Source organism: Streptomyces sp. NPDC006798 (assembly GCF_040635975.1).
Lineage (GTDB): Bacteria > Actinomycetota > Actinomycetes > Streptomycetales > Streptomycetaceae > Streptomyces.
The window spans coordinates 133,181-188,672 of the sequence record NZ_JBEYIS010000007.1 but is presented as its reverse complement, the minus strand read 5'-3'; the positions used below and the strand labels follow the sequence as shown (position 1 = coordinate 188,672).

The 55,492-nt window shown below is 72.2% G+C and carries 52 protein-coding genes, 4 tRNA genes, 1 pseudogene and 1 riboswitch (2 of these 58 cut by a window edge); of the genes and pseudogenes, 26 read left to right on the top strand and 31 right to left on the bottom strand.

Annotation, left to right across the window (positions count from 1 at the left end; genetic code table 11):
- Positions 1–341 carry the start of a hypothetical protein gene (locus ABZ714_RS07160; protein WP_358824160.1) on the bottom strand. 715 nt of this gene lie to the left of the window's left edge, so 341 of the gene's 1,056 nt are visible here — the first part of the coding sequence; the start codon lies at positions 339–341; its stop codon lies beyond the left edge, outside the window.
- A gap of 61 nt (positions 342–402) precedes the next feature.
- The gene (locus tag ABZ714_RS07155; RefSeq protein ID WP_358824125.1) at positions 403–1,419 is read right to left on the bottom strand and encodes a phosphatase PAP2 family protein; all 1,017 of its coding nucleotides are present in this window, start codon (positions 1,417–1,419) and stop codon (positions 403–405) included.
- A 279-nt stretch (positions 1,420–1,698) separates the two neighbouring features.
- Here ABZ714_RS07155 and ABZ714_RS07150 point away from each other — a divergent pair, with 279 nt between their 5' ends.
- The 5 genes from ABZ714_RS07150 (at position 1,699) to ABZ714_RS07130 (ending at position 5,040) form a co-directional block, all read left to right on the top strand.
- Positions 1,699–2,298, top strand: a complete 600-nt coding sequence (locus ABZ714_RS07150) for a histidine phosphatase family protein (protein ID WP_358824124.1) — start codon at positions 1,699–1,701, stop codon at positions 2,296–2,298.
- A 633-nt stretch (positions 2,299–2,931) separates the two neighbouring features.
- Positions 2,932–3,273, top strand: coding sequence for a hypothetical protein (locus ABZ714_RS07145; protein ID WP_358824123.1), 342 nt, complete (start codon positions 2,932–2,934; stop codon positions 3,271–3,273).
- A gap of 158 nt (positions 3,274–3,431) precedes the next feature.
- Complete coding sequence (locus tag ABZ714_RS07140) at positions 3,432–4,184, top strand: hypothetical protein (protein ID WP_358824122.1); 753 nt, start codon at positions 3,432–3,434, stop codon at positions 4,182–4,184.
- Between the two features lie 114 nt (positions 4,185–4,298).
- Positions 4,299–4,976: a hypothetical protein gene (locus ABZ714_RS07135; RefSeq protein WP_358824121.1), complete on the top strand. Its 678-nt coding sequence runs from the start codon at positions 4,299–4,301 to the stop codon at positions 4,974–4,976.
- Positions 4,967–5,040: transfer RNA gene (locus ABZ714_RS07130), tRNA-Lys, on the top strand. The genes ABZ714_RS07135 and ABZ714_RS07130 overlap by 10 nt, the downstream gene beginning before the upstream one ends.
- A gap of 58 nt (positions 5,041–5,098) precedes the next feature.
- Here the strand turns inward: ABZ714_RS07130 and ABZ714_RS07125 are convergent.
- Complete coding sequence (locus ABZ714_RS07125) at positions 5,099–6,304, bottom strand: M6 family metalloprotease domain-containing protein (protein WP_358824159.1); 1,206 nt, start codon at positions 6,302–6,304, stop codon at positions 5,099–5,101.
- A 700-nt stretch (positions 6,305–7,004) separates the two neighbouring features.
- On the opposite strand from ABZ714_RS07125, the gene ABZ714_RS07120 reads away from it, so the two are divergent.
- Entirely contained in the window at positions 7,005–8,750 is a 1,746-nt protein-coding gene (locus ABZ714_RS07120; protein WP_358824120.1) for an EAL domain-containing protein, read from the top strand.
- Positions 8,751–8,944: 194 nt separating this feature from the next.
- On the opposite strand, the gene ABZ714_RS07115 is transcribed toward ABZ714_RS07120, so the two are convergent.
- Together ABZ714_RS07115 and ABZ714_RS07110 are read right to left on the bottom strand one after the other, a co-directional pair.
- Positions 8,945–10,600, bottom strand: a complete 1,656-nt coding sequence (locus tag ABZ714_RS07115) for a glycosyl hydrolase family 18 protein (protein WP_358824119.1) — start codon at positions 10,598–10,600, stop codon at positions 8,945–8,947.
- Between the two features lie 339 nt (positions 10,601–10,939).
- Positions 10,940–12,052: an LLM class flavin-dependent oxidoreductase gene (locus ABZ714_RS07110; protein WP_358824118.1), complete on the bottom strand. Its 1,113-nt coding sequence runs from the start codon at positions 12,050–12,052 to the stop codon at positions 10,940–10,942.
- Positions 12,053–12,519: 467 nt separating this feature from the next.
- On the opposite strand from ABZ714_RS07110, the gene ehuB reads away from it, so the two are divergent.
- From ehuB to ABZ714_RS07075, 7 genes are all read left to right on the top strand, one after another.
- Positions 12,520–13,311, top strand: a complete 792-nt coding sequence (gene ehuB / locus ABZ714_RS07105; protein ID WP_358824158.1) for an ectoine/hydroxyectoine ABC transporter substrate-binding protein EhuB — start codon at positions 12,520–12,522, stop codon at positions 13,309–13,311.
- A complete protein-coding gene (ehuC, locus tag ABZ714_RS07100) occupies positions 13,308–14,114 on the top strand; it encodes an ectoine/hydroxyectoine ABC transporter permease subunit EhuC (RefSeq protein ID WP_358824117.1) in 807 nt (268 codons plus the stop codon). Before ehuB ends, ehuC begins: the two co-directional genes overlap by 4 nt.
- Positions 14,114–14,764 (top strand): ectoine/hydroxyectoine ABC transporter permease subunit EhuD, encoded by a 651-nt coding sequence (gene ehuD / locus ABZ714_RS07095; RefSeq protein ID WP_358824116.1) that lies wholly within the window; start codon positions 14,114–14,116, stop codon positions 14,762–14,764. The genes ehuC and ehuD overlap by 1 nt, the downstream gene beginning before the upstream one ends.
- A 103-nt stretch (positions 14,765–14,867) precedes the next feature.
- Complete coding sequence (locus tag ABZ714_RS07090; RefSeq protein ID WP_358824157.1) at positions 14,868–15,605, top strand: amino acid ABC transporter ATP-binding protein; 738 nt, start codon at positions 14,868–14,870, stop codon at positions 15,603–15,605.
- A 353-nt stretch (positions 15,606–15,958) separates the two neighbouring features.
- A complete protein-coding gene (locus ABZ714_RS07085) occupies positions 15,959–16,720 on the top strand; it encodes an IclR family transcriptional regulator C-terminal domain-containing protein (protein WP_358824115.1) in 762 nt (253 codons plus the stop codon).
- Positions 16,721–16,878: 158 nt separating this feature from the next.
- Positions 16,879–16,952: transfer RNA gene (locus ABZ714_RS07080), tRNA-Lys, on the top strand.
- Between the two features lie 216 nt (positions 16,953–17,168).
- Positions 17,169–17,603, top strand: a complete 435-nt coding sequence (locus ABZ714_RS07075) for an ester cyclase (protein ID WP_358824114.1) — start codon at positions 17,169–17,171, stop codon at positions 17,601–17,603.
- Between the two features lie 152 nt (positions 17,604–17,755).
- Here ABZ714_RS07075 and ABZ714_RS07070 read toward each other — a convergent pair whose 3' ends face one another.
- From ABZ714_RS07070 to ABZ714_RS07060, 3 genes are all read right to left on the bottom strand, one after another.
- A complete protein-coding gene (locus tag ABZ714_RS07070; protein WP_358824113.1) occupies positions 17,756–18,340 on the bottom strand; it encodes a lytic polysaccharide monooxygenase in 585 nt (194 codons plus the stop codon).
- 326 nt (positions 18,341–18,666) lie between these two features.
- Positions 18,667–19,980 (bottom strand): SPFH domain-containing protein, encoded by a 1,314-nt coding sequence (locus tag ABZ714_RS07065; protein ID WP_358824112.1) that lies wholly within the window; start codon positions 19,978–19,980, stop codon positions 18,667–18,669.
- Between the two features lie 103 nt (positions 19,981–20,083).
- Entirely contained in the window at positions 20,084–21,571 is a 1,488-nt protein-coding gene (locus ABZ714_RS07060; RefSeq protein ID WP_358824111.1) for a peptidoglycan-binding protein, read from the bottom strand.
- Positions 21,572–21,756: 185 nt separating this feature from the next.
- Here ABZ714_RS07060 and ABZ714_RS07055 point away from each other — a divergent pair.
- A tRNA-Lys gene (locus ABZ714_RS07055) sits at positions 21,757–21,830 on the top strand.
- Between the two features lie 537 nt (positions 21,831–22,367).
- Here ABZ714_RS07055 and ABZ714_RS07050 read toward each other — a convergent pair.
- The 4 genes from ABZ714_RS07050 to ABZ714_RS07035 all read right to left on the bottom strand — a co-directional run bounded on the left by ABZ714_RS07050 (position 22,368) and on the right by ABZ714_RS07035 (position 26,787).
- Positions 22,368–22,895: a hypothetical protein gene (locus ABZ714_RS07050; protein ID WP_358824110.1), complete on the bottom strand. Its 528-nt coding sequence runs from the start codon at positions 22,893–22,895 to the stop codon at positions 22,368–22,370.
- Positions 22,896–23,092: 197 nt separating this feature from the next.
- Positions 23,093–23,872: an HAD-IIA family hydrolase gene (locus tag ABZ714_RS07045; protein ID WP_358824109.1), complete on the bottom strand. Its 780-nt coding sequence runs from the start codon at positions 23,870–23,872 to the stop codon at positions 23,093–23,095.
- 234 nt (positions 23,873–24,106) lie between these two features.
- Entirely contained in the window at positions 24,107–25,219 is a 1,113-nt protein-coding gene (locus ABZ714_RS07040) for a hypothetical protein (protein ID WP_358824108.1), read from the bottom strand.
- Between the two features lie 269 nt (positions 25,220–25,488).
- Positions 25,489–26,787, bottom strand: a complete 1,299-nt coding sequence (locus ABZ714_RS07035) for an ROK family transcriptional regulator (RefSeq protein ID WP_358824107.1) — start codon at positions 26,785–26,787, stop codon at positions 25,489–25,491.
- 56 nt (positions 26,788–26,843) lie between these two features.
- Here ABZ714_RS07035 and ABZ714_RS07030 point away from each other — a divergent pair, with 56 nt between their 5' ends.
- Positions 26,844–27,950 (top strand): Gfo/Idh/MocA family oxidoreductase, encoded by a 1,107-nt coding sequence (locus ABZ714_RS07030; RefSeq protein ID WP_358824106.1) that lies wholly within the window; start codon positions 26,844–26,846, stop codon positions 27,948–27,950.
- Positions 27,947–28,507, top strand: a complete 561-nt coding sequence (locus ABZ714_RS07025) for a heme-degrading domain-containing protein (protein ID WP_358824105.1) — start codon at positions 27,947–27,949, stop codon at positions 28,505–28,507. Before ABZ714_RS07030 ends, ABZ714_RS07025 begins: the two co-directional genes overlap by 4 nt.
- 70 nt (positions 28,508–28,577) lie before the next feature.
- Here the strand turns inward: ABZ714_RS07025 and ABZ714_RS07020 are convergent, their stop codons facing one another.
- The 3 genes from ABZ714_RS07020 to ABZ714_RS07010 all read right to left on the bottom strand — a co-directional run bounded on the left by ABZ714_RS07020 (position 28,578) and on the right by ABZ714_RS07010 (position 30,861).
- Positions 28,578–29,444 (bottom strand): fumarylacetoacetate hydrolase family protein, encoded by an 867-nt coding sequence (locus ABZ714_RS07020; RefSeq protein ID WP_358824104.1) that lies wholly within the window; start codon positions 29,442–29,444, stop codon positions 28,578–28,580.
- Between the two features lie 195 nt (positions 29,445–29,639).
- On the bottom strand, positions 29,640–30,386 hold the full coding sequence (locus tag ABZ714_RS07015) for a YidC/Oxa1 family membrane protein insertase (protein ID WP_358824103.1): 747 nt from the start codon (positions 30,384–30,386) through the stop codon (positions 29,640–29,642).
- Positions 30,387–30,501: 115 nt separating this feature from the next.
- A complete protein-coding gene (locus ABZ714_RS07010; RefSeq protein WP_358824102.1) occupies positions 30,502–30,861 on the bottom strand; it encodes a DUF6412 domain-containing protein in 360 nt (119 codons plus the stop codon).
- A gap of 114 nt (positions 30,862–30,975) precedes the next feature.
- On the opposite strand from ABZ714_RS07010, the gene ABZ714_RS07005 reads away from it, so the two are divergent.
- The 3 genes and pseudogenes from ABZ714_RS07005 (at position 30,976) to ABZ714_RS06995 (ending at position 33,576) form a co-directional block, all read left to right on the top strand.
- The gene (locus ABZ714_RS07005; protein WP_358824101.1) at positions 30,976–31,986 is read left to right on the top strand and encodes an SEC-C metal-binding domain-containing protein; all 1,011 of its coding nucleotides are present in this window, start codon (positions 30,976–30,978) and stop codon (positions 31,984–31,986) included.
- Positions 31,987–32,079: 93 nt separating this feature from the next.
- Complete coding sequence (locus tag ABZ714_RS07000; protein WP_358824100.1) at positions 32,080–33,078, top strand: NaeI family type II restriction endonuclease; 999 nt, start codon at positions 32,080–32,082, stop codon at positions 33,076–33,078.
- A gap of 86 nt (positions 33,079–33,164) precedes the next feature.
- A pseudogene (locus ABZ714_RS06995) lies at positions 33,165–33,576 on the top strand (very short patch repair endonuclease).
- Here ABZ714_RS06995 and dcm (ABZ714_RS06990) read toward each other — a convergent pair.
- Complete coding sequence (gene dcm / locus ABZ714_RS06990) at positions 33,487–34,770, bottom strand: DNA (cytosine-5-)-methyltransferase (RefSeq protein ID WP_358824099.1); 1,284 nt, start codon at positions 34,768–34,770, stop codon at positions 33,487–33,489. The pseudogene ABZ714_RS06995 and the gene dcm (ABZ714_RS06990) sit on opposite strands and share 90 nt — an antisense overlap.
- Positions 34,771–34,861: 91 nt before the next feature.
- On the bottom strand, positions 34,862–35,569 hold the full coding sequence (locus tag ABZ714_RS06985) for an HNH endonuclease (protein ID WP_358824098.1): 708 nt from the start codon (positions 35,567–35,569) through the stop codon (positions 34,862–34,864).
- 128 nt (positions 35,570–35,697) lie between these two features.
- On the opposite strand from ABZ714_RS06985, the gene dcm (ABZ714_RS06980) reads away from it, so the two are divergent.
- A complete protein-coding gene (gene dcm / locus ABZ714_RS06980) occupies positions 35,698–36,687 on the top strand; it encodes a DNA (cytosine-5-)-methyltransferase (RefSeq protein ID WP_358824097.1) in 990 nt (329 codons plus the stop codon).
- 393 nt (positions 36,688–37,080) lie between these two features.
- Positions 37,081–37,398 carry an Ig-like domain-containing protein gene (locus ABZ714_RS06975; RefSeq protein WP_358824096.1) on the top strand — a complete coding sequence of 106 codons (318 nt, stop codon included), beginning with the start codon at positions 37,081–37,083 and terminating at the stop codon, positions 37,396–37,398.
- A 52-nt stretch (positions 37,399–37,450) separates the two neighbouring features.
- On the opposite strand, the gene ABZ714_RS06970 is transcribed toward ABZ714_RS06975, so the two are convergent.
- From ABZ714_RS06970 to ABZ714_RS06950, 5 genes are all read right to left on the bottom strand, one after another.
- A complete protein-coding gene (locus ABZ714_RS06970; protein WP_358824095.1) occupies positions 37,451–38,845 on the bottom strand; it encodes a DUF445 domain-containing protein in 1,395 nt (464 codons plus the stop codon).
- A 110-nt stretch (positions 38,846–38,955) separates the two neighbouring features.
- Positions 38,956–39,639: a DUF1707 domain-containing protein gene (locus ABZ714_RS06965; protein WP_358824156.1), complete on the bottom strand. Its 684-nt coding sequence runs from the start codon at positions 39,637–39,639 to the stop codon at positions 38,956–38,958.
- Positions 39,640–39,682: 43 nt separating this feature from the next.
- Positions 39,683–40,690 carry an ATP-binding cassette domain-containing protein gene (locus ABZ714_RS06960; protein WP_358824094.1) on the bottom strand — a complete coding sequence of 336 codons (1,008 nt, stop codon included), beginning with the start codon at positions 40,688–40,690 and terminating at the stop codon, positions 39,683–39,685.
- 2 nt (positions 40,691–40,692) lie between these two features.
- A complete protein-coding gene (locus ABZ714_RS06955; protein ID WP_358824155.1) occupies positions 40,693–41,493 on the bottom strand; it encodes an ABC transporter permease in 801 nt (266 codons plus the stop codon).
- Positions 41,494–41,614: 121 nt separating this feature from the next.
- On the bottom strand, positions 41,615–42,415 hold the full coding sequence (locus ABZ714_RS06950) for an ABC-2 family transporter protein (protein ID WP_358824093.1): 801 nt from the start codon (positions 42,413–42,415) through the stop codon (positions 41,615–41,617).
- 247 nt (positions 42,416–42,662) lie between these two features.
- On the opposite strand from ABZ714_RS06950, the gene ABZ714_RS06945 reads away from it, so the two are divergent.
- Positions 42,663–45,068, top strand: coding sequence for a transglycosylase domain-containing protein (locus ABZ714_RS06945; RefSeq protein ID WP_358824092.1), 2,406 nt, complete (start codon positions 42,663–42,665; stop codon positions 45,066–45,068).
- Between the two features lie 120 nt (positions 45,069–45,188).
- Here the strand turns inward: ABZ714_RS06945 and ABZ714_RS06940 are convergent, their stop codons facing one another.
- The 4 genes from ABZ714_RS06940 to ABZ714_RS06925 all read right to left on the bottom strand — a co-directional run bounded on the left by ABZ714_RS06940 (position 45,189) and on the right by ABZ714_RS06925 (position 47,284).
- Positions 45,189–45,509, bottom strand: coding sequence for a multidrug efflux SMR transporter (locus ABZ714_RS06940; RefSeq protein ID WP_358824091.1), 321 nt, complete (start codon positions 45,507–45,509; stop codon positions 45,189–45,191).
- Between the two features lie 36 nt (positions 45,510–45,545).
- Positions 45,546–45,622: riboswitch (guanidine-III (ykkC-III) riboswitch) on the bottom strand.
- 103 nt (positions 45,623–45,725) lie between these two features.
- Positions 45,726–46,457: a DJ-1/PfpI family protein gene (locus ABZ714_RS06935; protein ID WP_358824154.1), complete on the bottom strand. Its 732-nt coding sequence runs from the start codon at positions 46,455–46,457 to the stop codon at positions 45,726–45,728.
- A 74-nt stretch (positions 46,458–46,531) separates the two neighbouring features.
- Positions 46,532–46,834 carry a co-chaperone GroES gene (locus ABZ714_RS06930; RefSeq protein ID WP_358824153.1) on the bottom strand — a complete coding sequence of 101 codons (303 nt, stop codon included), beginning with the start codon at positions 46,832–46,834 and terminating at the stop codon, positions 46,532–46,534.
- A 129-nt stretch (positions 46,835–46,963) separates the two neighbouring features.
- On the bottom strand, positions 46,964–47,284 hold the full coding sequence (locus tag ABZ714_RS06925; RefSeq protein WP_358824090.1) for a DUF3618 domain-containing protein: 321 nt from the start codon (positions 47,282–47,284) through the stop codon (positions 46,964–46,966).
- 159 nt (positions 47,285–47,443) lie between these two features.
- Here ABZ714_RS06925 and bcp point away from each other — a divergent pair, with 159 nt between their 5' ends.
- Together bcp and ABZ714_RS06915 are read left to right on the top strand one after the other, a co-directional pair.
- A complete protein-coding gene (bcp, locus tag ABZ714_RS06920) occupies positions 47,444–47,911 on the top strand; it encodes a thioredoxin-dependent thiol peroxidase (protein ID WP_358824089.1) in 468 nt (155 codons plus the stop codon).
- Positions 47,912–48,006: 95 nt separating this feature from the next.
- Positions 48,007–48,081, top strand: a tRNA-Leu gene (locus ABZ714_RS06915).
- 63 nt (positions 48,082–48,144) lie between these two features.
- Here ABZ714_RS06915 and rdgB read toward each other — a convergent pair.
- The 4 genes from rdgB to ABZ714_RS06895 all read right to left on the bottom strand — a co-directional run bounded on the left by rdgB (position 48,145) and on the right by ABZ714_RS06895 (position 51,534).
- Positions 48,145–48,747: an RdgB/HAM1 family non-canonical purine NTP pyrophosphatase gene (rdgB, locus tag ABZ714_RS06910; RefSeq protein WP_358824088.1), complete on the bottom strand. Its 603-nt coding sequence runs from the start codon at positions 48,745–48,747 to the stop codon at positions 48,145–48,147.
- Positions 48,748–49,174: 427 nt separating this feature from the next.
- Entirely contained in the window at positions 49,175–49,558 is a 384-nt protein-coding gene (locus tag ABZ714_RS06905) for a hypothetical protein (protein WP_358824087.1), read from the bottom strand.
- A gap of 657 nt (positions 49,559–50,215) precedes the next feature.
- Positions 50,216–50,956: a ribonuclease PH gene (gene rph, locus ABZ714_RS06900; RefSeq protein WP_358824086.1), complete on the bottom strand. Its 741-nt coding sequence runs from the start codon at positions 50,954–50,956 to the stop codon at positions 50,216–50,218.
- Between the two features lie 266 nt (positions 50,957–51,222).
- Entirely contained in the window at positions 51,223–51,534 is a 312-nt protein-coding gene (locus tag ABZ714_RS06895; RefSeq protein ID WP_358824085.1) for a PTS glucose/sucrose transporter subunit IIB, read from the bottom strand.
- Positions 51,535–51,683: 149 nt separating this feature from the next.
- On the opposite strand from ABZ714_RS06895, the gene ABZ714_RS06890 reads away from it, so the two are divergent.
- Positions 51,684–52,979: a PTS transporter subunit EIIC gene (locus tag ABZ714_RS06890; RefSeq protein ID WP_358824084.1), complete on the top strand. Its 1,296-nt coding sequence runs from the start codon at positions 51,684–51,686 to the stop codon at positions 52,977–52,979.
- 375 nt (positions 52,980–53,354) lie between these two features.
- Complete coding sequence (locus ABZ714_RS06885) at positions 53,355–54,626, top strand: PTS transporter subunit EIIC (RefSeq protein ID WP_358824083.1); 1,272 nt, start codon at positions 53,355–53,357, stop codon at positions 54,624–54,626.
- A 117-nt stretch (positions 54,627–54,743) separates the two neighbouring features.
- On the opposite strand, the gene ABZ714_RS06880 is transcribed toward ABZ714_RS06885, so the two are convergent.
- A protein-coding gene (locus tag ABZ714_RS06880; protein WP_358824082.1) for an MBL fold metallo-hydrolase crosses the window boundary here: on the bottom strand, positions 54,744–55,492 show its 3' portion. Its footprint extends 4 nt past the window's final position; only the last 749 of its 753 coding nucleotides appear in the window; its start codon lies beyond the right edge, outside the window; its stop codon occupies positions 54,744–54,746.

Here is a 55,492-nt window from a genome sequence, read left to right as displayed (position 1 = left end):
AGCGCCGTACGGGCCGCCCGGCCCTCGGGGCCCGCCGCCGTCAGCTCGGGCAGCCGGAACGCCTCGGCGCCGTCCACCCCGAGCAGCCGCATCAGCTCGGCGCCCCCGTCGGAGACGACCCTCGCCTCGAACGCGTTGCCCCGCATGAAAGCGAACTGGGACTGGCCGAAGGCGGCCGGGGACCCCAGCGCCGCCGCGAGCGCGCCCTTGTCCACCCCGGCGCCGTCCAGCAGCGCACGGCGGGCACAGCCCGGATTGGCCGCGAGGGCCGCCAGGGCGCGGGCGTCGAGCGGCCGGGGCCGGTGCGCCGGGCCGCGCAGCTCGGCGAGCCGCTGCCGCAGCGGCCGCGGCGTCGAAGAGGGCTCGGGCGCCGATGGAGCGGGGCGCCCGGGGCCCGACGGCTCAGACCCGGCCGGATCCCGCGGCGGATCCTGCGGCGGCACCGGACCCGCCCGGCGCGGCGCCGGAGGGGTGGCCCGCGGGGTCCGCGGGACTGCTTGAGGTGTCTGCGGTGCCTGCGGCGGAGGAGGTCCGCTGCCCTGGGATGCGCTCACCCGTCGAAGTGTGGCATCCGCCACCGACAACCGGGGCCACGACCGGAGATCCGGCCACCGCCGTCCGCTCCGTCCCCGCCGTGGTGCCGCCGGCTCCGGTACGTCCCTTGATCCGGTCCCGCACCCGGTCCGCGAACCGCATCGCCGGCTTCGCCAGCAGCAGGCCCAGCATCATCACCGCCACCCCCGCGACCGCGTCGAGGAAGTAGTGGTTGGCCGTGCCCATGACCACGATCACGGTCACGGTGGGGTAGGCCACGCCCAGCGTCCGCGGCAGCGGCGTACGGCCGAAGCGCCAGAGCATCACACCGCACCACAGGGCCCAGCCGACATGCAGGCTCGGCATCGCCGCGTACTGGTTCGTGAAGCCGCCCATCCCGCGCGGCGCGCTGGCCTCCGCGCCCCACCAGCCGTACGAGCTGTACTGCGCCATGGTGTCCACGAAGCCGTACCCGGCGTCCAGCAGCCGGGGCGGGCAGGTCGGCATCAAGGTGAAGCCGACCAGCCCGAGAAGGGTCGACACCATCAGCCAGGTCCGGGCCGCCCGGTACCGCGCGGGACGGCGGCGGAACAACCAGACCAGGACCACGGGCGTGACCAGATAGTGCAGGGACGCGTAGATGAAATCGGCGGGCACGCCGATGATCGCGTTCTCGGTGAAGAGGCGGTTGAGCGGTGTCTCCAGATCCAGAGAGACCGCCTGCTCCGCCCTGAGTATCGCGATGCCGTTGTCGACGGCGGTCGTCACGTCGCCGCGGGCGAGGAGACGGCCCGCCGAATAGGCGACGTACACCAGCGCCAGCAACAGCAGCTCGGGCCACCAGCGCGGCCGGTGAGCCGTGGTGGTGGCCGTGGTGTGCGTCATCCGAACGTTCCCCCTCGTGCGCGTACTCCGGTGAGCCGGAAACCGGCCACCGGCTAACCGTACGGTGTACGGGCCGGTGCCGGGTCGGCGGGTACCGGCCTAGGGATGGACGCGTACGGCGAAGCGCGGGTTGCGTCCGGGACGGGGCTTTCACCCGGGGCGGGCACCGGGCGGCGCGAGGGGGCCGCCAGGGGGCCGCACCGGGCGGGCTCCCAGGTCATATGCCCCGACCATGCATGATGGAGGACCACTGTCCGATCTTCAGGGGGCACCCGCACCATGGCACCGCGCATTCTGCTCGTCCGGCACGGCCAGACCGAATGGTCCCTCTCGGGCAGGCACACCGGCCGTACCGACCTCCCCCTCGTCGAAGAGGGCGAACGCGGCGCCGGACTGCTCGGCGAGCGGCTGCGGCGAGCCCCCTGGAACGGACTGCCGGACGTCGCCGTCCGCACCAGTCCGCTGGCGCGGGCGGCACAAACCTGCGAACTCGCCGGATTCGGCGACCGGGCCGAACCGTGGGACGCGCTGATGGAATGGGACTACGGCGCCTACGAGGGCCTGACCACACCCGAGATCCGCGCCGACGGGCGCCCCGGGTGGGTCATCTGGCGGGACGGCGTCGAAGGCGGCGAGAAGCTCGAGGACGTCGCACGGCGGGCGGACGAGGTCGTCGCGGAGGTCCGCTCCGGCGACCGCGACACGCTCGTCTTCGCCCACGGACACATACTCCGAGTCCTCTGCGCGCGCTGGCTCGGCCTCGACCCGGCCTTCGCGGCCCGGATCGCCCTGGCCCCCGCGTCCCTGTCGGTCCTGGGCTGGGCGTACGGGGACCCGGCGCTGGAGACCTGGAACGACACGGGGCACATGGAGCGCTAGCGCGTAGTCGCCTCCCGCTGTGGGGTGCGCCGCGTCGGGGCGCCTGGTGCCGGGGCTCCCCGCCTCGCGCGGGTCCGTTCGCGCCTCAGGCGCCGGCGGGGCTGAGGGAGATGTGACCGTTGCTCCAGCGGTATGCGGGCGCACTTGTTCTGTGGCGGGAGGGTCGGTGGCCTCCGGGCTCACCTCCTCACGGACGGCGGAAGTGAGGGTCTTCTTCAGGAGACCCGATCTTCTCCGCCGCCCTCCCCCAAAGCTGCCTTTGGGGGGACCCCCAGGGGGCGACCCCGCACCCCCCGACCACGCCGACTGGTCATGCGTCTTTGTGCTGGAGCCCGTCCCGGGGAGGGGAACGGTGCGACCTGGTGTCGGTGGTCCACCCGCGCCCCGGTGGGCCCGTCCTCCTTTACGAGGGCGGCGAGGGGGAGGTGGTCAGGGGCGCGGGGAACTGCGCGACCAGCCACAAGCGGGCCGCAGGCCGCCGGCGGCATCAGGGCGCTGGGCGCGGCCCGGGTCGTGGCGCCCACCCGGAGGGCCGAGGCGCTTCGGCACCCCGGGACGGAATGGGGGGCGGGCTCCCGGGGGAGAATGGGGCGCGGAGTCGGAGTGACCGTGACGAGGAGAAGGACGCCGCCGATGACGGACCCGCGCACCCCGCGCAAGCCCCGCCCCGCCGCTCTGCTGTTCGAGCCCGCGGACGCCGCGGCCGATCCCGAGCGGTTCTTCGATCTGGAGGCGATCGAGGATCCACGCGCGCTGCTGGACCGGGCGACGGAGCTGACCCTGGCGTTCCGGGCGGCGGCGGACCGGGCGGTGGAGTATCAGGCGCTGGCCGCCGCGCAGCTCGCGGATCCCCGGCGGTTCGACCGGCTGACGCCGGGAGACATCGCCGAGCGGGCGGGGTGGACCGAGGACTACGCGCGGAAGATGATCGAGTTCGGGCGCGGGCTGGCCCGGGACGAGGACCGTACCCCGTAGCCGCGGCGGCGGCCGGGGGCGGTACGCCGATTAGCATGGGCCGCCGCGAGGGCGTCAACTCCCCTGGCCGTAGAGCCATTTGCGGGTTTCCGGCCGGTGGGGGCGCCTTCGCGCCTGTTCCATCCGGATCATCTGCACGGCCAGGGGGATCACCAGAGATGAAGTCGAGGATTTTCGCCGTCGGTGCCATCGCGGCGGCGGTCGGCCTGCTGGCGACCGCGAACCCCGCGGTCGCCGCCGGGCGACCGCTGGAGGGCAAGGGCTGGAAGCTTCAGTCCCAGCACCGCGTCACCAGCATCGCGCCCGGCACCGTCTTCACCATCACGTTCACGTCAAACGCGCTCAAGACCAAGTACACGCCGTATCTCACCCGGTCGATCGCCCAGCTCAAGGCCGAGGGTCTGAACATATCCATCGGCGGCGTGACCAATGTCAGTCCCGCGGTGTGCCCCCCGAAGGGAACCGTCCAGTTCGCCGAAGTCTACCGGCCGCTGGGCGGGCAGCCGGGCATGTCCCGCGCCCTGACCTGCTGGACCGGCGACAACGCGGCACGGGGCGGACACGTCCAGATCAACTCGGAGTACTGGACCGGCTGGAATCTGCCCGAGTACATGCTGAACAACGTCTTCCCCCACGAGCTGCTCCATGTCATCGGTCTGGGCCACCCCAACAAGGACCTCAACGGTGACGGCACCGTCGCGGCGGGTGAGTGCGTGGCGACCTCGTACGGCAACAAGCCGGTGATGTGCAGCCCGAACGGCGGCTACAGCACGGCCACCAACCAGGGCAAGCTGGTCGGCTTCGATCTGGCGGGGGTGCGGCGGCTCATCGCCAACGGCTCGATACCGTCCGCCGCCGCCATGCGCGGGACCGGTGCCGCCGACGCGGTGATGGGTCCGGCGACCGGCTGAGCCGCCACCCCCCTGGCATATGCCGGGCGGGCAAGATACCCGGTTTCCCCGCCGCGCGTCCCTGTTTCGCGAACACTCTGGAATCGTGTCGTCACCGCCGGTAGATCTGGAGTCATGAGCGCTTCCACCAGTGCATCGGTACGAGACGGCAGCGGCCCGGCGGTTCCCGGGACGGGCTCCCGGGAGGAGAGCGCCCCGGGGGCGGCGCGGGTGACCGCGGCGGGGGCGGAGTGGCTCGCTTCGGCGGGGCGGGCCGCCCGGGCGGCGGGGGCGCCCTGGGAGCGGCGGCCCGGGCACGGTGCCGTACTGCCGTGCGGGACGCTCTTCGACGTGGTGAGCGCGCCCGCCGTGTTCGGGCGGCTGCTGCTGGACCGGGTGTGGGAGGAGGGCCCGGGGTCGGGTCCGGTGGTGGCGCACCGGGGCCGGATGCTGGTCTTCGCCGCGCCGGGGACGGCGGCCCGGCTGCCCGCCCTGCTGAGCTGGGAGGAGTGGGGGAGCTTCGTACCGCCGCTGATGTATCACGGCACGGGGGACGCGGTGACCGTGCCGCCGGACGACGGGCGGGGGCCGGAGCGGGACGGCGGGCCGGGCGCCACGGCCCCCCGCTGGCTGGTGGCGCCCGGTTCGCGGCATCCCTGGCTGCCGGGGCCCGAGGTGCTGCTCTGGGCCTGTGTACGGGCCGCACGGGCCGCCGGGGCCGCCCCCACGGGCTTCGCCGAGGGCCCGGGCGGACCGATTTTTCCTCGCCCGGATCGTGGTGCTAAGGTCTACGACGTCAGCAGGCGCCGCTAGCTCAGTTGGTTAGAGCAGCTGACTCTTAATCAGCGGGTCCGGGGTTCGAGTCCCTGGCGGCGCACAGACGGATCAAGGCCCCTCGCGGAAGCGGGGGGCCTTGTTCGTGCGCCCGGACGGGGTCAGCCCGCCGCGATGCGGACGTTCCACGCGCCGGTGGCCGTACGGTCCACGACCTCGATCCGGATCCGCTCCCCGGACGCCCCGGAGAGGGTGAAGGTCTCCCCCGCGCCCAGGGGCGCGTCGGCGAGTGCCGGGTAGACGGAGCGGTCCCAGCACGCCTCGGTCTCCGGATGGGTGTCGATCACCTCGACCGGGCCGCGGCCGGAGACGGTGTCGGCGTGGACCCGGTAGAGCAGGACGCCCTCGGCGCAGGTGGTCCGGTCGTTGCCGGCCGCGCCGCGCGCCTCGACGGCGAGGGCGCTGCCGGGTCCGGTACGGACGACCGCGAGCCGGGTGCCGATACCGCCGCCGGGCGCGGGCGCGGCGCCGACCGGGTCGAGGGTGATCAGTTCGGGCCGGGTGACGCAGCGGACGTGCCGGGAGTCGAGCCAGCCGAGTTTCCACTTGTGCCAGGCGAAGAGGTCGGGGGCGAGTCCGAACTGGCTGCCCATGACGTCCCAGTCCCCGACATGGGTGTCCCAGTCGCCCTTGCCGTCGGTGGGCCGGTGGTAGAGGTCGGGCAGGTCGAAGACGTGTCCGGTCTCGTGGGCGAGCACATTGCGGTCGGGCGGGTGCTGTTCGAAGACGGTGACGACCCGCCGCAGTCCGGTGCCGTCGTAGCTCATCGGCTGGTCGAAGTTGACGACCTTGGTGGCGTCGGAGTCGACGCCGGGCGCGTCGGGGTCGGCGACCAGATAGACGATGTCGTAGCGGGAGAAGTCGACGGCGGGGTCGGCCGCCCCGAGGGCGTCCCGGAGGAAGGCGCGGCGCCGGTCGGGGGCCCAGTCGCGCCGTATGGCGTAGGCGGTGGAGTCCCGCGGCATCCGGACCCAGGCGCGCTGGGGGTGGGGGCGGAGGGTGAAGCCGCCGTACGAGGCCCGTTCGAAGAACGCGCTGGTGGCGGGGAAGTGGTCGGCGGCGAGCCGTTCGGGTGTGGTGCGGGGTACGTGGTCAGGGAATGAAAGGAACACCATTACCGCGTCGAGGTCCCGTACCGGCTGGGGGTAGCCGTTGTTCCAGGTGTCGAGGCCCAGAGAGTGGTGGGCGGCCGTGCGGGGCAGGGCGCAGGAGGCGGGTGCGGTCTTCGCCACCGCCGGGCCCGCCACGAGCGAGGTCGCCGCGAGGGCCAGCAGCGATGTGACGGCGGCGGCGAGGGTACGGCCCAGGCCGCGCTCGCCGCCGGGCTCGCCGGGTTCGGCGGGCTCGTCGGGGGTGTCGGGGGTGTCGCGGGGGCCCGGAGGGCCGGGGTGGTCCGGGCCGCCGGTGCCGGACGATCCGTACAGACGCCCGCCCGCCACCCTCCCGGGTGGACCCGTGGGGAACTGCTGACGCGCCACGTCGACCTCCGACCGCGGATGGGAAGACACCTCGACCACTTTGTGATGATTTCTCGGTGTACGACCAGTTCCGGTGCCCCACTCGGGTGACCGGGCCGACACTCGGCCGCAATCGGGCCGATACCGGGCGGGCGGCGCGCGTACCCGGGGTGACACCCCGGGTATCGGATCCGGTCGGGAAGGGATCGGAGGACGGTGGAGAAGTGAACGACATCGGCCAGGCTCGCGCAGAAACGATCTGGCATTGTGCGCCGACGCCAAGCGCCCCGGTGGCGGAGGTGGAACGCCCTATGGAGCAGCCTCTATGATCGGCACACTTTCCCTGGTCCGTTTCTTAACGTTCCTGACCTTTCCTCAACTTTCCATATCTATAACTTGCTTTCCTGGTTTTCCTGGCTTTCAGGTTGTTTTGGATCTCTCTCGCGACCGTTCCACCGGCGGCGCCCCCCGTCCGCCGTGAACGGTCGCCGACTCGTCTGACGTATTCCGACCACATCCACGACACAACTGCACTGCGGGAGTGAAAGCGGTGAGCGGAACCCCCGAAGGAACCGGGTCCGGGCGGGACTATCGGGCCGCGTTCGACGCGGCACACCACCCCATGGCCGTCGTCGGCGCCGACGGTCTGGTCACGGTGGCGAACCCGGCCTTCGCCGGGTTGTTCGGCACCGATCCGGCGGGCCGGCGCGCCGCGGACCTGGCCGGTCTCACGGCCGACCAGGACATCCGGCGGACGTACCGCGACGTACTGGCCGGGCGGGAGCGGCGGCTCTGCTGTACCCGGCGGGTCAAGCGGGCCGACGGCCGGACGTTCTGGGCGGAGATCGTACTGACGCCGCTCCCGGACGGACCGGACGGCGGGGAGCGCGGCGCCCTGCTCTGCGTCACGGACATCAGCGACCGCAGGGAGCTGGGTGCCCGGCTGCGGCATCTGGAGATGCACGACGCGGTGACCCGGCTGCCGAACCGGGCCCTGTTCTTCGAGCGGCTCTCCGCCGCCGTGGAGGCGGCGTCGTACGAGCGGGGCGCGACCGGGCGGATCGGGCTCTGCTATCTCGATCTCGACGGGTTCAAGGCGGTCAACGACACCCTGGGGCACCGGATCGGCGACCGGCTGCTGATCGCGGTGGCGGACCGGCTCACCGAGTGCGCGCGGAACGCCGGTACCGCCCGGGGCGGCGGCCCTCTGGTGGCCCGGCTCGGCGGTGACGAGTTCGCGGTCCTGGTGGAGGAGTCCACGGGGACGGAGCAACTGGCCGATCTCGCCCGGTCGCTGCTGGCCTCGTTGCAGCTCCCGTTCGACATCGACGGGCAGCGGCTCGCGGTGTCGGCGTCGATCGGGGTGGTGGAGCGGTCGGCGGCGGGGACGTCGGCGACCGGTCTGATGCAGGCCGCGGACACGACCTTGTACTGGGCGAAGGAGGACGGGAAGGCCCGCTGGACGCTCTTCGACCCGGAGCGCAACGCGCACCGGATGACCCGGCAGGCGCTCTCCTCGTCGCTCCGGCCCGCCCTGGAGCGGGGCGAGTTCGCGGTCGAGTACCAGCCGCTGGTGGGGCTGGCGGACGGGGTGACGCGCGGTGTGGAGGCCCTGGTCCGGTGGCATCATCCGCGGTTCGGGACCCTGCCGCCGAATCGGTTCATCGGGATCGCCGAGGAGGACGGCTCCATCGTCGAGCTGGGCCGCTGGGTGCTCCGTACGGCCTGCGGTCAGGCCCGGCGCTGGCAGCTCGACCATCCGGGGGCCCGGCCGCTGTTCGTCAGCGTCAATGTGGCCGTACGGCAGGTCTGGGACTCGGACCTGGTGGCCGATGTGGCCCGCACCCTGGAGGAGACCGGGCTCGAACCCCGGCTGCTCCAGCTGGAGCTGACCGAGTCGGCGGTGATGGGCTCGGCGGGGCGGCCGTTGCAGGCGCTCCAGGACCTGAGCGACATGGGCGTCCGGATCGCCATCGACGACTTCGGTACGGGGTACTCGAATCTGGCGTACCTCAGCCGGCTCCCGGTCTCGGCGCTGAAGCTCGACGGGTCCTTCGTCCGGGGCTTCCAGGACGAGGCGCATCCCAATCCGGCCGACGAGACGATCGTGGCGGCGCTGGTGGAGCTGGCGCACCGGCTGGGGCTCACGGTGACGGCGGAGTGCGTGGAGACGGCGGGGCAGGCGGCGCGGCTGCGGCGGATCGGCTGCGACACGGGGCAGGGCTGGCTCTACTCCCGGGCGGTCCCGCCGGAGCGGATCGCGGAGCTGGTGGGGCTGACGGCGCTGCCCGCGTAAGCCGCCGAGGCGTCTGCGGAACGGGGCCGCAATGGGTACCGCCCCCGCCCGGGAAGATCATCCGGGCGGGGGCGGTGTTGTGGGGGGAACACAGTGGTTCTCGGGTGGTGCTCCGGCCGACACGGCCGGTGTACGGGGCCGGATGGTGCTGCCGTGGGGGGCGGCCCCGTCACCGGCCGGTCATCCGGCCGGGGTCAGCAGGGGCCCTGGTCCCGCCAGACGCCCCACTCACCGCCGGTACCGGGCTCGCTGCCCTGGTTCCACCACTGGGCCTTCCACTTGCGGCCGTTGTGGGCGACGAGGGAGTTGGTGTTGTAGACCTCCGTCGCGGTCCACGGGTTGCCGCAGGCCGGGGTGGGGGTGGGAGTCGGGGTCGGGGTGGGCGTCGGCGAGGGCCGGACGCTGGTACCGACCGCGGCGACGACGTCGTTGAGCAGCTTGGTCTGCTCGTCGAGGCCGATCAGGGAGTACATCATCGCCCCGCCGAGGCCCTTGCTCTTGGCGTAGGCCGCCCGGGCGTCGATGGCCCGCTTGTCGAGGCCGGTGAAGAACTCACCGTTCTTGTAGAAGTACGCGGCCTTGGCCTCGTCGTCCCAGAAGGTGGTCGCCGGGTTGTCGACGATGCCGCCGAGCTCCTTGTAGTTGGCGATACCGGCCGCCTGGCTCAGCGGCCGCGGCGCGCTGCCGCCGTTGGCGGACTGGGCGAGTCCGTTCTTGGTCCCGGCCGGGACGTTCTTCCAGCCGCGGTAGTACATCTCGTAGCCGAGGGTCAGCTTGTTGGCCGGGAAGCCGCCGGCGATGCCGTAGGCCGGGTTGCCGTCGATCCAGGCGCGGACCGCGTTGTCGACCGAGTACTTCTCGGTGCCCGGCGCGATCGGGTTGGTCGGGTCCGACGGCGGGGAGTACAGCGGCGACTGGTGGTACGTCGGGCCGTTGCCGTTCCAGGCGCCGTGCATGTCGTACGTCATGATGTTCGCGTAGTCGAGGTACGCGCCCACCTTGTCCGTCTCGATGTGCTTGATCTTGTCCTGGCCGGCCGGCATGGCGGCGGTCAGCAGGTACTTCTTCCCGCCGTTGGCCGCGCCGTAGGCGTCCAGCTGCTTGCGGAACTCGGCCAGCAGCAGGGTGAAGTTGGCCTTGTCCTCGGGACCGTAGTGGTTGCCCAGGTGGCCACCGCTGGAGCCGGGGTACTCCCAGTCGATGTCGATGCCGTCGAAGATCCCCGCCGCGGTGCCGGGGCCGCCGTAGCCGTCGGCCTTGGGCACGTCGCCGGTGATGTACTGCTTGATGCAGGAGGCGGCGAACTTCTTCCGGGAGGCGTCGGTCTTGGCCGCGTCGTGGAAGTACTTGGAGTACGTCCAGCCGCCCAGGGAGATGTTGATCTTCAGGTGGGGGTGCTTGGCCTTCAGCTTCTTGAACTGGTTGAAGACACCGGCGATGGGCTGGTCCCAGCGGTCCGCGACACCGTCGACGCTGTCGGCGGCCGAGAACGTCTTCTGGTAGTCGGCGTACGAGTCGCCCGCGCCGTCACCGGCGTTGGGGTTGTTGTCGTCACCGGCCGCCTTGTTGGCCTGGAAGCAGGTCAGCTCGGTCGGGTGGACGTTCCCGAACGAGTAGTTGATGATGTCCAGCTTGTCGGCGATGCCCCGGGTGTCGAGGTGCTTCGGGTAGAAGGCGTTGCCGTACACGCTCCACTGGTCGTAGTACGCGATCTTCACGCCCGGCTGGGTGGCGGCCGCGGCAGCCTTCTGGGGGGTCGCGGCATTGCCAGTCGCGGCGAAGCCGGCCATGACACCTGCGGCGAGTGCCGCGGTCGTCACAGCCGCGATCAAGGGTTTGCGGGAGCGCACGAAATGCCTCCGGAGTGGGGGGAACAAGGGGTGCGGGCCCGCTGGTCGGCGTAACGCGGGCCGGAGAAAGAGATAGCGATTCGGCCAGCACCTCGTCAATGGTCTCGACCAACCTTCGACCAAAGAAGGACTAGACCAATTCTCAGGCAAAAGCCCTCGTCAGAGGGGGTTTGATGAGAAGGATGAAAGTTTTCTCACCGCAACTGACGAGGGCTTTAAGTGCGAGATAAGGAAGGTTTAAGGGTTGGGCGATCCTGGCGAATCGGACAGTTCAGGGATGAACCATCGGAAAGAAATCACCGGTGGTCCCGGCGCCGGGAGCGGCCCCTCCCGGCCGTCTCAGCCGGTCACCGGCAGACCGTAGGCGTCCGCGACGAGTTCGTACGAGCGCAGCCGCGCGGCCCCGCTGTGGACGTTCGAGGTGAGCATCAGCTCATCGGCGCCGGTCCGGCCGCGCAGCTCGTCCAGGCCCGTCCGGACCGCGTCCGGGGTGCCGTGGACGATGGTCGCCAGCCAGTCGTCCACGAACTCCCTCTCCACCGCGGTGAAGGCGTACGACTCCGCCTCCTCGGGGGTCGGGATCAGCCCCGGCCGCCCGGTCCGCAGCCGCAGCATCGACAGGGCGCCGGTGAGCACCTGGCGGCGGGCCTCCCGCTCGTCGTCGGCGGCGAGGGCGGCCACCCCGATCAGCGCGTACGGCGCGTCGAGCAGCGCCGAGGGGCGGAACGACGACCGGTACAGCTCCAGCGCCGGGACCGTGTTCCGGGCCGAGAAGTGATGGGCGAAGGCGAAGGGCAGCCCCAGCGCGCCCGCGAGCCGGGCGCTGAAGCCGGAGGAGCCCAGCAGCCAGACCGGCGGCCGGGCCGCCGGACCCTGGACGGGTCCCGGCACGGCATGGATCCGGGCGTACGGATGGCCGTCGGGGAAGTCGTCGTCCAGGAACCGGGTCAACTCCGCGAGCTGCTGGGGGAAGTCCTCCGCCCCCTCCCCCGCCCGCGCGGTCCGGCGCAGGGCGGCGGCGGTCGCGCCGTCGGTACCCGGGGCGCGGCCGAGTCCGAGGTCGATCCGGCCCGGTGCCAGCGCCTCCAGCGTGCCGAACTGCTCGGCGATCACCAGCGGGGCGTGGTTGGGGAGCATCACCCCGCCGGAGCCCAGCCGGATCCGCTCGGTGTGCGCGGCGAGATGGGCGAGGATCACGGCCGGCGAGGAGGAGGCGACGCCGGGCATGGAGTGGTGTTCGGCCACCCAGTGGCGGTGGTAGCCCCGGCTCTCGGCGAGCCGGGCGATGGCGACACTGGTCCGCAGGGCGTCGGCGGCGGTGCGGCCCGCTCCGACGGTGACCAGGTCGAGCACGGACAGCGGTACGCCCGCCGAGCCGTGCGCCGCGCCTCTGACCGGGTGGTTCCCGTGGTGTCCTGCGTCGCCCGGGGTGTCCTGCCTCGCGTCGTCCAACGGTTCTGCCCTTCATGCGGGGGGGGCGGAGCAAGCTATCGCAGGTGATCAACAGGAGGACCCCTCCGATTGTTCCCGATCCAATGGCTTGTTCCCGATCCCCGATTCCCCGGCCCGGGCCCGCCGGAGTCCGGCGACCGGAGCCGGGGCGGCGGGACCGGTCGCGTACCGCGCCGCACGACGAGTCGCGTACCCCCGCATGATGATCCGACCGGGTCATCACGCGAGCGATCCGCATATCCGGGTACGGTCCGGGTAGCCGCGCGGGCATGGCCCGACGACGACACCCTCAGGAACACCATCCGTCACACCAGTCACCCATAGACCGCGCGCCACGACAACCCCGCGAACCGGGGGACGGCCCCGTGGCCGGGAAGAGACGCGGTGTGGGCCGCCGGTCCCTGCTGGCCGGTGCCGCCGCCCTCGGCTCGCTGGCCGCCGTGGGCGGCGCCTCCGCGTGCAGCCGGGTGGCCACGGCGGATGCCGGGGACGGCGGCAGCCTGCTGGAGCAGCTCCGGGCGAAGGGCACCGTACGGCTGGGGATCGCCGGTGAGCAGCCGTACGGCTACATCGGCCGGAACGGCGAGATGACCGGCTCGGCCCCGGCGATCGCCCGGCGGATCTTCCGTGAGCTGGGGGTCGAGGAGGTCCAGCCCTTCCCCACCGAGTTCGGCTCCCTGATCACCGGGCTCAACGCGCTCCAGTTCGATGTGGTCGGCGCCGGGATGTTCATCACCCCCGCCCGCTGCGACCAGGTCCTCTTCTCCGACCCCGAGTACCAGATGCTCACCGGCTTCCTGGTCGCCAAGGGCAATCCGAAGAAGCTGCGGACCTTCGCGGACGTCGCCGGGTCCGGCGCCCGGTTCGCCACCGGGGTGGGGTACGCGGAGATCGACTACGCGAAGGAGGCGGGGGTGAAGAAGATCGTCACCCTCCCCGACCAGCTCGCCGGGCTGCTCGCGGTCGAACAGGGCCGGGTGGACGTCTTCGCCGGGACCGCCGTCGCGGTCCGCAATGTCGCGAAGGGCAGCCGCCGGGCCGAGATCACGCCCGAGGTCACCCCGTACCGCGACGGCAAGCCGGTGGTCGATGTCGGCGGCTTCGCCTTCCGCACCCCCGAGACCCGGCTGCGGGACGCCTTCAACCGCGAGCTGCACAAGCTCAGGCGCAGCGGTGAGCTGCTGGAGCTGATGCGGCCCTTCGGCTTCCGCGAGACGGAGATGACGACGGTGAAGGCGCGGGAGAGGTGTACGGCATGAGCGACATCACCCCGGGGCTGTGGGAGCTGCTGCTCGAAGGCGTCTGGATCACCGTTCAGCTCACCGTCCTCAGCGCCGCGCTGGCGGTGGTCGTGGCCTTCGTCGTCGGCCCGGCCCGTACCCACCGCCGGTGGATCGTCCGGTTCCTGTCCGGGACCTATGTGGAGATCTTCCGGGGTACGTCGGCGCTGATCCTGATGTTCTGGATCTTCTTCGTGCTGCCGATGGGCTTCGGCTGGCAACTGGTGCCGCTGTGGGCGGCGGTGCTGTCGCTGGGACTGACGTACGGGGCGTACGGCGCCGAGGTCGTCCGGGGCGCGCTGGCGGCGGTGCCGCCGGGGCAGCGGGAGGCGGGGGTGGCCCTCGGCTTCACCCCGGCGCAGCAACTGCGGAAGGTCGTCGTACCGCAGGCATGGCCGGAAATGATCCCCCCGTTCGGCAATCTCCTGGTCGAACTGCTCAAGGGGACGGCCCTGGTTTCGGTGATGGGCGTCGGGGACATCGCGTTCGGCGCGGCCCTGGTCCGCAACGCGACCGGGGAGAGCGCGCCGGTGTACACGGTGGTCCTGCTCATGTATTTCGTGCTGGCGTTCTCGCTCACCCGGGGGATGCGGGTACTGGAGCGACGGGCCAAGGCGGGCCTGGGCCGCGAGGTCGAACCGTCGTTCACGGAGCGGGTACGGGCCCGCTACCGGGGCGGGCCGGCGGCCGGTAACCGCCCCTCGGCAGAGACGGATTCCGGCCCGGGGCCGGACGGTACGAAGGCGCCCGCCGGTGCGGCGGCGGCCGGGGGTGAGCGCTGATGCGATGGGACTGGTCCGCGGTCGGGGACTTCATGCCCCGCTTCTGGGACGGCCTCCTGGTCACCCTCCAGGCCCTGGGTCTGGGCGCGCTGCTGGCCTTCGCGCTCGGCCTGGTCTGGGCGCTGGCGCTGCGCTCGCCGTACAAGGCGGTGCGCTGGCCGGTGGCGGCGGTGACGGAGTTCGTCCGCAACACCCCGCTGCTGGTGCAGCTGTTCTTCCTCTACTACGTGCTGCCGGAGTGGGGTCTCACGCTCTCCGCCCTGGTGACCGGGGTCGTCGGTCTCGGACTGCACTACTCGACGTATACCGCCGAGGTCTACCGGGCCGGGATCGACGGGGTCCCGGCGGGCCAGTGGGAGGCGGCCACGGCGCTCGGCCTGTCCCGGGTCCGCACCTGGCGTGCGGTGATCCTGCCGCAGGCGGTGCGCCGGGTCGTCCCGGCGCTCGGCAACTACGTCATCGCGATGCTGAAGGACACTCCGATGATCTTTGTGATCGGAGTGATGGACATGCTCGGCCAGGCCCGTCAGTTCGCCGCCGAGACCTTCCTGACCGTGGAGGCGTTCACGGTCGTCGGCATCGCCTTCATCCTCCTGTCCTATCCGGCATCCCTGCTGCTGCGAGCCCTGGAGCGTCGTCTTGTCCGCTGACCATCTGCTCAACAAGCCCTCCGAACCCACTGATCCCGGCGGCCCTTCGGGTCCCGCCGGCGCGTCCGCCGCGCCGGGTCCCGCGGCCGGGGACGAAGCGCCGGTGACCGATCTGATCACCTTCGACAAGGTCACCAAGCGGTTCGGGGACCGTACGGTCCTCGACTCCCTCGATCTCTCGGTCCACCCCGGCAAGCACGTCACCCTCATCGGCCCGTCCGGCTCGGGCAAGACCACGATCCTGCGGCTGCTGATGACCCTGGTGAAGCCCGAGGAGGGCACGATCACCGTCGGCGGGCGGCGGCTCTGGCCCGCGAACGAGAAGGAGCTGCGGGAGGTCCGCAAGGACATCGGCATGGTCTTCCAGCAGTTCAATCTGTTCCCTCATATGAAGGTGCTGCGGAACATCACCGAGGCGCCCGTCCACGTCCTGGGCCTCTCCAAGGACGAGGCCGAGGAGCGCGGCCGGGAGCTGCTGGAGCTGGTGGGTCTCGGCGACTACACCGACAGCTACCCCAGCCGGCTCTCCGGCGGCCAGCAGCAGCGGGTGGCCATCGCCCGGGCGCTGGCGATGCGGCCCAAGGTGCTGCTGCTGGACGAGGTGACGTCGGCGCTCGACCCCGAGCTGGTGACCGGGGTGCTGGACCTGCTCCGGGACATCGCCACGACGACCGATGTGACCATGGTCTGCGTCACCCACGAGATGGCCTTCGCCCGGGACGTGTCGGACTGCGTGATGATGTTCGACGAGGGCCGGATCCTGGAGTACGGCCCGCCGGAGAAGATCTTCTCCGACCCGGAGCACGAACGGACCCGGGAGTTCCTGAGCGCGATCCTCTGAGCCGCGGGCGATGCTCCGAGCCGTACGCGGTGCCCGGCGGGCGGGGATCGGCGTCCGGGGCCGCCCGCCGCGGTGTCCGGGGGCTTGCGGGAGGCCGGTTCCCCGGACCCTCCCGGGGGTCCCCGGGCGCCGCGGAGGTGTACTCGCCCGCCCGGGGGTACCCGGGAACGCCCGCGCGAATCGTGGGCGCTCCCCCGGCCCGGATCATGCCTCTGGCATATGCCAATCACAAGAACCGCAGCTTAGGGGGGTGACAACGCCCGGCATTCCGGCCAACAGCCGTGCTTCTGATGGTTATTGACCGCTATCGTGGTAATGGAAGCTTGCGGTGACGACCTGCTGAGGGGGAGACCGTGGCGCTCAGGCCCGAGCCGACTGTGTCATTCCAGTCGGTGCAGTACGTGCTGCGCGTACTCGAAACCGTCTCCCGGCACGGTGGTGGTGTCACGGACCAGCGGATCGCCCGGGAGACCGGACTGCCGACCGCGCATCTCGGGCCGATGCTCGACATGCTCCGCCGCGAGGGATATCTGGAGCGGCTGGCCGACGACGGCGCCTATGTCATAGGCGACTCCCTCGTCCTGCTGGGCTCGGGCCAGGCCCGGGAGCGCGCCGTCGAGGAGAAGGTCCAGCACGCCCTCTCCCTGCTGCGGGACACGGTCGGCGCCGCGGTGTACGTCAGCCGCTATATCGACGGCGAGGTCCGGATCACCCAGTACGCGGACGGTCCCCATACCCCGAAGGTCAACGAGTACGTGGACTTCCGGTTCGCGGCGCACGCCAGCGCCGTCGGCAAGTGCCTGCTCACCCAGCTCGACCCGAACGGCCGACGCGACCATCTCTCCCGGCACAAGATCACCCGCTTCACCTCCAGAACGATCACCAGTGAGCGGCTGCTCTTCTCCAAGCTGGACAGCCAGCCGCCGACCGTCCCCGTACTCGATCTCCAGGAGTACGCGGTGGGCACGGTCTGCGCCGCCGTACCGCTGACGGCGGGCTCGGCCGTGGGCTGTCTCGCCCTGTCGATGCCGGTGGAGCACGCGCACCGGCTGCGCGCGGCGGCCGACACGCTGAACCGCAGCGCCGCCCCGATGGCGCTCTCCCTCACGCTCTGAACCGGGGGCGGGGCCTACGGGGTCCGGGCCCCGGCCGTCGGCAGCCGTGGCGGCCGGGGCGCCGGCGGCCCTGGCGGTGACACCGGCCCTGGCAGTGGCCCCGGCCCTGGCGGTGGTCGGGAGCATCCCCGGGGACCGGGTAGTATTTTTCTCGTCAGGCGCCGCTAGCTCAGTTGGTTAGAGCAGCTGACTCTTAATCAGCGGGTCCGGGGTTCGAGTCCCTGGCGGCGCACAGATGATCACCCGAGGCGTTCCGGTTCCGACCGGGACGCCTCGGGTGTTTTCCGTTCCCCGGACGGCCCTCCCGGCCCGCGGGGAGCCGGCCGGGGGCGCGCGCCCGGCCGTCCCGGCCGGTTTGCGGGGCGCCGGGGGCCGGGTTCTGCTGGAGGGGTGGTCGCCCGCCGGCCCGCTCGTCCCGTACCCGATCCCCGAGACTGAGGTGAGGACGATGACCGCCGACGAGAACATGCAGCTGATGCAGAGCCTCGACGACGCGTGGAACGCCCAGGACTGGGACGCCTTCGACGCCCGGCACACCCCGGACACGGTCGTGTACTGGCCGGGACAGCCCGAGCCGACCAGGGGACGGCACGACCACCGGGCGGAGGCGGTCGAGTTCTTCGCCACCTTCCCCGACAACCACATCGCGAACCGGCCGTACAAGGTCCTGCTCGGCCGGGGCGACTGGACCTGCTCGGTGGCCCGTTTCACGGGTACGATGACCGGCCCGATGAAGGGCCCCGGCGGGGAGATCCCACCCACCGGGCGGGCCTTCGCCGTGGACTTCTGCACGGTGGCGCACTGGGCGGACGGCATGATCGTCGAGGAGAACCTCTTCTACGACCTGGTCGGTCTGATGCGGCAGATCGGGCTCAACGACTGACGGCTCACGGCTCGCGGCTCACGACCGACGGGTCCGGGCGGCCGGCCGGACCGCTCCGAATCAGGGGTACCCGGGACCGCCGGTTACCCCGAATGGCGGCACACGGCGACGGCGGCCCCGCGAGGGCCGCCGCGCCGGTCCGTTCCCGGTCGTCAGAACTGGACGTCCGAGCAGGAGTAGAACGCGTTCGGGGTGTCGTAGACGGTCCAGACCGCCACGATCACATGCTTGCCCGAGCGGGACGGCAGCGTCCCGGTGTGCGACAGGGTCTCCGGCGGCTGGACACCGCCGTAGGGAACCGTCAGGAAGGGCTGGGAGTCCAGGGACGCCCGGGTGACCTTCGAGTTGGGGTCCCAGCCCTGCTTGGTGATGAAGTACTTGAAGTCCGTGGCGCGGTGCCGGGCGGTGAAGCGCCAGCTGAACGTGAAGCTGCCCGAGTTGACCTTGGTGGCGGGCCAGGCGCCGCCGCGCGGGTCGTCGAGCTCCGAGAAGCGGCCGTTGCCACCGGCGCAGATCGCGCCGTCGGCGGGTCCCGCGGCCGGGAAGCCCTTGAGGCCCTCGACGCTCTGCGGCTCCCACTGGATGGAACCGCAGTTCTTCACCGTGCCGTTGGCACAGAGCTTCTGCCGGCTGATCGGGGATTCGGTGTAGCCGTGGCTGGTCGCGCTGCCGGTCGCGAAGACGGTGGCGCCCGTCATGAGCAGACCGATGGCGGCGGCTGTGGTCCGTTTGCGCATGCTTGCTCCCAGAAACGTGGGGGGGTTCGAGTGAGCCGTGCTGCACGCGTGCTGTGCTGTGGGGGGTTTGCCGAGCGGCCGTGCCGTGGGGGGCCCGTGGGGGGATTTTCCGCGAGAGGCGCTCCTTCTGCGCCACTTTTAGGTCTAGACCAACACCCAATGTATTGACCAGAGTTCGGCCTGTCCAGACCCTGAGACGCCTTGGCTTTCCGGGCCTGCGGCGGACCTCGCCACCGGATGCCATGCCCCGCATCCCGCTTTCCTTCATCACTTACGCGGACCGGGATCCGGCCATGGCGGATCCTTGTCGGCGGGGTCGGCGGAACTCACCGCTCCAGGGTCGCGGACCGGCCGGTGTAGAACGCCACGGTGAGGTCTTTGACGAGGGCCTTACGTTCGTAGTCGTCCAGCTCCACCAGACCGCGCGCGGTGAGCCGGGTGACGGTGTCGTCGACCGCGTCGACCACCGAGGTCAGTACGGAGTCCCGGCATCTGGCGTCGATCGCCGCGATCCGGCGGCGCTGGAGGGCGGCGGCGACCTCGGGGGCGTACTCGACCGCCGCCGGCCGGGCCGAGAAGACCTCGATCCCGGCGGGCGCGCACTCGGCCGCGAGCAGCTCCGTCAGCGCCGCGCCCAGGGCCTCGGCTCCGGCCGGGCCCTGCGGCAGGGCGTCCGCCGGGCAGCGGGAGAGGATCCGTACCGCCGCCGACTCCACCCGCTCGGCCAGATATCTCTCGTGGCGCTCGACCCCGAGGGCCGCGCGGGCGGTGTCCCGGACCCGCCACACCACCAGCACCACCACCCGCAGCTCGGTACCGTCCGCGTCGGCGGCGGGCAGCGGCAGGCTCCGCCAGTGCCGCAGCCGTACGTCGATCCGGCGGCGGCGCAGCAGCGGGTTCAGCCACATCAGCCCGGTCCGCCGGACCGTGCCCCGGTACTCGCCGAAGAGCGTGAGCACGAGCGCGTATCCCGCCCGGCCGCGGGCGACCCCGCCGAGGGTGAAGAGCGTGAGGACCACCCCGACCCCGATCAGCGCCCACAGCAGGGGGCCGATTCCGGCGTACGGGGCCGGGGGCAGCCCGAGGAGCCGGGTCGCCACCGCGGGGGTCACCCCGGTCCCCCACAGCACCACACCCGTACCGGCGACGGCGCACGCCCCCGCGAAGACCCCGGTCCAGCCGGGGAGTGCGGGGCCCGGGCGCTCGACCAGATCCGGATCGGCGGCCGGTGGCACCGGCCGGACGGGTCCGGGGCCGGGTCCGGGTCCGGGTCCGGGGGCTGTTCGTGGCTGCTCGCCGGTGCCCCGCCGCCGGGCGACGACGGCCGGGCGCGGGGTGATCGTACGACCGGATCCGCCGTCCCCCGGAAGGCCGGAATGACCGGGCCGACCGGGCCGGCCGCCGCGGCCGACGGGTCCGGCGCCGGGCTCCGTCGTCGGCGTCCCGCCCGGCAGAACGGCCGAAGGGCCGCCCGGCGGATCGTCGCGGAACAAGAGATGGACCGGGATCTCCGTGGTCGCGTCGTCGGCGACGGCCGGGATCCGCGCCACGGGACCCCCCGCCGCGTCAGGGGCCGCCGGGGTGGACGCCGGAGGTGCCGGCGAGGTGCCGCCCTCCGGCTCCGAGGTGGTGGTACTCATCGCGCTGCCGCCTCCGCTGCGGATATCGGGCGTGGATCGTGAGGGGTACGGCCGGGGCCGAGCCGGGCCGGGCTCAGGGGCCGGGCTCCCGGGGAGGCCGGAGTCAGGCCGGGCCGGTGAAGAGACGGCGCCAGGTCTCGGGCCCGGGATAGCCGTCCGCCTCGGTACCGCGCCAGCCCTGGGCCCGCTGGAACGCCTCGACATTGCGCCGGTCCGCCTCGCCCCAGACGGGCCCGGGGCCCCGGGTGTAGTGATGGCCGAAGCCCCGGGCGACGAGCCGCTCGCCGAGGAGGGTGACGTACGGACCCGAGGCCCCGGGCCGGAAGGCCCCGACACCCGGGAACGGCGGTACGGCGGTCACGGCACCGGACGTCGCGGCGGGGGTGGCCGCCGGGGCGGATTCCGGGACGGCCACCGGGGTCGTAGCGGCGGGCGCGGCGGGCGGGGCGGCCGTCGACGCGGATACCGGCGCGGGGATGTCCTTGCCCGCCCCGGTCACCAGCAGCTTCCAGGTCTCGGCGCCGGGAATGCCGTCGGCGTCGGTGCCGCGCCACCCCTGCGCCTGCTGGAACGCCTGGGTCGCCGCGCGGTCCGCCTCGCTCCAGCGGGGCCCGGGCCCCTCGGCGTAGAACCGCTCGCCGCCCCGCTCGACCAGCATCTCGCCGAGCCGGGTCACATGCTCGTTGTCCGCCCCGGGGCCGAAGAACCCGGCACCGGGAAAGGCGTCGGCCGGGGCCGGGCCCGGGGACGTCACCGGCGTGGTGGGCGCGGTCGGCGCGGTGGGGGTGCCGGGCACGGTCGGCGGGACGGGGATCGTCGGCGTAGTAGGCGCAGGGGGCTCGGCGGGTTCCGTGGCACCGGTGACGCCCTTGTAGCGGTAGGCGACGTACTTGGACGAGTTGTTCCAGTACGCCATGGGCGTGGTCTGGCGGCGGGTGGCGGGCTTGGTCTGCTCGTACGCCGTGTACTCGGCGTGCGTCTGATCGGTCCAGGCGCCGAAGATCGTGACATGCGACCCGGAGTGGGGATTGCTCGGATTGTGGAAGAGCAGGATGTCACCGGGCCGCAGCTCCTCCCGGGGGATCTCCGTACCGAACTGGGCCAGGCTGCCGGTCCACTCGTTGGTGGTCAGGCCCCAGACCATGGAGACATAGCCGGAGCAGTCCTGGCGGTAGCCGTCGGTCCAGTACTTGGACATGCTGTACGGGACCTTGGCCTTCACCCACTTCTCGGCCCGCTCGATGATCTCCGCCCGGGTCGTCGCGGGGATGACCGGCACGGCCGGGGTCCCGGCGGGTCCGGGCAGCGGACGGCCGTGGAGCGCGCCGGGTCCGCCCTGCTCGTTGTCGGGTTCGGCGGTCCCGGCGGTTGTGGGGGCGGCGGCCCCCGGCACGGGGTGGGGCAGCGCGCCCACGGGTACGGCGGCGCCGGCGCCGAGCACCGCGCCCGCCGCGGTGACCACCACGAGGGCGCGGCGGCAGCCGTGGGCGGCGGGGTGCTCCCCGGCGGCGAGCGCCCGGCGCCGGCCGGCGCATCCCGGGCAGTCGCAGTCGGAAGCGGGTTCGTACTCCTCGAAAACCGGCAGCGCCATCGGCTGGCCCCTCCGCGCGTGGCTGGATCGTGAGGTCCGGGGGTGGGTGGTTACGGGTGGAACTGGGTGCAGTTTGACCCATAAAAGGGACTAAACGACCATCCGACAGGCCGGGAACGATCAGATGGGCCGGATATTGGTTCGGAGCACCCCGGCGGATCCGGTAGAGTTTCCCCTGTCAGCAGGCGCCGCTAGCTCAGTTGGTTAGAGCAGCTGACTCTTAATCAGCGGGTCCGGGGTTCGAGTCCCTGGCGGCGCACGCACACCGAAGGTCCCTCGCCGATGGCGAGGGACCTTCGGGCATTTCCGGCCATCGATTCCGGGCAGACGTCCGGCCCGCCCGCCCCGGGCCCGGCCGCGTACCCGACTTCCGGGCGAGACGCTCCAGGCCGTGTCGTCACCATGGCGCCGTCCGCCCGCAGGGCGGGGCCTCCGGGCGGACGGCGCTACTTTCCGGACACGCCCTAGGCCGAGCGGTCGCCCCCGCCTACAGTGGCAGGGCAGGCCCTTCCGCCACGGGTCCGGGCCCCGCGGCCTCCTTCGTACCGGCTGTTCCGTTCGGCTCCGCCCGCCCCTCGGATTCCGCGGTTCCCCGTGTCATGTCACGACCACCCCCTCCTCCCGCTCCGGTGCCGGGCTTCTCCCGCAGCCCGTGCCCCCGCGGTCGAGGACCGGCCCGGTGGGTGGTGCGGGTGAGACGGTCACCCGCCGGGCCCGGTCGTACCGCGTCATGACCCGACGGACCGTGTTACGACCCGACGGGCCGCGGCGGGATCGCCCACGCGCCGAGCCGGCCTCAGCGGCTGTCGGTCCGGCGGCGGCGATGCGCGCCCCGGACCGCGACGACGACCGCCGCCACTCCCGCCAGCACCAGCCCGACCACGGTATGCGCGGTGCCGGGGCCGGTGTCCTCGGCGGCGGGCTCCTCGGCGGCCGTACCGATCCCCGTACCGGCGCCCGCGCCGGTACCCGCGCCGCCCTGGCCCGTACCCCTGGCCTCGACGGCGGGGGCGGGGTCCGGGGCGGCCCTCGGGGTCAGCAGGGAGGGTGCCATCGGGGCGGCGGCCGGGATCCCGACCGCACCGGAATCGGCGGAGTCGGCGGACCTGGCGGTGCCGGTCACGGCGTCCGCACCCGCCCCGCCCGCATCCGCCGCATCGCCCGCATCTCTCACATTTCCCGCCTCGCCGGACTCGTACACCCCGGCCGTCTCGCGCGCGGAACCGGCGGCGGGCTCCGCGGGGGCGAGGACCAGGGCGGTCGGCGCCGCGGCGAGTACGGCGGCCACTCCGGCCGCACGGAGCGCGATCGCTGCTGCACGCATGGTGACACCTCCTGCTGTGCCACAGCGTCACGCCTGTCGCGCCTCATCGCATCCCCGGCGCCGGGCGTGTCCCCGGGCACCGGCTCTGACGTGGCACGACGCGAAAGGCGGCCGAGGTGTTCGGGTGACCCGCGAGCCCGCTCACCCGGCCCGGTCGGCCCGGTCGGCCCAGTCGGCCCGGGGACGGGCCCGCGCGGTCAGATCCGGTCGACCAGATCCGCGATGGAGTCCACGATCGTCGACGGCCGGAACGGGTAGCGGTTGATGTCGGCGGGGGTCGTGACGCCGGTGAGGACCAGGAAGGTCTCCATCCCCGCCTCCAGACCGGCGAGGACGTCCGTGTCCATCCGGTCGCCGATCATGGCGCTGGTCTCGGAGTGGGCCCCGATCGCGTTCAGCCCGGTCCGCATCATCAGCGGATTCGGCTTCCCCGCGAAGTAGGGGTCCTTGCCGGTGGCCTTGGTGATCAGCGCGGCCACCGAGCCCGCCGCCGGGAGCGGGCCCTCGGTGGAGGGACCGGTCTCGTCGGGGTTGGTGCAGATGAACCGGGCGCCGCCGTTGATCAGCCGGATCGCCTTGGTCAGCGCCTCGAAGGAGTACGTCCGGGTCTCGCCCAGGACCACGTAGTCGGGGTCGTGGTCGGTGAGGACGTACCCGATGTCGTGCAGCGCCGTGGTCAGTCCGGCCTCGCCGATGACGTACGCCGTGCCGCCGGGCCGCTGGTCGTCCAGGAACCGGGCGGTGGCCAGCGCCGACGTCCAGATGTTCTGCACCGGGACGTCAAGACCCATCCGGTCGAGCCGGGCGTGCAGGTCACGGGCGGTGTAGATGGAGTTGTTGGTGAGCACCAGGAACGGCTTGCCGGTGTCCCGGAGCTTGCGGATGAAGGCGTCGGCGCCCGGGATCGGCACGCCTTCATGGATCAGGACACCGTCCATGTCGGTCAGCCAGGATTCGATCGGCTTGCGCTCTGCCATCAAGGGGGCTCCTGCCGTGCGTGGGGTACGGATCGGTCCCGGACCCCGCTCCGGCCGGGTGGCTCGGTGGGTGTCCGCGTCCCGTACGCGATGTGCGGGGTGCCGGAGGCACGGCCCTGTGGCACCCCGACACGGACAGCCTAGTCAGGCCGGGCCCCGGTGATCGAGCCCTGACCAGCGACGGATGTCTCCGACCGCTCCGTACCCGGGCCCCGCCGCCCCTTGGACTCGCCGTCAGCCGCGGGTCCGGCGCAGGCACCGGGAGATCAGGACGAGGGCCCCGCCCCCGGCCAGGACCATGCCGAGGGCGGCGGCCAGCCGGAGGGTGGAGCCGGTGCCCGTGGTGGCGAGTTCGTCCCGGGTGACGGTGGCCCCGGGCCCCCGGTCCTCCAGTACGGCGAACCGGTAGTCGCCGGACTCCCCGACCCAGTCGCCGTCGTCGCCGCGCCGCTGGACCACGGCCGCGTTGACGGTGACCTGGTTGGGCGGGGTCTCGCCGGTGAGCGCCAGCCGGACCCGTACGGTGACGGCCGACCGCGCGCCCACGGTGAAGCCGCCGCCCCGGGCCCGCTGGGTGCCGAGTACGCCGACGACCTCGTCCTCCCCGCTGGTCTCCAGCTGCGCGCCGCGCCAGCGGGCGGCCCCGGGGTCGTAGAACTCCAGCACCATCCGGTCCGGGGTCAGCCCCCGGTCGCGGGCGGCGAAGACGAGGACCGGATGGACCTCGCGGCACTCCCGCCCGGTGGTGTTGGTCAGCTCCACGCCCCAGGACTCGAAGCCGCCCCCGGGGTGGTGGACGTCGGGCGCGCCGACGATCCGGGTGCCGATGGGGAACGCGCCGCCGGACGGGCTGCCGCAGCCGACGGGCAGCCGGGCGCCGCCGGGGACCGCGGCAAGGGCGGGCCCGGCCGGGCCGAGGGCTCGTACGACACCGCGTACGGGCCCGGCCGGGGTCGTAGTCCGGGGACGGCCCCGGTCGGCGGCGGGGAGTCGGGGCGATGGCGGCGGTGCGGACCAGGCCGGGGCACCGGCGAGGCCGGGACCCGACCGGGCGACGGAACCGGACCGGACCGCCGATCCTGGGCCCGATCCCTCCGGTCCCGCCCCGGCGACCGGGTTCGCCGGCTGTCGGGTCGTCCCGGCCGGGGCAGGCGGGGCGGCCGGTCCCGGCTCGGGGATGACCGGGGAGGTTGCCGGGAGCCTCGCCGGGGCGGCTTCCGGACCGGCCGCCGCCGGGGTTTCCCGGACGGCTGTCGGCGCGGCAGCGAAGGCGGTCGGGGGCACGGTCAGGGCGACGGCCGCGACCGTGGTCGCGGCGACGACGGCGAAGGCGATGGGCGGTCGCATGTCGATCGTTGGCCTTTGCGCTCGAAGGGGGCCTGTCCCCGCCCGGCCGCGCCGCCCCCGGGGAGGGGACGGTACGAGAGGCGGATCCGGCCTCGGCCCCGACGATGGCACGCCCGCCCCGGAACGGGCCGACGCCACGAGCCGCCCCGGCGCGACGGCCCGGCGATTCCGCCCCTTCAGCGTATTGTCCGACTTTCGTACGGGCCTGGGGGCAGCCGTGCCGACGCGCGCCGTGCCCGTACCGCCGTGCCCCTACGCCTCCGGGGCCTTCAGCCCGCCGCGCCGCCGAAGAGGGGGGCGAGGACGAGTTCCGCCGCGCCCCTGGCGATCAGATGGGGGCCGCCGTTCGCGAGGGCGGCCGGGATCCCGGACCGGAGCGCCGCCTCCCGTACGAACACCTCGCGCGCGCCGTCCTCCTCGACGATCCGCCCGCCCAGCAGAACCCGGTCGATGTCGAGCAGCGCCACCAGGTTCGCCGCGCCCGCGCCCAGGATCCGGGCCGCCGCCGGGAGGTCGCCGCGCGCCACGGCGGCCAGGCAGAGCGCCTCGATGCAGCCGCGCCGCCCGCAGCGGCAGGGCGGGGTGTCGGCCCCGAGCTGGATCACCTGGTGGCCGAACTCCCCGGCCCCGGTCCGCCCGCCCCGGTACACGGCGCCGCCCAGGACCAGACCGGCGCCGAGCCCCGTGCCCAGGTGCAGATAGGCGAACGACTCCCCCGGCGGTATGCCCGGTACGAGACCGAGGGCGCCCGCGTTGGTGTCCTTGTCGAGGACGACGGGCATCGCCAGCCGGGTGGCGACCGCGTCCCGGACGGGATAGCCGTCCCACTCGGGGAAGCCGGTGATCCGGAGCGTGACCCCGGCCGCGTGGTCCAGCGGCCCGGGCATCGCGACCCCGGTACCGAGCAGATGTCCGGGCTCCTCGGCCGCCAGCAGCGCCTCGACCTCCCCGGCCGCGGCCTCCACGACCGCCGGGGCCCCGGCACCGAGATCCAGCGGGGCGGTACGGGCGGCGACCACGGTGCCGTACAGATCGACCAGCACGGCGGTCACCTCGTCCCGGTCGATCCGGAGCCCGACGGCGTGCCGCGCCCCGGGGACCAGCCGCAGCACGGTCCGCGGCTTGCCCCCGGTCGAGGCGCGCCGCCCGGCCTCGGCGACCAGGCCGTCGGCGCGCAGCCGGGCGACGATCTTGCTCACGGCCTGTGGGGTGAGCCCGGTCCGCCGGGCCAGTCCGAGCCTGCTGACGCCGTGCTCGCGGGCGTCCCGGAGGTGGGCGAGGAGCAGGGCCGTGTTGTGTCCGCGCAGTACGGGCAGATTGGCCCCGCAGCCCGCCGTCCCGGCCGGTCCGGCTGTTCCGGTCGGCCCGGTCGGACCCGGCAGGGTCGCGCTCCGCCCGCCCGGCTCGGATCCCGCTCCCCCGCCCGTACGGGTACCGGTCTCCGTTGCCGTACGGGTAGGGCCGCCGGAGGCCGGGTACTCGGGGCCCGCGGAGGACATGTCCGGCTCCGGCCGGCCGCCGTCCGCGGGGTCCGGCGCGGCCCCGGTCTCGTCGCTGTCGTCTCGCACGCCCCCCATTCTGACGTCCGCTTGCGCTTAGGCAACAGCGTTGCTTAAGTGACGCCATGACTGGTAACGGCGTTCCCCGCGGTACCGACGGCCCTCTCGCCGTCGCACTGGTCGGCTACGGCGTGGCGGGTTCCGTCTTCCACGCGCCGCTGATCGCCGCCGTCGACGGACTCGTCCTCGATACGGTCGTCACCTCCAGCGGGACCCGCCGCGACCAGGCGACGGCCGAGTTCCCCGGGGTACGGCTCGCCTCCTCGGCCGACGAGCTGTGGGGCCGCGCCGACGAGCTGGACCTGGTGGTGATCGCGTCCCCCAACCGGACGCATGTCCCGCTGGCGACGGCCGCCCTGCGGGCCGGGCTCCCGGTCGTCGTCGACAAACCGCTCGCCGCGACCGCCGCCGAGGCCCGGGAACTGGCGGCGCTGGCGGCGGACCGCGGCCTGCTGCTGTCGGTCTTCAACAACCGCCGCTGGGACGGCGACTTCCTGACCCTGGCCCGGCTGGTGGCCAGTGGTGAGCTGGGGGTCGTCCAGCGGTTCGAGTCACGGTTCGAGCGGTGGCGGCCGCGGCCGAAGGGCGGCTGGCGGGAGTCGGGCGATCCGCAGGAGATCGGCGGACTGCTGTACGACCTGGGCAGCCATGTGGTCGACCAGGCGCTGACCCTGTTCGGGCCGGTGGTCCGGGTGTACGCGGAGGCCGACGTACGGCGGGTGGGCGCCGAGGCCGACGACGACACGTTCTTCGCCCTCACCCACGCGAACGGTGTCCGTTCCCATCTCTGGGTCAGCTCGACCGCTGCCCTGCTCGGCCCCCGCTTCCGGGTCCTCGGCTCCCGGGCGGGCTTTGTGAGCTACGGGCTCGACCCCCAGGAGGCGGCGCTGCGGGCGGGGCGGCGGCCGGGCGGCGGGGAGCCGTGGGGCGTGGTGGACGAGGCCCTGTGGGGCCGGATCGGGGCCGGGGAGTCGCCGCCGGCCGGCGGGGGCGAGCCGGTCCCGTCCGTACCGGGGGACTATCCCGCCTACTACGAACTGGTGGCCCGCGCGCTGCGGGAGGGCACACCGCCGCCGGTCACCGCCGAGCAGGCGGCGCTGACCCTGGCCATCCTGGAAGCGGCCCGTCTTTCCGCCCGCGAGGGCATCACCGTGGAGGTACCGTCCGAATGAGCCCCGCCGCCCCGTCCGGCCAGCCGCCCGCGAGCCCCGCGCCCCAGCCGTCCGCGCCCCGGCCGGGGCCGGGGGCCGCCCCGGCGGTGGCCGACCTGGCGGCGCAGGAGCGGCGGCTGGTGCTGGACCGGTTCACCCACGCGGACGCGTGGGCGCTGGGCACACTGCTGGTCGAGATGGCCCGGCTGCGGAACGCGCCGGTGGCGATCGACATCCGCCGGGGCGGCCAGCAGCTCTTCCACGCGGCGCTGCCGGGTTCCAGCCCGGACGACGACCGGTGGATCGACCGCAAGCGGCGGGTGGTGGAGCGGTTCGGGGAGAGCAGTCTGCTGGTGGGCGCCCGGTACCGGGCACGGGGCACGGACTTCGACACGGCGGCCCGGCTCGACCGGAACCGGTACGCGGCGCACGGCGGCTCGTTCCCGCTGGCGGTGACGGGGGCGGGGGTGATCGGCGCGGTCACCGTCTCGGGCCTGGCGCAGACGGACGATCACGCGCTGGTGGTGGAGGCGCTGGAACGGTTCCTGGCGACGACCCGGACGCCGTCGGGGGTATGAGGGGCGTACGGCTCCGGAGCCGTACGCCCGCCCCACCGGCCGCCGGGAGACTCGAAGGCGCGAGCGGGGCTCAGGCGTCCGCGAAGGTCTGCCGCTGCCGCCCGAGGCCGTCGATCTCGGCCTCGACCACATCGCCCGCCCGCAGATAGCGGGGCTCCGGCTGCCCGGCGGCGACCCCGGCGGGCGTCCCGGTGTTGATCACATCACCCGGGTGGAGGGTCATGAACCGGCTGACGTACCGGACCACGTCCGCGACCGGGAAGATCTGGTCGGCGGTGGTGCCGTCCTGCTTCGGCTCGCCGTTGACCCGGAGCCGGAGCCGGAGTGCCTGGGGATCCGGTATCTCGTCCCGGGTGACCAGCCACGGGCCGAGCGGATTGAAGGTCTCGCAGTTCTTGCCCTTGTCCCAGGTGCCGCCGCGCTCCAGCTGGAAGGCGCGTTCGGAGACGTCGTGCGCGACGGCGTAACCGGCGACGTACGCCAGCGGGTCCTCGTCGTCGCCGAGGTAACGGGCGGTCCGGCCGATCACGACGGCGAGTTCGACCTCCCAGTCGGTCTTGGTGGAGCCGCGCGGTACGAGAACGGTGTCGTACGCGCCGACGACCGTGTCCGGCGCCTTCAGAAAGAGGACGGGCTCGGCGGGCGGCTCGGCACCGGTCTCGGCGGCGTGGTCGCGGTAGTTCAGCCCGACACAGACGATCTTGCCGATCCGGGCGACCGGCGGTCCGATGCGTACCCCGCTCGCCGCCGACGCGTCGAGTACGGGCAGGACGCCCGCGCCCGCGGCGGCCCGGATCCGGTCGAGGGTGAAGGTGTCGGCGAGCAGCCGGCCGTCGATGTCGTCGACGAGTCCGGTCAGATCGCGCAGGGTCGTACCGTCCTGATCCAGCAGGGCGGGCCGTTCGGCGCCCGGCGCGCCGATCCGCAGCAGTCTCATCCGTCGCTCCCCTACTCCCCTTGACTCCCGGCTCCCGGTCACCGCGTTCGGCCGCCCGGTCGGGCGACGACGGGCGACGGTGACCGTCGTCGGGCCTTCGGAGGACCGGACTCCCCCGATCCTCCGGAATGCCCGGCCTCTCCGCAAGTGCCTGTCATCCCGCGCGTCCGGCACCGCGGCACCGGAACCGCGAGGTCAGAGCGGCTGCGCCAGGGCGCCCGCCGTCGGCATGTCGCGGTAGAGGAGGACGCGTTCGACGGCGCTCCAGGTCGTACTGGTGACGATGTAGAGCGCGGCGGCGAGCGGCACGACGGCCACCGTGATCAGGGTCGCGAAGGAGAGCAGCGGCATGACCTTCATCATCGGCGCCATCGCCGCCGCGCCGGGAGTGGTGGGGTCGATCGCCGGGGCGTCGGCCATCTGACGCCGCGTACGCCGGTAGTTGAAGACGGCGACGCCCAGCACGATCGCGAAGAGGACGAGATAGACGACGCCCGCGCCACCGGCGACACCGCCCGCGTCGAGGGCGTCGGTCCAGCGGTCCCCGAGGGGCGCGGCGAAGAGGGTGTGGGCGAGCAGCGCGTTGGGTTCGCCGCCGATCGAGCCGCTGGAGAAGAGGTGGTAGAGGAGGAAGAACGCGGGGATCTGGAGCAGGCTCGGCAGACAGCCGGAGAGCGGCGACGCCTTCTCCTTGGCGTACAGCTCCAGCAGGGCCTTCTGGAGCCGCTCGGGGTTCTTGCCGTGCTTCTTCCGCAGTTCGGCGACGCGGGGCGCGAGCCGGGCGTTGGCCTTCTGGCCGCGGGCGGCGGCCCGGGAGAGGGGGTGGACGGCGAGCCGGACGAGGGCCGTGAAGAGGATGATCGCGGCGGCGGTCGCGGAGCCGTGGAAGAGGGGTTCGAGGAGGTCGGCGAGGCGCTCGACCAGCTGGGCGAAGACGGACAAGGGGAGCCCTCCGAGGGGTCTCGTACAGCCGGATGTGTCGGAATACGCGAGACACACGGCGGATACGGAGGGCCTGCCGGAACGCCTTCTTGTGCGTTCTGCCGAGTTCTTCGCCCTATCCGGCCACCGCGCGGAGGGCGCGGCCGGGGGCTCGGGGCCGGGTGCGGCCCCGGGCGTCGGGGTCGCGTTGCGGCAGGAAGGCGGTACGCCGCTCCCGGTCGCGGATGGCGGTACGGACCCGGGTCCTGGGCACCGGGGGCGCGCACCGGGCGCTGATCACGGCACTGAGGACGAGCGCGGAGCCCGCGGCACCGGTCGCGGTGGCGGCGAGCGCGAGGGCGGCGAGGAACCCGCCGCCGGAACCGGCGCTGCTGTCGGCGACGAGGACCTCGAAGGCCGTGACGGCGACGACGAGGGCGAGGAGGAGCGCGCGGACCAGGCGGGCGGTACGGCTCGCGGCGTCGGTGGCCGTCATCCCCGTCCCCCTCCCGTTTTCGGCGCGTACCGGTGTACGCCGGTTCCAGAGTACCCGGCCCCTCTGAGCCGACCACGTCCCGCCGGGCCCGGCCGCCGCAGTACGGTGTCATCCATGCGCCCCGACACGCCTGCCGCACATATCTCCGAAGCCGAGCGTCTGCTGCGCACCGCGTCGCAGTACCCCGAGGACCACGAGCCCCTGCTGCTGCGCGCCGCGGCCCATCTCGAACTGGCCGGCGACCGCGAACGCGCCTCCACCCTCTACGACCAGCTGCTCGCCGCCGACCCCGAACACCCCCTGGCGGTCAAGGCGCTCCAGGCCGCGAACCTGTGGGAGTACGGCCACGAGGCCGAGGCCCGGACCCTGATCGCGGGCGTCCGCGCGGCCTCCCCCGCCGACCCGGCCCCGTGGGAGACCATCGCCGAGACGCTGGAGTCCCACGACGAACTGGAGGAGTCGCACGCCTGCTTCACGGAGGGCGTCCGGCTGCTGCTGCCCCCCGGCGACGACGACGTCCCCTACGGCGTCCGCCCCCTGCTCACCGGCCGCCACCGGGTCCGCCGCCTGCTCGGCCGCCCGCACGACGACTGGGACCGCCTCGCCGACAAGGTCCACACGGCCCGCTCCCCGATCTCCCTCGACGAACTCCACGACCCCAACCGCCTGTGGGCCCTGGGCTCCGACAACCCCGCGGAACTCCGCGCCGAGATCGCCCGCCTCCGCTCCGAACTGGGCTCCTACCGCTCGGCGCTCTCCCGCCCCTTCCCGGTCGCGGTCCTCCACTGGCCGGCGGCGGAACTCACCGAACTCCTCACCGCGTACCCCGCCCTCGCCGCCGAGTACCCCTCGCACCCGGCCCACCTGACCGCCATCGAAGCGGCCCTCCGCGAACTGGCGTCCACGGGCACCGAGAACCTGGGCATCGTGACGGCCACGGTCCCCTCCTACGAGGCGTTCGCGGCCTCGGAACAGTCCTCCCCGGCGAACCCGTCCCTGCTCCCCCAGTACGCCACCACCCTCGCCTCCCGCGGCCGCGCCCTCCCCTGGCCGCCCTCGAAGGGCGCCCCGTGCTGGTGCGGGTCGGCGGAGGCGTACCGTGAGTGTCACGGGGGCGGGAGCTGATTCCGGTACGCCTCATCCGGCGGCGCCCGGCCCGGTTCCCGAGACTGCGGATCCGGGCTGGCCCGCGGGCCGGTGCCGGTACGCTCCGTCCCCATGGCCGAACACCCGGGGGACCCCGTACTGCCGCTTGATCTGTCAGCGGCCACCCATGTGTCGTCGCTCGCCGCCGCCCGGCGGCCCGACTCCGCGTTCGATGACGTCATCGGCGCCTTCCCGCCCGGAGAGGAGTGCGCGGCGGCCTTCGGGTGGGTCCTCCGGCAGTCCATCGACGAGGTGCTCGACGGCCAGCGCACCGGCCGGTTCGACGTCGATGACCTGGAGAAGACCGAGAAGACCTATCTCGGGACCAAGGTCGAGATCATCGCCCGTGACCACTTCGGCTGGGAACGCGGTCAGCGCGGGCGGATGGACTATCTGATAGCGGGCCATGAGGTGGACTCCAAGTTCACCAGCGGCGGCAACTGGACGATCCCGGCGGAAGCGGTCGGGCATATCTGTCTGCTGGTGAAGGCGGACGATCACCGGTCCAGCTTCCAGGTGGGTCTGGTCCGGATCCATGAGGACCTCCTGAACGCGGGGCGCAATCGCGACGGCAAGAGGTCCCTGTCCGCGATCGGGCGGCAGGCGGTCCACTGGCTGGTCAGGGACGGCCGGCTCCCGCCGAATATCCTGCTGAGCCTGGCGCCGCACGAGCGGGACGCGATCTTCCATCCGCCGGCCACAGGCCGCCGGAGGTCCGGCAGCGGTCAGGCCAGGACCAACGCCCTCTTCCGCCGGGTACGGGGCCGGCTGGTGGACCGGAACACCGTCCTCACCGTCGCCCGGCAGGACGACGGGCCCAAGCGGGTCAGGGATGCCCGGATCGATCTCCGCCCCGAGGGGATCATGGTCCTGGGCCATCAGAACCAGCACCCCCGGATCGCCCGCGCCCTTGATCTGCCCGTCCCGGACAAGGGATCGTGGATAGCGGTGAAGGTACGACGGCTGGCCCCGGGCGAGGAGAGCGGGCGGCCCGCCGTAGAGATCGGCACCGGTTGGTACACGGTGTGGTCGGAGGGAGATCCCGCACCCGAGGCTCCGGAGAGTTACTGAGCGCCATGACCGAGGAGCGGAAGAAGGACACCCCCTGGGAGGCCCCGGCGGGCTCCTGGGCGTCGTCCGCCGCCCGGCGGCGGAATATGCAGGCCATCCGGAGCCGTGACACCAAACCCGAGACGCTGCTCCGCCGCCTGGTGCACGCGCAGGGCCTGCGCTACCGGGTGAGCGCACGGCCCCTGCCCGACCTGCGGCGGACCGCCGATCTGGTGTTCCGGCCGGTGAAGGTCGCGGTCTTTGTCGACGGCTGCTACTGGCACGGCTGCCCCCGAGCACTATGTGGCGCCGCGGACGAATTCCGGCTACTGGTCCGAGAAGGTCGCGGGAAATGTCAGACGTGACCGCGATACGGACCAGCGGCTGAGGGAAGCGGGCTGGCTGGTGCTCCGCTTCTGGGAGCATGAATCACCGGACGAGTGCGCCGCCATGGTCCGCGGTGTCGTCCTCAAACGCCGGAAAGGCGGGCTGGAAGGGGATAGTGGTATCGAGGTCTGAGGGGTCTCCCTCAGGTTCGAATCCGGGATCAGGGTCGTCGTGCAGCGGTCCGGTACGGGCGAGGGCGTCCTTGATGGCCTCGCCCACCGCCGCGGCCACCGGTGGCGGAAAAGCGTTGCCGACCTGCCGATAACGCGCTGTCTTGCCGCCGGAGAAAATCCAGTCCTCGGGAAAGCCCTGAATGATCGCGGCCTGCGCGACGGTCAGCTTGGGGCCTCGTCCGATTTTTCCCAGATCACGGTCCGAGTCGACCATCTTGTCCTCGTCATTGGCGACACCCATGGCGTCGACGCCCAGCCGCTCCCAGGCTCGCTTCGCCCTGGTGGGGCCGAGGTCTGCACCGCCATGCCGCTTGGAACCGCCCACCAGGGTGGGGGCGACGGTCCCGTTCTTCACCTCGCGCTCCCATTGCTGGTAGAGCTCGGATTCCCGGCCGCCCAGGCGCCTGGCCATCGAATTCTCCAGCGCCGCGAAAACCGTCTTGATCTTCTTCTGCGGGACCGGCCAGTCAAAACCGCGGTAGCAGTCCTCGCGGATCGCGACCAGGATGGCCCGGGGCCGCAGCTGGGGCACCCCGAAGTCCCCGGCCTCCAGCACCCGCCAGCCGCAGATCACATAGCCGGCCTTCCGCAGGCGGTTCTTGATCTGATTGCGGTAGTAGCGGAACTTGACCTCGGGCTCCACCAGGCCCCGGACGTTCTCGATCATCACCGCACGGGGCCGCAGCTCCTCGACCAGACCCAGCATCTCCGGGAAGAGGTCGCGGTCATCGTCCATGCCGAGCTGCTTGCCCGCGACGGAGAAAGGCGGGCAGGGGACTCCGCCGGCCAGCAGATCCAGCCGCCCCGGCGCCAGGAGATACTTCTCCTTCTCCGCCGCGCCGCCCTCCTCACGGAGTCTGCGCAGGGCCTCGTCATCCGAGAATTCCCGATGTGTCCGGTCGTCCAGATCGGGGTTGAGGATATGTCCGATCGGCTGGAATTTCTTGACGTCTCCCTCAAGGACGCGGCATTTCTTCCGCTCCCAGGCCCAGTCACGCCGCGTGCGGATGTTCTCCCGCAGAGACTCCGCCGCATGCGGATCGACCTCCACCAGCGCGAGATGCCGGAAGCCAGCCCGATGAAGACCCAGGGCCTGGCCGCCGGCACCAGCGCAGATCTCAATCGAGGTCAGCTCGCGGCTGCCGGTGCTCATGGAATCCCCTTGGTGCGGTGACGACGACACGCAAGTGTCGCATCCCGCACCGACAAGGAAGCACAAGACCCGACAGCCGCCGCCCCGCGCCTCAGCTCTTCATCAGCGCTTCCAACCGCATCTCCAGCACCTCGCGCGAGGCCGCGGGAAGCTGCCGGTAGAGCCCCCAGACCTTCTCCGCGTCACTCAGCGGGCGGGTGTCGACCTTCATCCATGCCAGGAGGTCCTTCTTATGGCGGTTGGGAAGCTCCCTCATCCGGTCCCAGACCTGCTCCGGGGTCATCTGCACCCCCGTGAGGTGCTTCACCGTCTCGTTGCAGCGGGCACACTCGGTGATCAGGTCCTCGGGGCGGGAACCAGTACCCGACTTGTGAGGATTGACATGGCCGAGCGTGAGCCGGGCGTGCGTTCCCGGGTCGTCGGCGTACTCCTCCGCCGCGGCGATACCGCACCGGCGGCACATATGCCCGTCCCGCTCATAGACGAAGCGCCTCGTCTTGGCACTGATCTGCCGCAGCCCCGCCGCGCGGTGCGCCGGGTCCCATACCGGCTGTCCGATCTTCTCCAGGCACAGCTCATCGGGCTGGAGGCTCGGCTTGTCGCGGTACGTCTGGATCAGCCAGCCCGCCGGACGGAGATCCCGCATCCTGCGGTCGACCTGCTCCGTCCCCCTGATCGCCGCACGCATCTCCTGCTTGGAGAAGGTGCCACCCTCTCCGACTACGTCCCTCAGCCACAGCGCCACCCGGACCCGGGCACCCAGGGACTCATCACACCAGCTCAGCTCGTCATAGCTCACACGCTCAACCCATCGCTCAACTTCTGAGAGGGATTCCCCCTTCGAGTGAAAGATTAGCTTGCCGCCACTTGCCGCGGCAAGTGGCGGCAAGCTGGATTCTGTCCTGACGACCCACTGGAAGGCATGGCATGAATCCTGGTATCTCCACAGTCGGCCCCACGATCGGCCCTCTCTCCTGCGTCGAGGTCTGCGCCGGCGCCGGCGGGCAGGCGATCGGGCTGGAGCGGGGCGGCTTCGCCCATCACCGCCTGGTCGAACTGGACGATGACGCCTGCGCGACACTCAGCGTCAACCGGCCGGAGTGGACGGTGCTCCGGGCCGATATCAGGCGGATGGAACCGGATGAACTGGCCCTCGCGCAGGACCGGCTGGACCTGTTCGCGGCCGGGGTTCCCTGCCCGCCGTTCTCCCTCGCCGGGCGGCAGCTGGGCCCGGGCGACGACCGCGACCTGTTCCCCTCGGCGATCCGCCTGGTCGCCGCGCTCCGCCCCCGGGCGGTCCTGCTGGAGAATGTGAAGGGGCTGCTCCAGGCGAAGTTCAGCGGCTACCGCGAAGCTATCCTGCGCCGTCTGGCCGAGCTCGGCTACCAGGCCGAGTGGACACTCTTACGCGCCTGCGACTTCGGCGTCCCCCAACTCAGGCCACGGGCCGTCCTGGTCGCGCTGGAGCCGTCGGCGTTCCAGCGGTTCCGGTGGCCGGCGCCGGCCACCGGGGCGCCACCGACCGTCGGCGAGACCCTGCGTGATTCCATGGGCGTCCAGGGCTGGCGGCTCGCCGACATCTGGGCCCGGCAGGCCGGCCGGATCGCCCCGACCCTGTGTGGCGGCTCCCGCAAGCACGGAGGGCCCGATCTCGGGCCCTCACGGGCGCGCGCGGCCTGGGCGGAGATGGGCGTGAACGGCTCCAGTGTCGCCATGGCTCCCCCGGGCCCGGACGATCCGCTTCCGGTCCGGCTCACGGCCGGTCAACTGGCGCTGCTACAGGGCTTCCCGCCCGGCTGGACCTTCGCCGGGGGCAAGACATCCATCTGCCGTCAGATCGGTAACGCGTTCCCGCCGCCAGTGGCCGAGGCGCTCGGTGACCGGATCCGGCGGGCCCTGAGTCCCGGCCTGATCTGAGGTCGCCGGAACGGCCGGGGACAAGCCTCCAGACAAGCCCCATGAGCCACCCTCGCCCCCTCCACCCCAACCGACTACCCAAACCCGGCGAACCCGCTATGACCAGGACTCTTTACATCACGACTCGGCATCATCTGTCGTCACTTTCCCCCGTTTCCCCGTCCGGAACGCCATGCTCAGCCCACTCGGATCGGTTCTGTCTGTCTTGGGGTGCACATGTCGCCGATATATGCGCGTGGGCGCATCGCTCTAACCACTGCCGGACTTGTCGCCGTGCTGGGAGCGGTGGTCGGTTGTGGAGTGGAAACGGCTGGAAAGGAGAGCTCGGAGCCGGGAAGTACGGGAGTGGGGACCTCCGAGGCGTCCCCGACGGGTTCCGGGCAGGGGACTCTGTTGCTGCGTGATGACGACGGGGCGGCCGTCACCGGCGAGGAGATGGTGGTCAAGGTGTTGGAGAACGACGCCGTGACCCTGGCCGACGGGACCGGGAAGACGCTGGTCCAGGCACATGCGGACGGGAAGGTGGAGATCACCGTCGAGAGCGGGCCCGGGAGCGGGCGGGCGACGGTGACGGACGGGGCGATCGTTTATACGTCGAACCCGGAGTACGAGGGTCAGGACGTGATCAATTACCGGGTGACCTTCAAGGGCGGCAAGGAGCCCGTTTCCGCGAGTGCGGCGCTGCGGATCGCGGTGGCGCCCGCCGGATAGCGGTGGACGTCCGCGCCTACGGCCCCGGAGCCGTAGGCGCGTACCGGGCGGGTCAGCCGCCCAGGGCGTGGGCGACCGTGTAGATCAGCAGGCCCGCCAGCGCGCCGACCACCGTGCCGTTGATCCGGATGAACTGGAGGTCGCGGCCGATATGGGCCTCGATCTTGCGGGAGGTGTGTTCGGCGTCCCAGCTCGCCACCGTCTCGGAGATCAGCGATGTGATCTCGCCTCGGTACGTGGTCACCACATAGACCGCCGCGTCCTCGACCCAGCCGTCCAGCTTGCCCTGGAGGCGCTCGTCCGTGGCCAGCCGGGCGCCCAGGCCGAGCAGGGAGGCCCGGGCCCGGAGCCGTAGCTCGCTCCGGTCGTCCTCGGCGGCGGAGATGACCATCGCGCGGACCGAGGACCACGCGGACGCGATCACGTCCTGGACCTCGGACCGCGACAGCAGGTCCGACTTCATCCGCTCCACCCGCGCCCGGGTGTCCGTGTCCGACTGGAGGTCGGCCGCGAAGTCGGTCAGGAAGCGGTCGATCGCGCCGCGGGCCGGGTGGTCCGGGACGTCCCGCATCTCGGTGAGGTAGCGCAGCAGCTCGCGGTAGACCCGTTCGCCGACCTTCCGGTCGACGAAACGGGGGGTCCAGCCGGGTGCCCCGCCCTCGACCGAGTCCATGACCATGTCCGCGTGTTCGACCAGCCAGTCGTGGGCCCGGCCGCAGATCAGGTCGACGGCCCGGTGGTGGGCGCCGTCCGTGACCACCTTCTCCAGGGTCTTGCCGACCCCGGGGGCGATCTCCACGGCGTTCGCCCTGCGGGTGATCGCCTCGCCGACGACGGCCTGGACGTCGGAGTCCCGCAGGACCGTCAGCGCCCCGCGGAGCGCCGTGGACAGCTCGGCCGTCACCCGGTCGGCGTTAGCCGGTTCGGAGAGCCAGGTGCCCAGCCTGCGGCCGATGCCGAGGGCCCGCAGCCGGCCTCTTACGACGTCCTCGGAGAGGAAGTTCTCGCCGACGAACGAGCCCAGCGACGCGCCGAGCTGGTCCTTCTTGTGGGGGATGATCGCGGTGTGCGGGATCGGGATGCCGAGGGGGTGGCGGAAGAGCGCCGTCACCGCGAACCAGTCGGCGAGCGCGCCGACCATGCCCGCCTCCGCCGCGGCGGCCACATAGCCCGCCCAGGGGCCCGCGCCCGCGTTCTCCGCCCAGGTCGCCAGGGCGAAGACCAGGGCGACGAAGAGCAGCAGCCCGGTCGCCATCGCCTTCATCCGGCGGACGCCCCGCTGCTTCTCGGCGTCGGCCTCCGTGTACGTGAACGAGGGCAGGCCCGAGCGGGGGCCGCCCGCCGCCTTGGCCTTGCCCCTACCCCTACCCGTACCCGGGCCGGTGTCCGTGCCCGGGGCCTTCGGGTCCCGTGAATTCTCCGGGTGCTCCCGGTCCGTGCTGTTCATCCTGCTCCACCCGTCCGCGCGCACCCCGTACGCATTGTCCCTGTATCAGGGACTCCCGGGGCGCAGCCGGAGTTCCCGTGGCTCGCCGGGCGCGGGCCCGGGGCGGGGAATCAGCCCAGCTGGCGGTTGTCGTCGCCCTTGTCGAGCCGGCCGCCCCGGTGGCGGAGGTGGTCGCGTTCGGCCTTGAGGCGGAGCCGGTCGGCCTTGGTGCGCTTGCGGCGGACTCCGACCCCGCCCATCAGGGCCAGGCCGAGGATCCGGACGCGGGGGGCCGAGGGGTCGGGGGCACCCTCCTCGCCGCCGCCCTCCTCCCCGAAGCCGCCCATCAGGCCGACGCCGTTGACCTCGACATTCAGCTCCGGCGGCACGATGACGTCGATTCCGCCCATGATCGCCCAGCAGCGGATCACGACCTCGCGGTCCTCGAAGTGGGCCTCGCGGAGGTCCAGCTCGCCGCCGCCCATCACGGCGAAGGCGTTGAAGGACCTGGGGACGGTCCAGCGGCCCTTGCGGCCGAAGCCGCCCCAGACCGCGATCGCCAGTTTGGAGGTGGCGACGCCGCCGATCCGGTCGCTCCAGCGCTGGGGCGATCCGGTGGGCGCGCCGGCCGGGGACGCCGGGGCGTCGCCGGTCACCGGCAGATCGCTGACGATCGGTTCCAGTTCGCCGTGGGTGCGGGCCTTGTAGGTCGCGTCGAGGCGTTCCTCGAACTCCTCCATGGTGAGCCGGCCCTCGGCCACCGCATCGCGGAGCCGTTCGGCGATCCGTTCGCGTTCGGTGTCGGAGGCCCGCATCTCAGGGAGTTCACTCATACGGGAAAGGATAGTCAGCCGGAAGTCAGGTGCCCGGGCGATCCGCGTACATCCTGGCGATGACGGCCTCGATGTCCGGTTCGCGGATCGACAGATCCATCACCGGGTACGCGGCCGCCACCTCGGCGACCAGCGGGGCGGCGGACGTTCCGGCGGGGAAGGCCAGCCACTGCCGGGGGCCCTCGACCCGCACCGTACGGGCGGAATCCAGTTCCAGCGGCGGCAGCTCGCGCTCCAGGTCGACGACGAGGATCCGCTCGCTGCCGCCGATGTCGTGGAGGCCGCCGAGCGGGCCGTCGTACATCAGCCTGCCGTGGTCGATGACCATCACCCGACTGCACAGTTGTTCGATGTCGGTGAGGTCGTGGGTGGTGAGCAGGACGGTGACGGCGCGTTCGGCGTTGAGGTCGCGGAGGAATTCCCGGACCTTCGCCTTGGAGACGACGTCGAGGCCGATGGTGGGCTCGTCGAGGTAGAGCACCTCGGGGTCGTGGAGCAGGGCCGCCGCGATGTCGCCGCGCATCCGCTGGCCGAGGGAGAGCTGGCGGACCGGTACGTCCAGCAGTTCACCGAGGTCGAGCAGTTCGACGCAGCGGTCGAGGTTCTCGCGGTAGCGCCGGTCGGGGATCCGGTACATCCGGTGGACCAGACGGTACGAGTCCCGGAGCGGCAGGTCCCACCAGAGGGTGGTCCGCTGGCCGAAGACGACCCCGATCCGGCGGGCCAGCCTGGCCCGTTCGCGGGAGGGGTCGATGCCGGCGACCCGGACCCGGCCGCCGCTGGGGGTGAGGATGCCGGTGAGCATCTTGATGGTGGTGGACTTCCCGGCGCCGTTGGGGCCGATATAGCCGACCATCTCGCCGCGCGGGACCCGGAAGGAGATCCCGTCCACGGCTTCGACCCGGTGTTTCTCCCGGCGCAGCGGTCCGGTTTTGCGGCGGACGTCGAAGAACTTCTCGACGTCGGTGAGTTCGATGACGGTATCGGTGCCGGGCGCGTCACCGGCCCGGGTCGCGGTGTCGGTCGTGGCCATGGTCAGCTCCCTGTGCTGCGGTAGGTACGGAGGCCCGCGCGCCACGCCAGTCCGGCCAGGGCGCAGCAGCCCGCCGCGACCAGCGGCGGGGCGAAGGCGAACCACTGCGGTACGCCGACCGGGTAGGGCCGCCCCATGATGTAGAGGCCGGGGAGCCAGCTGACGAAGGCGAGGGGGACGACGAAGGTCACCCCTCGGACCAGGTCCCGGGCGAAGACCGTGGGCGGGTACTGGACCATGGTGATCCCGCCGTAGGTGAAGGAGTTCTGGATCTCGGCGGCGTCCTGGGCCCAGAACTGGAACGCGGCCCCGGCCACGAAGAGCGCCCCGAAGATCGCCGCGCCGCTGAGCACGGCGACCGGCAGCAGCAGCGCCTTCAGCGGGGTCCAGGCCACGTCCACCGAGGCGAGTCCGTAGCCGAGGACGACCAGGCCCTGGGTGACCCGGCCGAGTCGGCGCAGGGCGAAGCGGTCGGCGGCGAGCTGGGCGAGTACGGGGACGGGGCGGACCAGGAAGCTGTCGAGGGTGCCGTCCCGCACCCGCCGTCCCAGCCGGTCGGTGGAGCCGAGGAGGAGGTCGGTGAGGCCGAAGCCGGTGGAGGCGATGCCGTAGAGGAGGGCGATCTCGCCGAGTGTGTAGCCGCCGAGCGTGTCGATGTGCGAGAACATCAGCATCACGGCGACGAAGTCGAAGACGCTGAAGGCGAAGCTGGTGACCAGGGCCATCGCGAAGGAGGCCCGGTAGGCCAGGGTGGAGCGGATCCACATGGCGGTGATCAGTCCGTACGCGCGCAGCCCGGCCAGCGGGCCCGAGGGGTCGTACGTATCCTCCGGCGGCGGCCCGGGGGCGGGCCTGGGCGCGGGGAGCGCCGGAACACCGGGGGTGCCGGGAGTGCCGGAAGTGCCGGAAGTGCCGTCAAGGTGTTCAGCCACCCTGGACCACCACCCGGCGGGTCGCCGCCGTCTGGAGCAGCCGTCCGGCCGTCAGCAGAACGATCGCCCACCCGGCCTGGAAGGCGTACGCCTCGATCAGTCCGGTGCCGGTCCTGACGCCGAGCAGGACGTCGGCGGGGATCTGGAGGTACGACGACCAGGGCAGCGCCCGGGCGATCTCACCGAGGACCCCGGGGAAGACGTTCAGCGGTAGCAGCATCCCGGAGAAGAACATCCCGGCCAGCGCGCTGAGCTGGGTGACCCCGGTACCGTCCAGCAGCCAGAACGCGGAGAGCGCGATCAGGTAGCGGAGGGCGAAGCTGACGATCAGGCCGAGGAGGACGGCGAGCAGGAACGCGGCCCAGGTCAGCGGCGACGACGGCAGGGCCAGGTCGAAGACGAGGGCGCCGATGGCGACCGGGACGACGCCCCGGCCGAGCAGATGGAAGCAGGCCCGGCCGAGGTCGGCGGCGAGCCAGAACGCCTGGAGGTCGGCGGGCCGGTAGAGGTCGACGGCGATGTCGCCGGTTCTGATCCGTTCGATCAGTTCGTTCTCGAAGCCTCCGCCCATCATGGCGCAGGCCGCCAGCAGCGCCTGGCCGAGCCAGACGTAGGTGAGGGCCTGTTCGATGCCGTAGCCGCCGAGCTGGGGCCGCTGGTCCCAGAGGGCGATATAGGTGTAGGCGATGATGAAACCGAAGACGGTGTTGGTGAAGACGCCCGCCACGGTCGCCATCCGATAGGCCGCGTACCGGCGGAATCCGCCGACCGCCACGACTCCGTACAGCCGCACCCGCGTTTCCCTCCCCTGTCGCGTCTCGTTGTGTCCGGTGGCGGCCTTCGCGGGCTGGGAACCGCGGCGCCGCGTCGTGCCGTTGCCGCCGGGTGCCGGGGGCTCCCGGATCGCCGGGCGCCGCGGGCGGCCCGGGGGCCGAAGCGCAGGAGCCTAGTACGGGCCCGTGTCCGGCGCGACCCGTTTTCCCCGGCTCTCATCCGTGCGGGTCCGGGGAACAGCAGACCGAAAAGTGCAGTATGTGCCTATGAGTGAGCAGCCACCGCAGCAGGGCTGGGACCCCCGGGACGCGACCGCGGCCGGGCCGGGGGGCGCGTCGGCGATGCCGCCGCCACCGCCGGACCCCGCTACGGACTCCGCCCGGGGCCCGGGTCCCGGGCCGGGCGGGCGGCGGCCGGGGCGGCGGCGGACCGGCTGGCGGCGGGTGGTCCCCACCTGGCGGGTGGCGCTGGCCGGGCTGGTGATCGTGGGGGCGCTGCTGGTGGCTGCCTTCGCCGCCGGGTACGCCCTGGTCCACATCCCGTCCGCGAACGCGACGGCCGTCGCCCAGTCGAACGTCTATCTCTACGAGGACGGCAGCAGGCTCGCCGTCGACGGCGAGGTCAACCGGGAGAACGTGCCGCTGGCGCAGATCCCGCTGACGGTCCGGCACGCGGTGCTCGCCGCCGAGGACCGGGACTTCTACTCGGAGCGGGCGGTCGACCCCAAGGCGATGGTCCGGGCCGCCTGGAACACCCTGACCGGCAAGGGGAAGCAGTCCGGTTCGACCATCACCCAGCAGTACGTGAAGAACTACTACCTCGGCCAGGAGCAGACCCTGTCGCGGAAGTGGAAGGAGTTCTTCATCGCGATCAAGCTGGGCCGGGAGCAGAGCAAGGACCAGATCCTGGCGGGGTATCTGAACACCAGTTACTTCGGCCGGAACGCGTACGGCGCGCAGGCCGCGGCGCAGGCGTACTACGGGACGGACGTCTCGAAGCTGACCACCGCCCAGGGCGCCTATCTGGCATCGCTGCTGAACGCGCCGACCGCGTTCGACGTCACCACCCACCCGGAGAACCGGGGCGCGGCGCTGGCCCGCTGGGACTACACCCTCGACGGCATGGTGAAGCAGGGCTGGCTCTCCCCGGCGGAGCGGGCGGTGACGGTCTTCCCCACCCCGCTGAGCGCCCGCCCGGCGACCGGTCTCTCGGGGCAGCGGGGGTATGTGGTGCAGGCGGTGGAGGAGTATCTGACGTCCCGGGGGATCGTGGACGAGCAGACCCTCGCGGCGGGCGGCTACCGGATCACCACGACGCTCCAGCGGTCGAAGCAGGACGCCTTCGTGAAGGCGGTGGCCGAGCAGGTGACGGCCCGGCTGGAGCCGGAGCGGCGGGCCGCCGACCGCAATGTCCGGGTGGGGGGCGCGGCGATCGACCCGGCGTCGGGGCGGGTGGTGGCGCTCTACGGCGGGGTCGACTACACCCGGCAGTACGTCAACAACGCCACCCGCAGGGACTACCAGGTGGGCTCCGCGTTCAAGCCGTTCGTGCTGACGGCCGCCGTGGAGCACCGGGCCACCACCCAGGACGGCCGCCCGATCACCCCGGGCACGGTCTACGACGGCGACGACCGGCGCCCGGTCCGGGGCTGGAGCGGGGGCCGGTACGCGCCCGAGAACGAGGACGGGATCTCGTACGGCCCGATCACCGTCGCGACGGCCACGGACCGGTCGGTGAACGCGGTCTACGCGCAGTTGGCGGTGGACGTGGGCCCGGCGGCGGTGAAGCGGACCGCGATCGCCCTCGGCCTGCCGCCCGGCACCCCCGATCTGTCGGCGTCGCCGTCGATCGCGCTGGGTCCGGCGACGGCGAGCGTGCTGGACATGGCGGAGGCGTACGCGACCCTCGCCAACCACGGGCGCCGGGGCGGCTACTCGATCGTGGCGAGCGTCAGCAAGGACGGTACGGCGGTGGGCCTGCCCGAGCGGCGGGAGCGGCGGGTGGTGAGCCGGGAGGCGGCCGATACGACGACGGCGGTGCTCCAGGGCGTGGTGGAGGGCGGTACGGGTACGGCGGCCCGGACCGCGGGCCGTCCGGCGGCCGGGAAGACGGGAACCGCCGAGGAGGACAAGGCGGCCTGGTTCGCCGGCTACACGCCCCAGTTGGCGACGGTGGTCGCGGTGATGGGCCAGGACCCGGAGACGGGGGTGCAGAAGCCGCTGTACGGGGCGATGGGGCTGCCGCGGGTCAACGGGGGCGGCGCGCCCGCGCGGGTCTGGGGCCAGTTCACCGGGGACGCGCTGGCGGAGACCGAGATCACCGATTTCGAACTGGTCGTGGAGGAGGGGACGTACGACGAGGGGCCCGCGTCGCCGGGGACGGAGTCGCCGGGCGGGCCGACGGGGCCGCCGCCGAGCACCGGTCCCCCGGACGAGGTGGTGCCCCTGCCGCCGGGGATCACCCTGCCGCCGCCGGTGACGGTGCCGTCCCTGCCGGTGGAGATCCTGCCGTCGGCGCCGCCGGTGATCGGGGACGTACCGCCGGGGGTGGGCGGAGGTCCGGTGGTCCTGCCGGACGTTCCGGCGGACGGGGTGTTCCGGGACGACGATCCCGGCAGCGGGGACGCAGGTCCCGGGCCCGAACCGAGTACGCGGGCCCGCCGCCCGTACTGACACGCCAGAACCGGGGAGCCGGTGCCGAGCCGGGCCGGGAGGGCAGAGGCGGGAAAGGGGCCGAGGCGGCGGGCCCCGGGGGAGGGCACGACGCCTCGGCGGCCTCGGGGGGGGGGCGGCTCAGTGGCCGGAGGTGGCCTTCAGGCCGACGACCGCGACCAGCAGCAGGGAGACGAAGAAGATCCGGGCCGCCGTCACCGGCTCGTTGAGGGCGACCATGCCGACGATCGCGGCACCGGCCGCGCCGATACCGACCCAGACGCCGTAGGCGGTGCCGATCGGCAGGGTTTTCGTGGCCTGGGCCAGCAGGATCATGCTGGCGACGATGCCCGCGCCGGTGAAGACGCTGGGCCAGAGCTTGGTGAAGCCCTCGGTGAACTTCATTCCGATCGACCAGCCGACTTCCAGCACACCGGCGATGATCAGCAGAACCCATGCCATGACGGCACCTCCGAGACGTTCGAACTTCGTATCCGGGGTGCGTCGTCTTTGCGGAAGTCCCGGTACGGCGCGTCTCGTCGGGATGATCCCCAGCTTAGCAAAGCAGGGGCAGAGCCCCCGGTGACCTTGGTCACCGGGGGCTTTTCGGCCATCCGGGCCCGCTGTTCCGAGGCGGTGGGGCGATGTCGGCGGGCTGTCGCCACGGGCCGACCCGGGCTATCGGCGGACCGGTCCCGGGGTCCAGACCGTGCCCCGGGCCTCGTACTCCAGCATGGACTCCAGCTTGGTGGCCGTGTCGGCGCCGAGCTCCCGGCGGGTCAGCCAGAGCGCGAGTTCCAGTCCGGAGGTGACACCGCCCGCCGTGACCAGATCGCCGTCGTCCACCACCCGGGCGTCCTTGAGGATTCCGCCCTGCCGCTCCAGGTCCGCCCGGGCGCCCCGGTGGGTGGTGCAGGGGCGGCCCCGGGTGAGTCCGGCGGCGGCGCAGAGGATCACCCCGGTACAGAGGGCGGCGATCGTGAGCCCGGGGCGGGCCGCGCGGGCCAGCGCCCGGGGCAGGGTGCCCCGGGCTGTCTCGGTCGCCACCCCGGGCCTGTCGGGCCGCCGGTAGCCGCCGCCGGGGACCACGAGGATGTCGGCCTCGTCGGGTTCCCAGGGGCCGACGCCCCGGATCCGGGTGCCGTACGCGCCGGTGACGGAGCCGGAGCCGGCCACGGCCGTGTAGCGGACCTCGACGGGGCGGTCGGTGAAGTACCCGGCGGCGGCGAAGACCTCGTACGGCGCGGCGAAGTCCAACTCCTCCACACCGTCGAACATGACGACCTGGACGCGCAGAGGGCCGGTCCCGGACCGGCCCGAAGCGGCGGCCGGGGCCGTACCGACGGTGGCGCCGAGCGCTCCGGCGGCGCCCAGGGCGGTCGAGGTACGGAGGGCGTCCCGGCGGTTCATGGGCGGCATACGGATCTCCTGTCCGGCGCGGTGTCGGTCTCCTCAGGAGTCGGACCCGGCGGGCGGGGAGTTCCCTACAGGTAGAGGCCGGTGCTGTCCTCGGAGCCCTGGAAGCGGTCGGCGGCGACGGCATGCAGGTCGCGCTCCCGCATCAGGACGTACGCCACACCCCTGACCTCGACCTCGGCCCGGTCCTCGGGGTCGTAGAGCACCCGGTCACCGATCTCCACGGTCCGCACGCTCTGACCGACGGCGACCACCTCGGCCCAGGAGAGCCGGCGGCCCACCGCCGCCGTCGCGGGGATCACGATCCCACCGGTGGAACGCCGCTCGCCCTCCGGGATGTCGGTCCGCACCAGCACCCGGTCGTGCAGCATCCGGATGGGGAGCTTGTCGTGCTGGGTGCCCGGGTCCCGGGTGGTGTTGGCGCTCACGCGTGCAACCTACCCGTACTCCCGGCGGAGGGTGGCCGCCGGGGCCCCGGGAGGCAGGGGTTCACCCCCGGGTCAGCCCCGGCTCCTGCGGGACGAGACGGCGAGCAGTCCGACCACCCCGACCACCACCAGGGCGACCGGGACGACCCGGTCGAGCCGGGCGGCGCCGTCCTCGGTGACGAACCGGGCCCGGATGTCGTCCACGGTGCGCTGCACCGCGTCCAGCGCCCGGCCTCTGACCTGGTCCACCTGCGACGCGACCTTGGCCTTGGCGTCACCGACGATGGTCTTGGGGTGTACCCGTACCCCGATCTCGTCCAGCGTCTCGGCCAGCCGGTCGCGCCGCTGGACGATGTCCGCCTCGATCTGCGCTGGGGTCCTCGCGTCCGACACCGCGCCGCCTCCGTGGTTGATTCCTGGTTCGTCCGGTTCCCGTACGGATCCGGTACCTCCTCGACAGTCTGTCAGCTCTGCCGCCGTCGCACCCCACGGCACCCCCATTACGCTCGACCGCGTACACCACGCACACCTTCCGAGGAGAGCCCGAAGAGCATGAGCGACCGTCTCAAGCCCGGTGACCTTGCCCCCGACTTCACCCTGCCCGACGCGGACGGCAAGCAGGTGTCCCTCGCGGACCACCGGGGCCGCAAGGTCATCGTCTACTTCTACCCGGCCGCCCTGACGCCCGGCTGCACCAAGCAGGCGTGCGACTTCACCGACAATCTCGACGTCCTGGCCGGGGCCGGTTACGACGTGATCGGCGTATCGCCGGACAAGCCGGAGAAGCTGGCCCGCTTCCGGGAGCAGGAGCACCTGAAGGTGACCCTGGTCGGCGACCCGGAGAAGGAGGTCCTGCGGGCGTACGGCGCGTTCGGCGAGAAGAAGCTGTACGGGAAGGTCGTGACCGGCGTCATCCGGTCCACGGTCGTCGTGGACGAGGAGGGCAAGGTCGAGCGGGCCCTCTACAACGTCCGGGCCACCGGCCATGTCGCCAAGATCATCAAGGATCTGGGGATCTGACCCGGAGCCCCTGCCGGGAGCGCCCGGGGGGATCGATCACGGGCCGATATCCGGCGGGGGCGGGACCCCGCAGCCAGTAGAGTGAGCGGCGACGGGGGCCCGTACCCCAGCTGGCTAGAGGGCGCCGGTTTAGGTCCGGTGTGTCGTGGGTTCGAGTCCCACCGGGCTCATGGTCGAACGCGAGGGCGCGGCTTCCTTTTCGAAGGGTGCCGCGCCCTCGGCGTACGGCCGGCTCAGCCGGCCAGCTCGCGGACGACGGGCACCAGGGCCCGGAACGCCTTGCCCCGGTGGCTGATGGCGTTCTTCTCCTCGGACGTCAGCTCGGCACAGGTCCGGTCCATGCCGTCGGGCTGGAGGATCGGGTCGTAGCCGAAGCCGTTGGTGCCCGCGGGGACATGGCGCAGGGTGCCGGTGAGCCGCCCCTCGACGACCCGCTCCGTACCGTCGGGCAGGGCGAGGGCGGCGGCGCAGAAGAAGTGCGCGCCGCGGTGCTCCGGGGCGATGTCGGAGAGCTGGGCCAGCAGCAGATTCAGATTGGCGAGATCGTCGCCGTGGGTCCCGGCCCAGCGGGCCGAGAAGATCCCGGGCGCGCCGCCGAGGACGTCGACACAGAGCCCGGAGTCGTCGGCGACGGCGGGCAGCCCGGTCGCCTTCGCCAGGGCGTGCGCCTTGAGCAGGGCGTTCTCGGCGAAGGTCACCCCGGTCTCCTTGACGTCCGGAACCTCCGGATAGGCGTCGGTACCGACGAGGGTGTGCGGGAGGTCGGCATCGGCGAGGATGGCCCTCAGCTCGACGATCTTCCCGGCGTTGCGGGTGGCGAGAACGATACGGCTCATCCCCCGATTATCGTCCCCCGCGGGGCCGCGCCCCCTCCCCCCTCGGGAAGGAGGCGCCCTCCGGGCAGGGATAGTGCCGCCCCTATGCCTTCGGCAATGAGGCCCCAGCGCCTCGGCCCTCCCGGGCACGGCCCCACTACCCGGGTCCCACCCGGCGACCGCGCGTTGCCGGCGGCCTGCGGACCGCCCGTGGCTGGTCGCGCAGTTCCGCCCCTATGCCTTCGGCATGGGGCCCCCAGCGCCTCGGCTCTCCCCGACCCCGCCCCTGAGAAGGGTCCCGGCCATGGAGGGCCCGCCTTGGGATAAGGGCGTTCAGGAGGGCAACCCAGGGGCGCGGGGACCTGCGCGAACGGCCACAGGCGGGCCGCGGACCGCGAGCGGGAATCAGCGGCTGGGCGCTGCCCGAGAGTGGAGGCCCCCGGAGGGGCTACGGCGTGCAGACCTTGCGGATTTCCTTGCTCGCGTCCTTCAGCGGGCCGATGTCCACCGTGTTCTCGTTGTTCTCGATCGCCTGGCGAATGTTGTCGATGCCCTTGTCGAGGTCCTTGACGGCCTTCTCCAGGTCGGCGTTGTCCGTCTTGTCGTCGAGGGTCTTGAGTTCCTTCTCGATGTCCTCAAGGGACTGCCGCGCCTCGGTCGGGTTGTCGGCGGCGTTGGAGACGGCGCTCTGGAGGTTGTCGAGGCTGCGGGTGATGGTCTCGGCGGTGTCGAGGCAGTCGAGGGCGGTGTCGACGGCGTCGCACCCGGTGACGACGGGCACGGTCAGCGCGGCTGCGGCGAGCGTGACGGCGATTCGGCGGCGCGCGGTCATGGCGGTTTCCTCCCCCGGGCGCACCGGGGCCCCTCCCCGGTGTCGGAAGGCGTACGACCGGTGGCGGTACGCCCGTGCCCCCGAAGACGCCGGGCCGGGCGGTGGGGGTTGCTCGCCGTCCGGCCCGGACGGCCGGACGGCCGAAACCGCCCGTACGGGTCTGGGGCGTGTCTGACAAATAGCGCTGTCCGCCCGGAGGGCGGGGCCCGCGGCGTCCGGTGCGTGCGAATTCGCGACGGCAGTGGGAGTCCCCCCGGCGAAGCCAGGGGGCGGCTTCCCCCGTACGGGACGTACTCGGGAAACCCCGGCAACGCCGGGGGCACCTCCCGTGCCCGTAGGGCACAGGGGGAGAGTGCGCGTACCGGGCGTCGCGGGCCAGGCGGGACTTTCCGGACACGCCCTGGGGCGTGCCTGACGGATCAGGCTGGATCAGCGAGCGGGGTCTGGCGCCGTGGATCGCAGGGCGGAGGAATGAGCCACTGCGGTGGGGGTACGCCCCCTGGGCTCCGCCCGGGAGGTGCCCCCACCCGCGCCGCCAGGCGCAGGGGGCCATGGGCGACTGACGACAACGCGGCGTGGGGGTACCTCCCGGGCCGCCGGGCCCAGGGGGAGCGGCGCCAGGGCACGCGAGCCCCAGCAAGATCCACAAGACACGCCCTAGGCGTCGGCGCCGGTCTCGTCGAGTGCGGCGCGCTGGAGGGCGGCCAGGTCGGCGCAGCCCCCGGCGGCCAGGTCGAGGAGGGCGTTGAGTTCCTTGCGGTCGAAGGGCTCGGCCTCGGCGGTGCCCTGGACCTCGACGAAGCGGCCGTCGCCGGTGCAGACGACGTTCATGTCGGTGTCGGCGCGGACGTCCTCCTCGTACCGGAGGTCGAGCAGGGGGACGCCGTCGACGATGCCGACGGAGACGGCGCCGACGGTGCCGGTCAGCGGCTGCCGTCCGGCCCGGATCAGCTTGCGACCCCGGGCCCAGGTGACGGCGTCGGCGAGGGCGACGTAGGCACCGGTGATCGCGGCGGTACGGGTTCCGCCGTCGGCCTGGAGGACGTCGCAGTCGAGGACGATGGTGTTCTCGCCGAGGGCCTTGGTGTCGACGACGGCGCGCAGGGAGCGGCCGATCAGCCGGCTGATCTCATGGGTTCGGCCGCCGATCCGGCCGCGGACGGACTCCCGGTCGCCGCGGGTGTTGGTGGCGCGCGGCAGCATCGAGTACTCGGCGGTCACCCACCCTTCGCCGCTGCCCTTGCGCCAGCGGGGTACGCCTTCGGTGAAGGAGGCGGTGCAGAGGACCTTGGTGTCGCCGAAGGAGACGAGGACGGAGCCCTCGGCGTGCTTGCTCCACCCGCGTTCGATGGTGACGGGACGGAGCTGTTCGGCGGTGCGGCCGTCGATGCGAGACATGACCCGAGCCTATCGGGAGCCGGGGACTGCTCCGTCCGGCGTACGGCTCCGGTCCCGGGCGCCGCCCGGCGTACGGTCCGGCGCGCTCCGGGCGTACGGCGCGGGGCGATCCGGGCGTACGGCGTACGGCCCCGGGCACTACCGGCGTTCGGCCCCTGACCCGCCCCGGGCGTCACCGGCGTACGGGCCCGGGTACCTGTGTACGGGCATGCGTACGGGCCCGCTCCGGCACGGCGGAGTGGGCCCGGGCGTGGTGACCGCGCAGGTCACATCATGTCTTCGATCTCCGCGGCGATCGGGTCCGCGTCCGTGCCGATGACGACCTGGATCGCGGTACCCATCTTGACGACACCATGGGCACCGGCGGCCTTCAGGCCGGCCTCGTCGACCTTGTCCGGGTCGACGACCTCGGTCCGGAGACGGGTGATGCAGCCCTCGACCTCTTCGATGTTGTCGACTCCGCCGAGCGCGGCGACGATCTTCTCAGCCTTCGTGGCCATGTCTTCTCCCTGGTGTTCCCCGGCGACCTCGACGAGTCGCTCGGCGCTGCGACGGCCCGCGATCGGCCGCTCGGTCACGGTAACGCACGGTTGGCCCAACTTCACGGGCGATGTGCCGCTTCGTAACCAATGATGACGATCACGGTCCGCGCGGCCGTACGGCAACTGGTCTACACCAGTCTGCCCGACCTGCCAAACCAGGCCCGTTCGAGCCGGGAGGAGTGCCGATGGCGTCCGAGAGTGTGGCGGCCCGGAGACGGTCCCCCTGGAGCGGATTCTTCCAGGGTCTCCAGAAGATGGGACGCAGCCTCCAGCTGCCCATCGCCGTCCTGCCCGCCGCGGGCATCATCAACCGGCTCGGCCAGCCCGATGTCTTCGGCGCCGAGGGGCTGGGCTGGAACGACGTCGCCAAGGTGATGGCGGGGGCGGGCGGGGCGCTGCTCGATCCCGAGCTGGGGCTGCCGCTGCTGTTCTGTGTGGGTGTCGCCATCGGGATGGCGAAGAAGGCGGACGGCTCCACGGCGCTCGCCGCCGTCGCGGGCTTCCTGGTCTACCGGGGCGTACTGCGCCAGTTCCCGATCGACTGCGCGCCCGGGTCGAAGGCGGCGGGCGGCGGCTGCGCCCATACGGACGGCACGTTCAGCCTCTTCCTGTACCAGAATCCGGGGGTCTTCGGCGGCATCGTGATGGGCCTGCTGGCCGCGTACTTCTGGCAGCGGTTCCACCGCACCAAGCTGGTGGACTGGCTGGGCTTCTTCAACGGCCGGCGGCTGGTGCCGATCATCATGGCCTTCGTGGCGATCGCGTTCGCGGCGCTCTGCCTCTGGATCTGGCCGCCGATCGGTACCGGTCTTGAGCACTTCAGCGACTGGCTGGTGGGGCTCGGGGCCTGGGGTTCGGGCATCTTCGGCGTCGCCAACCGGGCGCTGCTGGTGATCGGGCTGCACCAGTTCCTCAATGTGCCGATCTGGTTCCAGCTCGGGAGCTACACCAAGCCCGACGGTACGACGGTGCACGGCGATATCTCGATGTTCCTGGCGGGCGACCCGAACGCGGGCCAGTTCACCAGCGGCTTCTTCCCGATCATGATGTTCGCGCTGCCCGCGGCGGCGCTGGCGATCACCCATACCGCGTTCCCGCACCGCCGCAAGGAGGTCGGCGGGCTGATGCTCTCGGTGGCACTGACATCGCTGGTCACCGGGATCACCGAGCCGATCGAGTACTCGTTCCTCTTCGTGGCGCCGGTGCTGTACGCGATCCACGCCGTACTGACGGGTGTCTCGATGGCGGTGACCTGGGCGCTCGGCGTCCATGACGGCTTCAGCTTCTCGGCCGGGCTGATCGACTATGTGATCAACTGGAGTCTGGCGACCAAACCGTGGCTGATCATCCCGATCGGGCTCTGTTTCGCGGTGGTGTACTACGTGATCTTCCGGTTCGCCATCACGTTCTTCAAGCTGCCGACCCCGGGGCGGGAACCGGGGGACGTGGGCGAGCAGCAGGAGAAGGACAACATCAAATAGCCCGCGGCGAACGGCGCGCACCCCGTTCGCCCGGCCCCGGCCCCCGCCCCTCCGGCGGGGGCCGGGGCTTTTCCGGGTTCGGGCCGCCCTCGGGTCCGAATGCGGCCGGACCCCTCCCGACCTCGGGCCCAACCCCCAAGGCTGCCCGAATTGTTACCTATGTTCCACGCCACAATATTTGAAGGTTCCTTATCTATCCCCGACCCGCACACCCGTGCTACAACAGGTCTAAACCACTCAGTGGTGTAGACCAGAGGCACGCTCCTGGTCGGTCCCACTGGGACGGGTTTTCTGTCGTACCCCCGATTCCCCTCAAGGCGTCGTCGTCCCCCCTGCCATGCCGCCGGGCGCCGCCTTGCCCACTGGAGGATGCACATGTCCACGGCGAGTGACGCCCCCGCGGCGCAGAAGAAGAAGGGCGCGGGCGCGATGGCTGTCATGCAGCGCATCGGCCGCAGCCTGATGCTGCCGGTCGCGGTGCTGCCCGCAGCCGCGCTCCTGGTCCGCTTCGGCCAGCCCGACATGCTGGGACGCGAGTCGTTCCCGGAGCTGATACAGAAGATCGCCGGTTATATGTCGGCGGGCGGCAACGCCCTCCTCGACAACATGCCGCTGCTCTTCGCCGTCGGCATCGCGATCGGCTTCGCCAAGAAGTCCGACGGCTCGACCGCCCTCGCGGCCGTCACGGGCTATCTCGTCTTCAAGAACGTCCTGGCCCAGTTCACCGACAAGAACCTGCCCGAGGTCGCCAAGGTCGTCGACGGCAAGATCGTCATGACCGAAGCGCCGGTGGACGCCAAGGTCCTCGGCGGTGTGGTGATGGGCCTGGTGGTCGCCCTGCTCTACCAGCGGTTCTACCGGACCAAGCTGCCCGACTGGGCGGGCTTCTTCGGCGGCCGCCGACTGGTGCCGATCCTCTCCGCCTTCGCGGGTCTGATCATCGCGATCGTCTTCGGTCTGATCTGGCCGGTCCTCGGTACCGTGCTGCACAACTTCGGTGAGTGGCTGGTCGGCTCCGGCGCCGTGGGCGCGGGCATCTTCGGTGTCGCCAACCGGTCGCTGATCCCGATCGGCATGCACCACCTGCTGAACTCGTTCCCGTGGCTCCAGGCCGGTGAGTACGACGGCAAGAGCGGCGACATCGCGCGCTTCCTGGCGGGCGACCCCGAGGCGGGTCAGTTCATGACCGGCTTCTTCCCGATCATGATGTTCGCCCTCCCGGCGGCCTGTCTGGCGATCGTCCACTGCGCCCGCCCGGAGCGGCGCAAGGTGGTCGGCGGCATGATGTTCTCCCTCGCGCTGACCTCGTTCGTCACGGGTGTCACCGAGCCCATCGAGTTCACCTTCATGTTCATCGCCCCGGTGCTCTACGCGGTCCACGCGGTCCTCACCGGTGTCTCGATGGCCCTGACCTGGGCACTCGGCATGCGGGACGGATTCGGCTTCTCGGCCGGCGCGATCGACTACGTACTGAACTTCGGCATCGCGTCCAACCCCATCGGTCTGGCGCTGGTCGGAGTCGCCTTCGGCGCGCTCTACTACGTGGTCTTCCGGTTCGCGATCACCAAGTTCAACCTGCCGACGCCGGGCCGCGAGTCCGACGACGAGCTGGCGGAGCTGGAGAAGGCGGAGGCCGGGTCGAAGTAAGCCGCCGACCCCCGATCGACAGTACGGCCCCGGGCACTCGCCCGGGGCCGTACCGTTTTCCCGGGACCGGCCCGGGACCGTGAGAACCACCTCGTCCGGCGGGCCCGGCGGCTCCGCTCAGACCTCGTACACGGCCCCGGCCGCCGCCAGCTCGGCCGGACCGGGGAACATCTCCCGGGCGTCGGCCAGATTCCGCCCGGCGTCGGTCCACGGCGGGATGTGCGTCAGCAGCAGCCGTCCCACCCCGGCCCGTTGCGCCAGCTCACCGGCCTCCCGCCCGTTGAGATGGAGGCCCGGGATGTCCTCCTTGCCGTGGGTGAAGGACGCCTCGCAGAGAAAGAGGTCCGCGTCCGCCGCCAGTTCGTACAGCGGCTCGCAGACCCCGGTGTCACCGGAGTACGCCAGGGTCCGGCCGCCGTACTCCAGCCGGATCCCGTACGCCTCGACGGGATGCGCCACCCGCTCGACGCGGACGGCGAAGGGCCCGATGTCGAAGCTGCCGGACTTCAGGGTGTGGAAGTCGAAGACCTCGGCCATCGCGGAGGGCGTGGGCGTGTCCGCGTACGCGGTGATCAGCCGCTGCTCGGTGCCCTCGGGGCCGTAGACCGGGATCGCCGGGCAGCGCCCGCCGTCGTGCCGGTAGTAGCGGGCGACGAAATACCCGCACATATCGATGCAGTGGTCGGCGTGGAGATGACTGAGGAAGACCGCGTCGAGGTCGTACAGACCGATATGGCGCTGGAGCTCGCCGAGGGCGCCGTTGCCCATGTCGAGCAGCAGCCGGAAGCCGTCGGCCTCGACGAGGTAGCTCGAACAGGCCGATTCCGCGGACGGGAACGACCCCGAGCAGCCGACGACGGTGAGCT

Bases quoted from the DNA above. Each gene is read 5' to 3' on its own strand.
- ABZ714_RS07000 (WP_358824100.1), top strand. From the start codon at position 32,080: ATGGCCGAACACCCGGGGGACCCCGTACTGCCGCTTGATCTGTCAGCG.
- ABZ714_RS07140 (WP_358824122.1), top strand. From the start codon at position 3,432: ATGAAGTCGAGGATTTTCGCCGTCGGTGCCATCGCGGCGGCGGTCGGC.
- dcm (WP_358824097.1), top strand. From the start codon at position 35,698: ATGAATCCTGGTATCTCCACAGTCGGCCCCACGATCGGCCCTCTCTCC.
- ABZ714_RS07075 (WP_358824114.1), top strand. From the start codon at position 17,169: ATGACCGCCGACGAGAACATGCAGCTGATGCAGAGCCTCGACGACGCG.
- ABZ714_RS07065 (WP_358824112.1), bottom strand. From the start codon at position 19,980: ATGAGTACCACCACCTCGGAGCCGGAGGGCGGCACCTCGCCGGCACCT.
- ABZ714_RS07150 (WP_358824124.1), top strand. From the start codon at position 1,699: ATGGCACCGCGCATTCTGCTCGTCCGGCACGGCCAGACCGAATGGTCC.
- dcm (WP_358824099.1), bottom strand. From the start codon at position 34,770: ATGAGCACCGGCAGCCGCGAGCTGACCTCGATTGAGATCTGCGCTGGT.
- ABZ714_RS07040 (WP_358824108.1), bottom strand. From the start codon at position 25,219: ATGCGACCGCCCATCGCCTTCGCCGTCGTCGCCGCGACCACGGTCGCG.
- ABZ714_RS07155 (WP_358824125.1), bottom strand. From the start codon at position 1,419: ATGACGCACACCACGGCCACCACCACGGCTCACCGGCCGCGCTGGTGG.
- ABZ714_RS07030 (WP_358824106.1), top strand. From the start codon at position 26,844: ATGACTGGTAACGGCGTTCCCCGCGGTACCGACGGCCCTCTCGCCGTC.
- ABZ714_RS07045 (WP_358824109.1), bottom strand. From the start codon at position 23,872: ATGGCAGAGCGCAAGCCGATCGAATCCTGGCTGACCGACATGGACGGT.
- ABZ714_RS07025 (WP_358824105.1), top strand. From the start codon at position 27,947: ATGAGCCCCGCCGCCCCGTCCGGCCAGCCGCCCGCGAGCCCCGCGCCC.
- ABZ714_RS06965 (WP_358824156.1), bottom strand. From the start codon at position 39,639: ATGCGGGCCTCCGACACCGAACGCGAACGGATCGCCGAACGGCTCCGC.
- ABZ714_RS07050 (WP_358824110.1), bottom strand. From the start codon at position 22,895: ATGCGTGCAGCAGCGATCGCGCTCCGTGCGGCCGGAGTGGCCGCCGTA.
- ABZ714_RS07020 (WP_358824104.1), bottom strand. From the start codon at position 29,444: ATGAGACTGCTGCGGATCGGCGCGCCGGGCGCCGAACGGCCCGCCCTG.
- ehuD (WP_358824116.1), top strand. From the start codon at position 14,114: ATGCGATGGGACTGGTCCGCGGTCGGGGACTTCATGCCCCGCTTCTGG.
- rph (WP_358824086.1), bottom strand. From the start codon at position 50,956: ATGTCTCGCATCGACGGCCGCACCGCCGAACAGCTCCGTCCCGTCACC.
- ABZ714_RS07070 (WP_358824113.1), bottom strand. From the start codon at position 18,340: ATGCGCAAACGGACCACAGCCGCCGCCATCGGTCTGCTCATGACGGGC.
- ABZ714_RS06970 (WP_358824095.1), bottom strand. From the start codon at position 38,845: ATGAACAGCACGGACCGGGAGCACCCGGAGAATTCACGGGACCCGAAG.
- ABZ714_RS06935 (WP_358824154.1), bottom strand. From the start codon at position 46,457: ATGAACCGCCGGGACGCCCTCCGTACCTCGACCGCCCTGGGCGCCGCC.
- ABZ714_RS06940 (WP_358824091.1), bottom strand. From the start codon at position 45,509: ATGGCATGGGTTCTGCTGATCATCGCCGGTGTGCTGGAAGTCGGCTGG.
- ABZ714_RS06930 (WP_358824153.1), bottom strand. From the start codon at position 46,834: ATGCTGCACGACCGGGTGCTGGTGCGGACCGACATCCCGGAGGGCGAG.
- rdgB (WP_358824088.1), bottom strand. From the start codon at position 48,747: ATGAGCCGTATCGTTCTCGCCACCCGCAACGCCGGGAAGATCGTCGAG.
- ABZ714_RS07145 (WP_358824123.1), top strand. From the start codon at position 2,932: ATGACGGACCCGCGCACCCCGCGCAAGCCCCGCCCCGCCGCTCTGCTG.
- ehuC (WP_358824117.1), top strand. From the start codon at position 13,308: ATGAGCGACATCACCCCGGGGCTGTGGGAGCTGCTGCTCGAAGGCGTC.
- ABZ714_RS06945 (WP_358824092.1), top strand. From the start codon at position 42,663: ATGAGTGAGCAGCCACCGCAGCAGGGCTGGGACCCCCGGGACGCGACC.
- ABZ714_RS07010 (WP_358824102.1), bottom strand. From the start codon at position 30,861: ATGACGGCCACCGACGCCGCGAGCCGTACCGCCCGCCTGGTCCGCGCG.
- ABZ714_RS06885 (WP_358824083.1), top strand. From the start codon at position 53,355: ATGTCCACGGCGAGTGACGCCCCCGCGGCGCAGAAGAAGAAGGGCGCG.
- ABZ714_RS06960 (WP_358824094.1), bottom strand. From the start codon at position 40,690: ATGGCCACGACCGACACCGCGACCCGGGCCGGTGACGCGCCCGGCACC.
- ABZ714_RS07060 (WP_358824111.1), bottom strand. From the start codon at position 21,571: ATGGCGCTGCCGGTTTTCGAGGAGTACGAACCCGCTTCCGACTGCGAC.
- bcp (WP_358824089.1), top strand. From the start codon at position 47,444: ATGAGCGACCGTCTCAAGCCCGGTGACCTTGCCCCCGACTTCACCCTG.
- ABZ714_RS07135 (WP_358824121.1), top strand. From the start codon at position 4,299: ATGAGCGCTTCCACCAGTGCATCGGTACGAGACGGCAGCGGCCCGGCG.
- ABZ714_RS06890 (WP_358824084.1), top strand. From the start codon at position 51,684: ATGGCGTCCGAGAGTGTGGCGGCCCGGAGACGGTCCCCCTGGAGCGGA.
- ABZ714_RS06905 (WP_358824087.1), bottom strand. From the start codon at position 49,558: ATGACCGCGCGCCGCCGAATCGCCGTCACGCTCGCCGCAGCCGCGCTG.
- ABZ714_RS07005 (WP_358824101.1), top strand. From the start codon at position 30,976: ATGCGCCCCGACACGCCTGCCGCACATATCTCCGAAGCCGAGCGTCTG.